Raw genomic sequence first — 56,877 nt, forward strand, 5'->3', positions numbered from 1 at the left:
TCCAGGTTGCCGACTACGGCCTCGTCGCCGATCTCTTTGACGCGCTGCCGGAATTGCAAAAGGCGCTCTGAGCGAGGAGACCGAACGTGGCGCGCGCGGTGGGACGTCCAATCAGGCCTGGTGCCGACCTTCTCCTGAACGATGAGGAAAAGCCGGCCTATATCAGGCTGCACGACATCGGCAGGGAAAGGCGTCCTCGGCCGCTGCAGGAATTCCTCAACGATATCGGCGGACTGATGCTGTCGGCTGAGGCTCCCGCCGTTGCCAGTTTCGTTGCTGGCAAGGTGCTGCAGAGGCTGCTCAAGACAGGCAAGGTGCGGCCGGAGGGCGACCCTCTTCCCGGCGTGCCAGGAGGGCTGGATGACGCCATCGGCCATCTGGCAAAATCCGGACGAAAATATGAGGCGATCGCCGGCCAGTTCAAAAGTCTCGCCGACAAACTGCTGTGGAGACGTGGCCGGACCGGCCCCTTTGCCAGCCTGAACTTCGGCAACACCCACTCCCACGCCGTCCTGATCGGTCCGGGCGGCCTGGAGGAGCGGGCCGATCTCCGGGTGGGCGTGATCTATATGGATCGCTACACGCGCTTTCCCGATCATGTTCAGACGCAACCGCGTGCCTTCATTCTGCTTTCGCCGGGCGAAATCTGCCTCGACGATTCCCAATGGTTTTCCGCCGCGACCGGAACAGTTTTCGCGAATGATGCGGGGCAATCTTTTGCGATAAGATGTACGGCCCAGCCGCTTCTCGCGGTCTGGTGTCAGGTCGAGCCGGGATAACGAAGATGAGGCGGAAGCAGATCGTTTCGATGTCTAGGTCGTAGCTCTGCATATCTCGCTATCGAAATTGATTTAATAGAAAGGATTATCAAATGGACGTTCGCGCCGCCGTAGCCGTTCAGGCTGGAAAACCGCTTGAAGTGATGACCGTGCAGCTGGAGGGGCCGAAGGCCGGCGAAGTGCTGGTGGAGGTCAAGGCGACGGGCATCTGCCACACCGACGATTTCACCCTGTCGGGCGCCGATCCGGAGGGTCTGTTTCCGGCCATCCTCGGCCATGAGGGCGCCGGCATCGTCGTCGATGTCGGCCCGGGTGTGACCTCGGTCAAGAAGGGCGACCATGTCATTCCGCTTTACACGCCGGAATGCCGTGAATGTTATTCCTGCACGTCGCGCAAGACCAATCTCTGCACCTCGATTCGATCAACCCAGGGCCAGGGCGTGATGCCGGACGGCACCTCGCGCTTCTCGATCGGCAAGGACCAGATCCATCACTATATGGGCTGCTCGACCTTCGCCAATTACACGGTGCTGCCGGAGATCGCGCTCGCCAAGATCAACCCCGACGCGCCCTTCGACAAGGTCTGCTACATCGGCTGCGGCGTCACCACCGGCATCGGCGCCGTCATCAACACCGCCAAGGTCGAGGTCGGATCGACGGCGATCGTCTTCGGGCTCGGCGGCATCGGCCTGAACGTCATTCAGGGCCTGCGCCTTGCCGGTGCCGACATGATCATCGGCGTCGATATCAACCCGGATCGCAAGGCCTGGGGCGAGAAGTTCGGCATGACGCATTTCGTCAATCTGAAGGAGGTCGGCGACGACATCGTGCCCTATCTGGTCAACATGACCAAGCGGGGCGGCGACCTGATCGGCGGCGCCGACTACACTTTCGACTGCACCGGCAACACCAAGGTCATGCGCCAGGCGCTGGAAGCTTCGCATCGCGGCTGGGGCAAATCGGTCATCATCGGCGTGGCCGGCGCCGGCCAGGAAATCTCGACACGTCCGTTCCAGCTGGTGACCGGCCGCAACTGGATGGGCACTGCCTTCGGCGGCGCGCGCGGCCGCACCGACGTGCCGAAGATCGTCGACTGGTACATGCAGGGCAAGATCCAGATCGATCCGATGATCACCCACACCATGCCGCTCGAAGACATCAACAAGGGCTTCGACCTGATGCACAAGGGTGAAAGCATCCGCGGCGTGGTGGTCTACTGAGAATGAAAACGATCTCGACCGACAAGTCTTACGGCGGCACTCAGGGCGTCTACGTCGAACGCTCCGAGGCCTGCGATTGCGACATGACTTTCGCGGTATTCGTGCCGCCGCAGGCCGGCGCGGGCAAACTGCCGGTTCTATGGTATCTGTCCGGCCTGACATGCACGCATGCCAACGTCATGGACAAGGGCGAGTATCGGCGGCTTGCCGCCGAACTCGGTCTCGTCATCGTCTGCCCGGATACCAGTCCCCGCGGTGACCACGTTCCCGATGAGGCCGACAACTGGCAGTTCGGCAAGGGTGCGGGCTTTTATGTCGACGCCACTGAGCCGCCCTATTCGGCCAATTACCGCATGTACAGCTATATCGTCGACGAGCTGCCGCGGCTCCTTGCCAAGGAATTTCCGGTCGACATGGACCGTCAGGGGATCTTCGGTCACTCGATGGGAGGACACGGTGCGATCACCATCGCGCTCAAGAACCCGGATCGCTTTCGCAGCTGCTCGGCCTTCGCCCCGATCAGCCATCCCTCGGTTTCCGGCTGGTCGAAGCCGGCCTTCCGGAAATATCTCGGCGCCGACGAGGCGACCTGGCGGGTCTATGACGCCTGCTCGCTGATCGAAGACGGGCAACGCTTTCCCGAACTGCTCGTCGACCAGGGAACGGCGGATAGCTTCCTGGAGGATGGATTGCGCCCCGACGAGCTGAGACAAGCCTGCGAGGCGGCAGGCATCGACCTCAAGCTTCGCATGCAGGAAGGGTACGGCCATTCCTACTTCTTTATTTCGACATTCATGGAGGACCATCTGCGCTGGCACGCGCAGAGGCTGGGAAAATAATTGCATAGCTCGGCCGGGCATAACGCAAACGGCGGGAGGGAAGGAGAGAAGCAATGACCAGCATAGCCATACATCCGGCAGTGGATTCAGGCTTTCGAGCGACTGACGCTGCTTTCGCAGGCGGAACGCTTGTGTGCAATTGCGCGAGCAATCCCGTCAAGGTGAGGATCAAGGGTGACATCGCCCACAACCATGTTTGCGGCTGCACCAAGTGCTGGAAGCCGAAAGGCGCCGTCTTCTCGGTCGTGGCGGTGGCGCCGACCGAAAGCGTCGAGGTGCTGGAAAACGGCGACAAGCTCGCAGTTGTCGATTCCACCGCCCTGATTCAGCGGCACGCCTGCAAGGAGTGCGGGGTGCATATGTACGGACCGGTCGAGCGCGAACATCCCTTCCAGGGGTTGTCCTTCGTCCACCCGGAGCGCTTCCAGGAGGGCGGCTGGGCAAAGCCGACTTTCGCAGCCTTCGTGTCGTCGATCATCGAAAGCGGCTTCGATCCTTCGAAGATGGACGCGGTCAGGGCGCAGCTGAAGGCGTCGGGGCTCGAGCCTTATGATTGCCTTTCGCCTGGCCTGATGGACTATATCGCCACCTGGACCGCCAAAAAGAGCGGCGTCCTGGCCGCCTGAACCTTCCGGGGAGCGCTGGCGTGCCAGCGCTCCCCGGTCGAGTTTAGGATCGATAGATCGCGCACGACGGCTCTCGATTCGCGGCTCGCGGCTACGGCAATTCGCCTCGACGTTCGCCACAACCAGTGGCCCGTGATGATGTCACGCGTCGCGGGGGGATCGTTCATGTCCCTCTGGCCTCAGTTCGGCACCGGGATGACATCAGCGAAATGTTCAAAATACTCCCTTGCGCTGCATCATCCAATCAGACGGTGACGATGGCTTACCGTATGCCATCACCTCGGGACATCGCGCTTTCGAGCGGACTCCGAGAAATGATCGACGGCGCGATCAGGATGCTCGATATCGCGGCTTCGACCAATGCGTCGAACGGTATCGTGGTATTGATAATCGTGATGAAATCTTTGGCTCACTTTGCGGAGGCTGGGCGCGGGTCATCGGCCACAACAGCATTTGTGTTGACGACCGCGATCCGCTGGCGCACGTTTTTCAGCTCAGATGAGCGCATTCAGAAACGGTGATGAGATGAAGATGCGATCCGGGCAGCATCGGCAGGCAGACGGCGCCGCGAAACCCGCCGCCCGGCTCAAGGTTGGGTTCGTTCTGTCGCGATCGTTTACGCTGTCGGCCTTTGCGCTGTTCGTGGACACGCTGCGGCTTGCCAGCGACGAGCAGGATCGTTCCGGACGGGTGCTTGCCGACTGGCAGGTGATCGGCAGCACGCGGCACCTGATTACCTCGAGCTGCGGCGTCCAGGTCGCTCCGACGTCGGACTTCGTCGATCCCACGCGGTTCGATTACATCGCCGTCGTCGGCGGCCTTCTGTCGGTGGAGAACCCCGTCGATCAGCAGACCATCACCTTCCTCAAGCAGGCGGATGCCAAGAAGGTGCCGCTGATCGGCGTGTGCACCGGTACGTTCATCCTTGCCGCCGCGGGCCTGATGAAGCGGCATGAATCCTGCGTCAGCTGGCTGCACTACAAGGAATTTCGCGAGCGCTTCCCCGAACTCAGCGTTCGCTCCGACCGGCTCTTCAATCTCGATCGCCAGCGCGGATCCTGCGCTGGTGGCAGCAGCAGCGCAGATATGGCAGCGCTGCTGGTCAGGAAATATATCAGCCGCGATGCCGAACGAAACGCGCTTGAAGTGCTGCAGATCGAGAAGGCTCGCGCTCCGGCCGATATTCAGCCCCGGCGTCCGCTTTATGACGATTATGACGATGCCCGCGTCAAGGCGGCGATGATCACGATGGAGCAGTTCGTCGATGGCAGCATGCCGATCGAGAAGCTCGCCGCCATGGTAGGGCTCTCCCGGCGGCAGCTGGAGCGGATCTTCATCGAAAAGACGGGCATGTCGCCCGCCAAGGCCTATAACCGTGTTCGCATGGAGCGGGCAAAATCGATCCTTGCCCAGTCGAAGGCGCCGCTGATCGAGATCGCGCTCGATGTCGGCTTCGAAAACGCCTCGCAATTTACCCGGACGTTCAAGCGCACATTCGGCCAGACGCCCTCCCAACACCGCGCGGCCGCTGCGAGAGCGCACTGAACATCGCGACCGTTCAGATATCTTCTCATCGAAAGCTGTCCAGCCTCTCCGCGCCCGTCGCTGTAACCAGGGCCTGGGTTTCCAGCTTGATGCTCTCGGAGCCGGCCTCGGCGATCAGGCTTTCGACATTTGGCACCATGCCTAGCATGCGAGGCAATGCGGACCCCATTGCCGCACGTCACCTTGCGGAAACGCAGGCATAGGGATTGACGGAACAATCGTCGCCGGAGGATCATGTCACCGCGCACGAGCGCGTGGCCCGCAATCCACGACCGCTCGCCCACCGTCAGGCTTTCGGTGAAGATTGCGGCATTCTCGGCAATGTAGGACGTCTCGGCCAGCGCGGCGGCGCATGATTGCCGGAGCGCTGTCTTGCGGGCGAGGTGAGCGGGATGATCGAAGTCCGACGCGACGCGCTCCCACGGAAGAAATTGCAGCCGGCGCGCTTCCTTCTCTTCGCTCGCCGGTGCCTGCGGGCTGTCGGCGTGATCGATCCTGCTCCTCATTCCGAATTCAACTGCGAATGTTGGTTCAGCAAGATTATCGGCCAGCGCCACCTTCACGAAAGACTCGAACCGAACTTGTCCCAACCTTCCTTGATCGTCTCCATCGCAACGTTGGTCGAGGTGTTGGCCACATGTGGCAGGGTTGAGATGCGTTCGCCGAGGACGCGGCGGTAGCGGCCGATGTCGCGGGTGCGGATCTTCAGGAGATAGTCGAACCGGCCGGCGATCATGTGGCACTCCTCGACCTCCCTGATTTTCTTGATGGCTTCGTTGAAGCTTTTCAGGGCAGCCTCGCGGGTATCGGAGAGCTTCACCTCGACGAAAGCGATGTGGTCGAGCTGCATTTTCGCAGGATTGAGGACGGCCTTGAAGCCTTCGATATAGCCTTCGTTGATCAGTCGCTTGAAGCGGAGCTGGCAGGGCGTCTTCGATAGCCCGACGCGCGCGGCGAGATCGGTGATCGACAATCTGCCATCCTCGGCGAGTGCTGCGAGGATCTTTCTGTCGAATTGGTCCAATTCACTAAAGATGTCGGGTTCGCTAGCCATTTGAGCTCTAAAATACGATTTAATAAGTTCATACAGGCTGAAAATGGCGAAAATCAAGTGAGATCGTGATTGGCGATCTGTGATACGTTATGCGTGGACAATGGGATGGAAGGCGCAGGCGCTTGACGCATCGTCAGGATCGCATACGCGCCACACGCAAAATGGGGTCATGCATGGGCAGGGAAAAGCAGGACGACGACGAGAAGCCGGACCTCATCGCCCACTACCGGCCGGTGGCGATAAGGGCCGTGGCGGCAGCTCTCACGTTCAAACGCGACAAGCCTGCGCGCCCGCTCTGCGAGACTGAATATTCCGGCCCTGTCGTCACGGATGATGCTGACTGGGACGATGAACCGGGCGTCTCATTCATCCGTTAAACCAGATATCGATTGATAGGGACCTCCATGCTCAACGCAGCGATCGACACCACGCCATCCAATGATCCCGCGCCGTTCTCGGCCTTCGCGCCACCGATCCGGCCTCAATCCGAGCTTCGCCAGGCAATCACCGCCGCTTATCGCCGTCCGGAAACCGAATGCCTGCCGCCGCTCGTAGCGGCCGCACGTGTTTCCGAGGCCAAGCGTTATGACATCCGCAGCACTGCCCGCACCCTGATCGAGGCGCTGCGCGCCAAGCACAAGGGCACCGGCGTCGAAGGGCTGGTGCAGGAATATTCGCTTTCCAGCCAGGAAGGCGTAGCACTCATGTGCCTTGCCGAGGCGCTGCTACGCATTCCCGACACGGATACCCGCGACGCGTTGATCCGCGACAAGATCGCCGAGGGCAACTGGACCTCGCACATCGGCGGCGGCAAATCCATGTTCGTCAACGCCGCCACCTGGGGTCTCGTCGTCACCGGCAAGCTTACCTCGACGGTCAACGACCGCAGCCTGTCGGCGGCGCTGACGCGGCTGATCGCGCGCGCCGGGGAGCCGGTGATCCGCCGTGGCGTCGATATGGCGATGCGCATGATGGGCGAGCAGTTCGTCACCGGCGAAACGATCGAGGAAGCGCTGAAGCGCGCTCGTCCGCTGGAAGCCCGGGGGTTCCGCTATTCCTACGACATGCTGGGTGAGGCGGCGACAACCGCAGCAGACGCCGAGCGCTATTTCAAGGATTACGAGAAGGCGATCCACGCCATCGGCAAGGCGGCGCATGGGCGTGGCATTTATGACGGCCCCGGTATTTCGATCAAGCTCTCGGCCCTGCATCCTCGCTATGTGAGAGCGCAGGCCGGCCGGGTGATGGGCGAGCTGCTGCCGAAGGTCAAGGCGCTCGCCGTTCTTGCCAAGTCCTATGATATCGGCCTCAACATCGACGCCGAGGAAGCCGACCGGCTGGAGCTTTCGCTCGATCTTCTCGAAGAGCTGTGCTTTGCCCCGGAGCTTGGCGGATGGAACGGACTCGGCTTCGTCGTGCAGGCCTACGGCAAGCGCTGCCCCTTCGTGCTCGATTACATCATCGATCTCGCCCGCCGCTCCGGGCGGCGGATGATGGTCCGTCTCGTCAAGGGCGCTTATTGGGATGCGGAGATCAAGCGCGCCCAGCTAGATGGTCTCGACGACTATCCGGTCTATACCCGCAAGATCTACACCGACGTCGCCTACATCGCCTGCGCGCGCAAGCTGCTCGCCGCCGCCGATGCCGTCTTCCCGCAGTTCGCCACCCACAATGCGCAGACGCTCGCCACGATATATCATCTGGCAGGGCCTGATTTCGCAGTCGGCAAATACGAATTCCAGTGCCTGCATGGCATGGGCGAACCGCTTTATGACGAGGTGGTCGGGAAGGAGAAGCTCGACAGGCCCTGCCGCATCTATGCGCCTGTGGGAACGCATGAGACGCTGCTCGCCTATCTCGTCCGCCGCCTGCTCGAAAACGGCGCCAATTCCTCCTTCGTGCACCGTATCTCCGATCCGAATGTTTCGGTCGAGGCCCTGATCGCCGATCCGGCCGAGACCGTCGCGGCCATGCCCGTCGTCGGCGCGCCGCATGTGCAGATCGCCGCGCCCAAGGCGCTTTACGGCAGCGCCCGGACCAACTCGAGCGGCCTGGATCTCTCCAGCGAAGCCACGCTTTCGGACTTGGCGCAGACGCTCGCCTCCACGGCTGCGACGCCCTGGCATGCGCTGCCGATCCTCGCCGACGGCTCAACCGACGGCGTGACGCGCGAGGTCCTCAATCCTGCCGATCACAGCGATGTCGTCGGCACGGTGACCGAAGTGAAGGTAGAAGAGGCTATCCGTCTCGTTGCGATGGCGGCGGATTACGCGCCGCAATGGGCGGCCGTACCGCCGGCCGAGCGCGCCGCCTGCCTCGATCGGGCCGCCGACATCATGCAAGCCCGCATCAAGGTGCTGATGGGCATCGTCATGCGCGAAGCCGGCAAGTCCGCCGCCAACGCAGTCGGCGAAGTGCGCGAGGCGGTCGACTTCCTGCGGTATTATGCCGATCAGGCGCGCAAAACCCTCGGTCCGTCGCATCTGCCGCTCGGGCCGATCGTCTGCATCAGCCCGTGGAATTTCCCGCTGGCGATTTTCACCGGCCAGGTTGCCGCTGCCCTCGTGGCCGGCAATCCCGTGCTGGCGAAACCTGCCGGTGTCACGCCGATCATCGCTTCGGAGAGTGTCAAAATTCTCCACGAGGCCGGCGTGCCTGTCGGCGCCCTGCAATTCGTGCCCGGCAGCGGCCGCCTCGGCGCCGGGATGGTCGGGGCGCAGCAAACGGCGGGCGTCATGTTTACCGGCTCGACCGAGGTGGCCCGTATGATCCAGGCGCAGCTCGCTGAACGCCTGTCGGCAACCGGCAAGCCGATCCCGCTGATTGCCGAAACCGGCGGCCAGAACGGCATGATCGTCGATTCTTCCGCCCTGGCTGAGCAGGTCGTGGCCGACGTCGTGACATCGGCTTTCGACAGCGCCGGCCAGCGCTGCTCGGCGTTGCGTGTTCTCTGCCTGCAGGACGACATTGCCGACAGGACGCTCGCCATGCTGAAGGGCGCCTTCCGTGAATTGACCATCGGCCGCACCGATCGCTTAAGCATCGACGTAGGGCCTGTCATCAACGACGGCGCGAAGACGGAGATCGACCAGCATATCGAAACGATGCGCGCCGCCGGCCGCAAGGTGGAACAGCTGCCGCTGCCGGAAAGCGCAGCAAAAGGCACCTTCGTTCCGCCGACGATCATCGAGATCAAATCCCTCTCGGACCTGACGAAGGAGGTCTTCGGGCCGGTCCTGCATGTCGTCCGCTTCAAGAGAAACGGCCTCGATCGCCTGATTGACGACATCAACGCCTCGGGTTACGGCCTCACCTTCGGGCTTCACACGCGGCTTGACGAAACGATCGCGCATGTGACGAGCCGTATCAAGGCCGGCAATCTCTACGTCAATCGCAACATCATCGGCGCTGTTGTCGGTGTCCAGCCTTTCGGCGGCCGCGGCCTGTCTGGAACGGGGCCGAAGGCCGGCGGTCCGCTCTATATCGGCCGGCTGGTGCAGCGCGCGCCCGTGCCGCCGCAGCAGGATTCCGTCCATACCGACGTTGCCCTTCGCGATTATATCGTCTGGCTCGACAAGAAGGGCTTGACGGCGGAGGGGGAAGCGGCGCGCGGCTATGCGAGCCGCTCGGCGCTCGGGCTCGAACGCGAGCTCACCGGCCCTGTCGGCGAGCGCAATCTCTATGCGCTCCATCCGCGCGGCCGAATCCTGCTCGTGCCGCAGACCGAAACCGGACTACATCGCCAGATCGCTGCGGCCCTTTCCACAGGCAACCACGTCGTAGTCGATGCGGCTTCCATATCGAAGTCGGTGCTGGCGGATCTTCCGGCGGCTGTCGCCAGCCGCCTTTCCTGGACATCGGATTGGGAAAAGGACGGGCCTTTCTCCGGCGCGCTCGTCGAAGGGGACCGCGACAGGGTTCTTGCCGTCAACCGGAAGATCGCCGCGCTGCCTGGCCCGCTTCTCTTGGTCCAGGCTGCGACGAGCGAGGAACTGGCAAGCGATCCGGAAGCCTATTGCCTCAACTGGCTGCTGGAGGAGGTGTCGACCTCGATCAACACCGCCGCTGCGGGTGGCAATGCGAGCCTGATGGCCATCGGCTGATCGATAGGCCGAGGGGGCAGAAATGCGCCCTCCAGGCCGGCTGCCCAGGTTCCAACTCCCCTTTCGTCATGCTCGGGCCTGTTCCGAGCATCTGCGACCGGTCGAAAAGGCAACAGATCCTCGGCACAAGGCAGCACAAGGCCAAGGATGACGCCGGGTAAAGAGCGAGCTTTGTCAGCCAGTCTGATGAGTCAGAAAATGGGCGCCTCGGCCACGCCTCCGATGCTCCGAACAAACTCGACACCATTGACCATTTTTTTAGCAGTTGCGGCTATCGTCGCGCCATCAGGCGTGAGCATTCCTGGGGCGGGGCTTTTATGGCGTTGATTGATCGACTGTTGCAGCGTATGCGGATTGTCACGAAGGTTCTCTTCTTCGTGGTGCCTCTGATCGTCCTCATAGCGGGCATAGGGCTTTTCGGCTATTTCACCGCCGGCACGCTCAAAGGCCAGATGACCCTGACACGGCAGACGATCGACACGCTTTCCAGTTTCCAGCAGCTCAGATCCTCGCTGACGGCCTTTACCGATCTTCCGACGGCGGCCACGCGCGATCGGCTGATCGCCAGCATCTCCGATCAGGAGAAGGGCGCTGCGACGCTCGATGCCATGTTGATCGATCCGTCCCAGAAGCAGCAGATCTCGGCCGTGCGCGACCTCGGCGGCAAGATGCAGGGGAGCGCCGACGCGCTTTGGGCCGTTGCACAGGAGCGCACGAATACCGAACAGGCGATTGATACGGCTGTGGCGCAGCTTTTCAAGGAGAGCCAGACTGCCCGCAAGCAGCTCGACGTCCTTCAGGATCAGGCGAACGGAAAGGAAGCCTTCGTCCGGGCGCTTCTTCTCGATGCCTCCGCTTACAAGAACATCGCCCAGCGCATTGCGAAATTGCGCAAGGCGACCGCTCAGGCGACGGTACCCACGGATATCGCCGGCGCACTCGGCAGCCTGCTGCCGCCGCTCGTCAAGGAGGTCGGCGGGAGCGCCGCAGTCGCCTCCGACAAGGCCCAAAGCCAGATTGCCGAGCTGAAGCCGGCATTGGACAAGCTCGCGACGATGGCCGAGGACAGCGCTAACCTTACGCTCGCCGGCTATGCCCCCGTCGACCAGGATCTGCAGGGCTTTGAGGAGAAGTTCGTAAAGCTCGCCTCAGGGAATGCGGATACCGCTATCGAGCGTTTTGTCGGCATGGATGCGAACATTGGCACGCTTCGCTCGATGGTGGCGATCGTCGGTACCGCTTTCAAATCGATCGACGATCTGCGCCTGCATCTGAGTGAACTGAACAGGCGGGTCGATGCCGAGGCGCGGGACGCCGTTCTTGTCGATCTCAAGGCGCTGCGCGAAAGCGCTGCTCAGCTTGTACCATTGAGCGGGAAAAACGCCGCCCTGCAGGAACTCGCGAAGAAGATCGAGCCCTCCCTCGCCACGATCGAAAAGGATACGTCGCTGCTGATATCGGTCGCAGACCGGTGGCGGGCAGAGCGGGGGACGGCGACCGAGCTCGTGGCCGCCGCAAGCCATACTCTGGAGCAATTCGTCAGCACTGCGCAGGAGAGCGGCAAGGACATCAGCCAGCGTTCGGCCACCATGTCGCTCGCGGCGATGATTGCCGGCACGGTGCTTGCGATCATTGGCGGCCTCATGCTGATCGAAACGCTGCGCGCACCGCTGAAGCGGATCACCCAGACGATGACAAGACTTGCCGCCGGCGATCTCAACGTGCCGATCGGCGATGGCAAGCGTGGCGACGAAATCGGCGATATGATCCGGTCGGTGACCGTCTTCCGCGACCAGGCGCTCGAGAAGACCAGGCTCGAAGAAGTCGCTGAAACGAACAGGGCGCGGGACGAACAGGAGCAAGCCCGCCGCGCGGCCGAGCAGGCGCGCATCGAAGCCGAGCAGAGCGAGGCCCTGGACGCACTCTCCGACATGCTCGGCAAGCTTGCCGACGGCAACCTCGCAGCCGTGATGAGCGAGGAACTGGCCGCCGATTATGTCGCGATGGCCAGGACCTATAACCAGGCGATCGATGCGCTTCGCCGCACACTCGCCGAGGTTCGCAACACCACCTACGAGATCGCCGAGGGCAGCACCAATCTTTCAGGCGCGGCCGACGATCTGGCGCGGCGCACGGAACAGCAGGCGGCCGCCCTCGAAGACAGTTCACGTGTGCTTGGCGAACTCACCGCCAGCGTGCGCACGACAGCGGAAAATGCGCGCCAGACATCGGTTTCCGTCGCCGAGGCGCATCGGCAGGCGGAGCATTCCGCGGCCGTCGTCGCCAAGGCCGTCGACGCCATGGACGCCATCAACCGTTCGTCGGACAAGGTCTCCAGCATTATCGGTGTGATCGACGAGATTGCCTTTCAGACAAATCTTCTCGCCCTCAATGCCGGCGTGGAGGCGGCGCGGGCAGGGGAGGCCGGCAGGGGTTTTGCCGTCGTCGCACAGGAAGTGCGCGAGCTTGCACAGCGCTGCGCCAAGGCTGCCCGCGAAATCAAGGATCTCATCTCCAACAGCGCATCGCAGGTGGGCACGGGCGTCAGGCTCGTCGAGGAGACCGGCCAGGCGCTTTCGGCGATCATGGAGCATTTTACCTCTATCAACGGGCTGGTGCAGGTCATCTCGACTGCCACCAGCACGCAGTACAAAGGCATCGACGAGGTCAACAGCGCCGTTCGCGACATTGAGCATATCACGCAGCACAATGCCGCAATGGTGGAGGAAAACACCGCCGAAATTCACAGGCTTCGGCAGCAGGTGGAACTGCTGAACGAGCGGATTTCCCGCTTCCAGACCGCCGACGCCCGCAAGGCTCCGCCTGCCGTAAGCCCACGGATGGCCTTGGCCTCCTGAGGGACCCGGCCTTCTCTTTGCGACGCGCTCTAGAAATCGGCGACTTTGCCCCAGGCGGACCCCGCGAAGCGGTTGGGATGATAGGGCCTGGGATCGGCGATCGGCTCGTCGCCGGTGACGATATCGGCAATCAGATGACCGGCGCCGGGTCCGATGCCGAAACCGTGGCCGCTGAAACCGGCTGCGAGGATGAAACCTGGAAGGGTGGCGATCTCGCCGATTGCCGGCACGCCGTCCGGCGTGCTGTCGATATAGCCCGCCCAGGCCGCGTTGATTTCGGTGTTCTTCAAGGAGGGCAGCAGCTCGAGCGCCCGTGAATGCGTGAGGGTAATGGTGGCCTGGTCGACTGTCGGATCGAGGATGCGCATGCGCTCCATCGGCGTCGGCCTGTCGAGCCGCCAGCGCGCCAGAGATTCGTGGCCCGAACGAATCCCCTCCAATCCGCCGGGTGCCAGACTCCGCCAGCGGCGGGCGAACATGGGCAGGAACTGCGGCGCGAAACGAAACTGCTGCGCGGTGGGATCGACGCGGCCGCGGCCGCTGATGGCAAGCGTGTAGCCGCCGTCGCGGCGACGTGTCACGGAAACAGCTGACGTATGCAGCGCATCCGGCAGGCCGGGTGCACCCGGCGAAACCGACAGGATCGACGAGCGGATCGAGGCCTGCGGAAATCGAATGCCGAGCTGACGACAGAAGGAGGAGGCCCAGGCGCCGCCGGCCAGGATCGCGACCTTCGTCCGGATCGTGCCATGCTCCGTGAGGACGCCTGAAACTCTGCCGCCTTCGATGTCGACGCCGCGGGCCGCACAGGACTGATGCACCGTGCCGCCGAGCTTCAGGATCGCACGCGCGACTGCAGGCGCGGCACTTGCAGGATCGGCGGTCCCGTCGGTCGGCGAAAAGACCCCACCTTTCCACGCCGTGCCGGTGGGCCGCCCGCGTTCGGATGCCTCCGCAGCGCTCAGCATATGGGTCGTGACGCCGACCGACCGGGCGAAATCGCGCCAGCGCGCCCAACCGGAAAGTTCCTCATCGCTGTTGCTGAGATAGAAGAGGCCGCAGCGGCGGAAGCCGGTGTCCTCGCCGGTCTCGGCGGCGAAGCGCTCCCACAGATCGAGGCTCTTCGTCGACATCGGCAATTCACGGGCGTCGCGGTTCTGCTGCCGGCACCAGCCCCAGTTGCGGCTCGATTGTTCCGCCCCGACAAGGCCTTTCTCGACGAGGGCGACCTTCAATCCGCGTCGCGCCAGATAATAGGCCGTGAAAACGCCGACGATGCCGCCGCCGATTACCACCGCATCTGCGGCAGCAGGCAGCTGCGGTGTGGTGTCGACGCGCGTGAGCGGTGCGGGCATGGTATGGTCTCCGTTTCAGGCCAGTCTAGCGGATCCGACGCGGCACCTTTGCCGGAGTTCATCCAGCGACAGCAGAAGATTCCGTCTTGCGGGCCAGCCGGCAGCCATTTGTGCTTCGGCATGTCCCGCAATCCGATCGACACCCCTTTGTGATGTGCTAAGCTCGACGTTGTAAAGGCTGCAGCATAATCTGCTGCGCCGTTGGGCGATCTCGAGCAAGCGAAGGCGCGTGTGATGATGAAACTTGACCGGATCGACATAAAAATCCTCTACGAACTGCAGAAGAATGGCCGCGTCACCAATGTGGAGCTCGCCGAGCTGGTCAATCTGTCGCCGAGCCCCTGCCTGATGCGAGTGAAGAAGCTGCAGTCCGAGGGTTACATCGAAGGCTATTCTGCGCAGATCAACGTCAGCAAACTCGGTCAGACGCTGACCGTGTTTACCGAGATTACCCTGAAAAACCATCGGCAGATCGATTTCGCCCGTTTCCTCGCAGCGATCGAAAAAGTCGACCAGGTGATCGAATGCCATCTGGTTTCGGGCGGCTATGATTATCTGCTGAAATTCGTAACCGCCGGGATCGATGAATACCAGACGATCATGGAAAGGCTCACCGACATGGACGTCGGCATCGACAAATATTTCAGTTTCGTCGTCCTGAAATCGCCAATCGTCAAAGCCCACATGCCGCTGACCACATTGTTTCCGCACTAGAGAGGGCGGCGAAGGCCTTCAATGGCGGGCACCGGGGATCTAAGACCCTTCGCGCAGGTGACGGTTTCGTCATGAAGTCAGGTTCGTTGGTGTTGGCGCACGACAGAGGCTGTGCGCCAGATCTACGTTTGTGTGGCCGAGCAGCCGCTTCTATGGCGAGGCACCTCATCGCGAGTATGCTTGGACCCTGCACGGCCTTGTCATACGTCAGGCATCCCAAACCGGATATCGCAGATTTGAGATTCAGTCGTTCAAGAAGCCAACGATGCCCTTGACCTCGGTAAACTCGTGCAGTCCGAACCTGCCATATTCCCGGCCGTTGCCGGATTGCTTGTAGCCGCCAAAAGGCGCGGCGCTGTCCCAGGCGGCACTGTTAAGGCGAACGCTGCCGGCGCGCAGCCTGCCCGCGAGCGCCCGCGCCTCCTCTGGGTCGCCCAGCAAAAGCCGGTAGCCTGCGATCTGCAAGGCGACCTCCATCAGTCTGCGGCCGAGGCTCCGGCCGCGCATGGTCTCGTCGACGATCACCATGTTGATGGTCGCACAATCCCGCTTGTATCGAGTGATGAGGACGGTGCCGACGACCCTGTCGTTTTCGATTGCAACAACGCCTTCGCTCAAGGTCAGCGCCATCTGCCAGTCCTGCGGCCGATGCGGCCAGCCCGCCCGCCTGGAGAGCGCAACGGCTGCCTCCAGATGATCTGGGCTAAATGCAGCGATTTCGATCTGACGTGTTTGCATCGGGCCGTCCTTCATGTCGTGCCCGCAAGTCTGCCGGAGCCCCGGCGGGCAGATCGTCTGAAGGCCGCGGTTCAGGCAGTATCTTATAGCATTGGCCGAGGGGCTGCCGCATCTTATGCTAGAGCCGAACGATATCCACGCTATCCAAACCGGCTCGGGGCCAAAATGGCTCGGCTCTTCCGGGCAGGTCAGTGCATCATTGCCAGCGCTGCCGCAAAGAAGTCGTCGCCACCGAAATTTCCGGATTTCAATGCCAGAAGCATGTCGCCCTGCCGATTGCCGACCGTGCGCAGCACCGGCACGCCGGGAGCAATCTCGGGGCCGATCAGAAATGCCGGGATGGCGAGCCTGTCGACGGCGGCCCCCGAGGTTTCACCGCCGGCGACCACCAGGCGCCGCACGCCTCTCTCAACCAGTTCGGCTGCTATGATCGAGGTCGCGGTCTCGATCGCGTGGCCGGAGGCCTCCCGCCCATATTGCGATTGCAGGCGGGATACCGTTTCCGGCGTCCCGCTCGCGGCGACTATGACCGGACCGGCGGAGATGCGGTCTCCGGCCCAGGAAATAGCGGCGGCGAGCTCATCGGGGCCTGACATCAGCCGCTCCGGATCAAGCCGCAGCACAGGCATCGACCGTTCGGCGACCTCGAGCTGGCTTAGTGTTGCCTTCGAACAGCTGCCGACAACGATCGCCGAAAACCCGCCGACAGGGCGAATGACGTCTTCAGCTGTTGCGCGGCCGGATATGCGGCCGGAACGGACGAGCGCCCGGGCAAGGCCGAGGCCAAGGCCGGAGGCACCGGTCGATACCGGCGTTTCGAGCGCAATCTCGCCGAGCGTTTCAAGATCCGTTTCGAAAATCGCGTCGGCGACAGCCATGGTCACGCCTGTCGTGCGCAACGCATCGAGCCTCGCCCTCGCGGCGGCAGGGCCGGCCGCGATGGCTGCCAGATCGATCAAGCCGATGGCGCCTCGCGATTGCCGAGTAAGAACCCGCACGAGATTGGCGTCGTGCATCGGGTTGAGGGGGTGATCCTTGAGCGGGCTTTCGTTCAATGGTTGGCCGCCGACGAAGAGATGGCCGAGATAGACCGTACGCCCTGTTTCCGGAAAGGCTGGTGTAACCAGTACGCTGCCGCCGCCCGCAGCATCGCGCAAGGCCTCGGTGACGGGACCGATATTGCCGGCATCAGTGGAGTCGAAGGTCGAGCAGATTTTGTAAAGCACATGCCCGGCGCCCCGCTGGCGTAGCCATCGGTCAGCTTCCGTGGCTGCCGTTACCGCCTCCGCGGCCGGGACGGAGCGGATTTTCAGTGAGACGACAACGGCATCCACGTCGGGCAGTGCGAGCGAGGGATCGGGGATGCCGACCGTCTGGACCGTGCGCAAGCCGTTCTTTGTCAGCGTGTTGGCGAGGTCCGATGCGCCCGTGTAGTCGTCAGCGATCGATCCGAGTGAAATAGCCATCGTCTAGCTCCGTGCAAAAGGGGCGAACCAGCCTAGACCATCCAGCGTGCGGCCTCGCGGAATATATTCGCAGCCGATGAAGCCATCATAACCCAGCCCGTCGATTTGGCTGAACAGATAGGGATAGTTCAGCTCTTCCCCATCCGGCTCGTTGCGTGATGGCACGCTGGCGATCTGGATGTGGCCAGTGATCGGCAGCAGGCGCCGCAATGCCATGGCAACGTCGCCATGGATGATCTGACGGTGATAGATGTCGAATTGAAGCTTCAGGTTCGGCAGGCCGCATTCCGCGATCAGCCGCTCGGCGCTGCCGAAATCGTTTAGGAAATATCCCGGCATGTTGCGCCCGTTGATCGGTTCAAGCAGAAGGTCGATGCCCTTCTCCCCAAGCCGGCCGGCGGTGTAGGCCACGGAGCGCCGGTATGAGGAAGAGGCGCCCTGATCATGAGGATCGGCGATGCCTGCCATCAGGTGCAACCGTTTGACGCCCGTCGCCGCCGCATAATCCAGCGCCCGCTCGACATTGGCCTTCAGCTCGTCGAACCGTCCGGGAAGGGCAGCGATGCCGCGTTCGCCGGCGCCCCAGTCGCCCGGCGGCAGGTTGAACAGGGCCTGCTGCAGATTGTTGCGGGCGAGCCGTTCGGCGATGGCCTCCGGCGTGACTTCATAGGGAAAGAGATATTCGACGGCGGAAAAGCCTGCATCGGCTGCGGCGTCGAAGCGGTCGAGGAAGGCCCATTCGTTGAACATCATCGTCAGGTTGGCGGCGAAAGCAGGCATGTTGACTTCCTTTACAGGCTCTGCGGTTCCTTGACGGAACCGGGCAACTCCGCGCCGGAAAGCTTGGCGTAGAGGCGCGCGAGTGAGGAATCGTCGTCGCGGCCCATGCCGGCCCCGGCCGCCGCCAGATACATTTGCAGAGCGGCTGCCGCGAGCGGTGCAGGATATCGTTCGGAGCGGGCCATATCCTGAACGATACCGAGATCCTTGACGAAGATCTCGATGCTGCTGAGCGGCGTATAGTCTCCGGCCAATACATGCGGCACGCGGTTTTCGAACATCCACGAATTGCCAGCCGAGGCGGTGATGACTTCATAGACCTTGTCGAGGTCGAGACCCTGCTTGGCGGCAAAGCTAATGGCCTCGCATGCGGCCGCGATATGCACCCCGGCGAGAAGCTGGTTGATCATCTTGAAAGCGGCGCCGATTCCGGCCGCCTCGCCGAGCTCGTAGACTTTGCCGGCCATGGCCTCAAGGCCCGGCCGCGCCGCATCGAAAGCCTGCATGGAGCCGGAAGCCATGATCGTCAGCTCGCCAAGCGCGGCCTTCGCCGCGCCGCCCGATATCGGCGCATCGAGATAGTGCAGACCGAGGGCCTCGGCCCGCCCCGCCAGATCGCGTGCGACGGCCGGATCCATGGTTGCCGAGGAGATGAATACGGCGCCCGCCTTCATTGCAGCCGCGACACCCTCTGCCCCGAACAGCACGGCCTCGGTCTGCGCGCCGTTGACCACCACGCAGACGACGATGTCAGCCTCCCTGGCGGCGTCGGCAGGAGTCGCCGCGCCACGTCCGCCTTCGGCGACGAAGCGGTCCACTGCCGCCGGCGTTATGTCGTATCCGATGACGTCGAGACCGGCGCGCTTCATCGAGCGAGCCATTCCCAGGCCCATGGAGCCAAGTCCGATCACGGCCGCGATGACGGTGGGGCCTGAATGTTCGGCAAGCGGTGTCATGGGAGTTTCTCCAGTCTTGCAAGAGCCATGCCTGGGCGGCGATAAGCGATCTTTTGGCAGCGCTGCCATTTTCCTACTCCCTTTTGGCAGCGCTGCCAACTGCAGATTGGCAGCGCTGCCAAAAATATCTTGCTTCTGGTCGGAAGAGATGAAAAATGGCTATCGCAGCGAGGTGTCCCGAGGATAGCTTCGCGCTTCAGATGCCGGGTTCAAGATTGACCATGGAATTCAAACATCAGGCGACGGTGACCCTTGCAGAGGTCGCGCAAGCGGCCGGCGTCGGCGAGAGCACGGTGTCGCGCGTGCTGCGCAACCACGGATCGTTTTCCGGCAGAACGCGGGAGCGGGTAATGGCTGCCGTCGAGCGGCTGGGCTATGTCCCGAACCGGATCGCGGGAACGCTTGCCTCCACCGGTTCGCGCCTTGTCGCCTTCGTCATTCCCTCGCTGTCTAACATCGTATTTTCCGACGTGCTGCGTGGAGCGGGTGCCGTTCTCGAAGAAAACCGCTATCAGGCAGTCTTTTCGGTGACGGACTATGATCCGGGCAAGGAGGAGGCGCTCGCCACCGCGATGCTTGCCTGGCGCCCGGCGGCAGTGATGCTGGCGGGCTACGAGCACACCGAGGGTACGGCGAAGATGTTGCGCGCCAGCGGATGCCGGGTCGTGGAACTGCTCGATCTGGATGGCGACGCCCTCGATATTGCGGTCGGCTTCTCGAATCGCGCGGCCGGGCGGGAGAGCGCTGCCTTCCTGCTCAGGCGGGGCTACCGGCGGATCGGTTATGTCGGTCACGACCTGGACCGCGACACCCGCGCCGGCAAACGCTTCTTGAGCTTTTGTGAAACTCTTGAAGCCAACGGCACCCCCCTCATCGCCCAGGAAATCCTCGCGGACGCTTCCTCGGTCGAAAACGGCAAGCAGGGACTGGAGCGACTGCTCGCACGAGCGACCGGCCTCGATGCGGTCTACTTTTCCAACGATGACATGGCGCTCGGTGGTTATTTTCATTGTCTCGCTCAAGGGATCGCCATCCCCTCGCAGCTCGCTATATTCGGCTATAACGGCCTCGATATCGGCCGGGCAATACCGCAACCCTTATCGACCATCCGCACGCCGCGTGTGGCGACGGGGCAGATCGCCGCTGAGCTGGTCGTCGCCAACGCGCCGCCGCAGGCCATCGATCTCGGTTTTGAACTGATCGAAGGGGCAACTGCGTAACCTGGAGGAACCACCATGTCCGACGCGCGCCTGCGTGAGGAAATCTGCCTATACGCTCGCTCGCTGTTCGAGCGCGGGCTGACGCCCGGTTCGTCCGGCAACATATCGTTGCGGCTGGAGGACGGCGGCTGGCTGGTGACGCCGACCAACGCCTCGCTCGGTTTTCTCGACCCGGCCCGGATCTCCAGGCTCGATGCGCAAGGCCGTTTGCTGTCCGGCGACAAGCCGACCAAGGAAATCCCGCTTCACACCGCCCTCTACGAGACACGCGGCAGCGCCCGCGCCATCGTCCATCTTCACTCCACCCATGCGGTGGCGCTGACCATGCTGCCGGAGATTGATCCGCGGGCCGCCTTGCCGCCGATGACGCCATATTATCTCATGCGCGCCGGCGAGACCGCTTTGGTGCCGTATTATCGTCCTGGGGATCCGGCGGTGGCTGACGCAATCCGCGGACTGGCAGGCAAATATTCGTCGGTGCTTCTCGCCAATCATGGACCTGTTGTCGCCGGTGACAGCCTGGAGGCGGCGGTCTTCGCGACCGAGGAACTGGAGGAAACGGCGAAGCTCTATCTGCTGTTGCGCAACCTCAATCCCCGTTTCCTCAGCCCGGCCCAGGTCGCCGATCTCGTCAATACCTTCGGCCTCGATCTTCCGTCGCATCATGACCACGATCACGACTGAACCCGAGCGCGCGCAACCTTCTGCCAAACGCCGCTTTCGATACGATAGATTCTGCTTCGGATGCCGCCAATTCGGGTAAGCCACGGATAAAGCGGTGCCTATGATTGTGAAACATCCCGGTTCCAGTCATTCAAGGATACGCAGATGACGACGTTCCGCCCGAAATACATCACCTTCGATTGCTACGGCACGCTGACCAACTTCCAGATGGCGGAAGCGGCGCGCGACCTCTACGGCGATCAACTCGAGGAGCCGCGCATGGCGGAGTTCGTCAGGAATTTCGCCGCCTATCGTCTCGACGAGATCATGGGCGCCTGGAAGCCCTACGCCGAGGTGGTGCACAACTCGCTCGAGCGGACATGCAAGCGCAACGGCGTCACGTTTCGCGACGAAGCAGCGCAAATGGTTTACGAGCGTGTTCCCACCTGGGGGGCGCATCGGGACGTACCCGAGGGCCTTGCCAGAGTTGCCAAGGAAATTCCTTTGGTCATCCTGTCCAACGCCATGAACTCCCAGATCATGTCGAATGTCGAAAAGCTCGGCGCGCCCTTCCACGCGGTTTATACCGCTCAGCAGGCCAATGCTTATAAGCCGCGCTTCCAGGCTTTCGAATACATGTTCGACATGCTCGGCTGCGGGCCAGAGGACGTGCTGCATTGCTCGTCATCCTTCCGCTATGATCTGATGTCGGCCCACGATCTCGGCATCAAAAACAAGGTCTGGGTCAATCGCGGTCACGAGCCGGCAAATCCCTATTACGGCTATGTCGAGATTCCCGACATCTCCGGCTTGCATGGCGTTGTCGGCCTCTGACGGAGATAAGAGGATGCAGTTCCAGTCCTACTGGCACGACACAGCGCGTGCTTTTGCCGATGCGGCTCAGGGTCCTGTCGAAGGACATTATGATGTCGCCGTGATCGGCGCGGGCTTTACCGGGCTTGCAGCGGCGCGCCAGCTTGCGAAAGCCGGCGTCAAGGTCGTCGTACTGGAGGGCGAACGGGTGGGCTGGGGGGCATCGGGGCGCAATGGCGGCCACCTCAACAACGGATTGGCTCACAGCTTCCTGTCCGCGAAGTCAGCGCTCGGCGCGGAGAGGGCTATGGCGCTCTATCGGGCGTTCGATGAGTCCATCGATACGATCGAGGCGATCGTCACCGAGGAAGGCATCGATTGCAATTTCCGTCGCGCGGGAAAGCTCAAGCTTGCTACGGCCCGTAGAAGCTGAAGATCTGGAGGCGATCGCGGAACTGGATCGCGTTGCCTTCGGCACGGACCGCACGCTGCTTCTGACACGGCTGATGGCACATTCCAAGGGCGTCGTATTGGTTCGCTCCGGCCGGGTCGAGGCCTTCGCGCTTTGCCGGAGGTTCGGGCGCAGCCATGTCGTCGGCCCGGTGGTGGCGGTCAGTGACGCAGACGCAATTGCCGTCGTTCATCCGCATGCGCTCGAGCATGCGGGGTCATTCCTGCGCCTCGATACGCGAGAAAGCCGGATTATTTGCCGATTTTCTCTCCCGCTGTGGCCTTGCTGTCTTTGACTTCGTGACAACCATGTCGCTGGGCGACCCTTGGCTTCCAATTCCGGGAGGTCATGTGGGGCATCGGCCGAAAACCTATGCGCTGGTCAGCCAGGCGCTCGGCTGACGGAAATTAGGCGCCGGGATAATGGGCATGGCGGCCGAAGCCTAGATACGTTCGGCTTCGGGTCGGAAGGAACGATATTGCCACAGGCCTTGCGCCGTTTCCCGCCGGTATACGGTCTCGAGCCAGAACACCGTGTCATCGATCGGCAGGACAGTATGCCAAGCAGATGCTCAGCCGATCGGGCGCAGCCCGAGGTAGGCCGCCAGGCTAATGGCGGAAAGCGCGATGGTCAGACTGGGGCGGGCGTCGTCGAACATTGCCGCCAGCAAAAGGCAGAGCATCAGCACGACGGATTTGGCCCAGAGATTTTGGTCGGAGATGGTAAAGGCGACTGCCGCCAGAAAGACCGCGCTTGCGACGACCGTGACGGGAGCGCATTTCTCAGCGAGGTCGCCGCCGGGAAAATACGGCAGAAGAAAACGCCGCATGCTCAGGCCTGAAGCGACGCTTAGAAGAAGGCAGGTCAAAACAAGGTGCATCATATGGTCGGCGCCGGTCGTTCTACAGATCAGCATCGAGACGCAATCTCCATGCCAGCCGCAAAACGCCCGGTAGCGGGACGATCCCGGACTTTGCGTGGCTATTTCGGTGGCGTCTCGATCTTTTTTTCGGCAATCACTTGGCTGTCCGGCCTGCCGATGGCGCGGACATCATGAGAAGGTCGCGCCCGGGAGCCCTCACGCTGCCCCGATTCCGGTTTTTGCGCCTGTGTCTAAACCCGCTTGAGCTCGGGTGATGATTTTTATATAGAGAACGATGACTCGCTTTAATTCCGGAAAAGAGATTTTTATTGGACCTTTCGTCAATCGAGATATTCCTCGCCGTTGCCAGCGATCGCAGCGTTACGAAGGCTGCAAAGGTCGTCGGGCGGGTGCCGTCGAATGTGACGACGCGCATCCAGCAATTGGAGGAGGACCTTGGCGCTTGCCTGTTCAGCCGTGACGGGAAGAAGATGACGCTGACGCGGGAAGGCGAAACCTTTCTCGCCTATGCGAATCGGCTGATGGCGCTGGCGCTCGAAGCGCGCCAGGCCGTGCGGCCTCTTGCCCCATCGGGAACATTGCGGGTTGGCACGATGGAGAGCACGGCGGCAAGCCGGCTGCCGGCGGCACTGACGCAATTCAACCAGATGTGGCCCGACGTGTCGCTGCATCTGACGATGGGCGCGTCTCGCGATCTCGCCCGCGATGTTCTGGCCGATGCGCTGGATTGCGCGCTTATTGCCCGCCCACCGAAGGCGATGCGGGAGGAGGATCTGGATTTCGATGCCGAACTCGAGGCCCTGGGGATGGAGACGGTCTTCATCGAAGATCTGTTGATCGTGCTGCCATCCGGGCATCCCGCCATCAAATCCGCGGCCGACCTGCGTGTCGGGTCGCTCGCGGCTTTGGAACCCGGCTGCACCTATCGCCGGATTGCCGAAGATTGGGCGCGCAAATCGAGCGGCCTGCCGACGATCGAGCACGGTTCCTATCATGCGATCCTGGCGAGTGTTGCGACCGGAAATGCCGCGGGTGTGATGCCAAGGTCTGTTCTCGATCTCATGCACTGGCCGACTGCCGTTCAAACCCATCAGCTCGGGCCGGTCGAGACCCTGCTGGTTTACCGCAAGGACGATTGCCCTAGCGCCTTCAGTGCCTTTCATGAAGTGCTTGGCGCAACCAAAGGCAGAGATGTCAGGTTGGCGGCAAACTAGCTCCGGCGTCTCGTCCTCCACCTCCAGATAATCCTCACTCCCAATTGGTCTTCGCATGCAATTTCCCGTTTCACCGAAGGTAGGGCCGAGCCGTTTTCGCCGCTTTCGATTGTTTTCGCCCATTCTGGCCGGCGCGACGCTAAGAGAACGATTGATCGCCTGTTTCGGGGCCTTGCTGGGCATCGGTCTCACTGGCGTCATCAGCGGTTATCTGTTCGGTCAGGGGCCGCATCTTCCGCTGATCGTCGCACCGATGGGGGCGTCGGCGGTGCTGCTTTTCGCGGTGCCGGCAAGCCCATTGGCGCAGCCATGGGCGATCATCGGCGGCAATACAATTTCCGCCCTGATGGGGATTATTGCGGCGTATTTCATTCGTGATCCGATCATCGCGACGGGCGTCGGCGTTTCGCTGGCCATCGGCGCAATGTCGTTCACGCGATGCCTGCATCCGCCGGGAGGGGCTGCGGCACTGACCGCCGTGCTCGGCGGCCCCGTCGTTGCCGGGTGGGGATTCCTCTTTCCCTTCGTGCCCGTCGCTTTGAACTCCTGCATTCTCGTCGGGCTCGGGCTGCTGTTCCACAAGCTTTCAAGGCGGAACTATCCGCATGTCGTGCCGAAGCCGGCGGAGAACACCCACCAGACGATCGATCCGCCATCCGCCGCCCGGGTGGGCTTTCGCGAGGAGGATGTCGATGCCGCCCTCGAAGCGCTCGATGAAACATTCGATATCGATCGTGCGGACCTCGGCAGATTGCTGCAGCAGGTCGAGCTGCAGGCGGCCATCCGATCGAACGACAAGATCAGCTGCGCCGATATCATGTCACGGGATGTGATCGCCATCGGCGAAACGTCCGAGCCGGACGCCGCGCGACATCTTCTTTTGAAGCATAATATCCGCACCCTGCCGGTGAACGATCGGGAAGGCCGTCTGATCGGCACTGTCGGATTGCGCGAATTGTTTGGGGGCGGCGACACGATTGCCCACGCGATCTCCAAGCCGGCGGTGGCGAGAGCTTCGGATCTCGCCCTGTCGCTGCTGCCGGTTCTGACGGACGGGCGCACCCATGCCGTCATCGTCGTCGACGACGACCACCGGATCCTCGGCCTGATATCGCAGACCGACCTTTTGAGCGCCGTTGCACGGCTACTGCCGAACGACGGCGATACGATCGCGGCTGTGGCGTGAAACGTGCGGAGCGGCTCGGATTGCTGCCGGCCCGTCACGGCCGCCGAAGGCGACATGCCTTCGGCGTCAGCCCTTCCGATATAATCTCGGCTATGAGCTGAAGCGGATGCGGGATGCGCTCGTCATCGATTGCGTGCCGGCGCAGTCACCGGCGTAGTCGGGCGTCCGTTCGTCTCAAACAGGCCGCGGGCCGCCTGAACCATCGACTGCAGATGATTGGGATCGCGCACACCCTGTCGGTAGAGCTCGATGATGATGCTCGCCATTCGTTCGGCTTCGTCGCTGTCTCTTGCCACTGCGTAATCGGCGCTGAGCTTGTCGAAGACGCGTTGGCAGGTTTCGAGATCGCGGGAGTCCAACGGCACCTGCGATCGGCTTAGGATCGTTTGAACCATCTTCATTCTCTCGGAAAAGGCCCGCCCGGCGTGTCCGGGCGAGCCTGAGACCCTGACTTAAAAGTCCATACCGGCGCCGGGCGGCATTGCCGGAGGAGCATCCTTCTTCGGCTTCTCGGCGATCATCGCTTCCGTCGTCACCAGCAGGCCGGCGATGGAGGATGCATCCTGCAGCGCGGTGCGAACGACCTTTGCCGGATCGATGACGCCCTGCGCGTAGAGATCGCCGAATTCGCCGGTCTGAGCATTCCAGCCATAGGAGAAGTCGCTCTTCTCGCGCAGCTTGCCGACGATGATAGAGCCTTCGGCGCCGGCGTTTTCGGCAATCTGTCGAGCCGGGGCCTCGAGCGCACGACGGACGATGTCGACACCCACGCGCTGGTCGTCATTGGCAGTCTTGATATTGCCGAGCGCCTTGACCGCGCGCAGCAGCGCCACGCCGCCGCCCGGCAGGATGCCCTCCTCGACCGCAGCCCTTGTTGCATGCAGCGCGTCGTCGACGCGATCCTTCTTCTCCTTCACCTCGACCTCTGTCGAGCCGCCGACGCGGATGACGGCAACACCGCCGGCGAGCTTGGCGAGGCGTTCCTGCAGTTTCTCGCGGTCATAGTCGGAGGTGGTTTCTTCGATCTGGGCCTTCAGCTGGGCAATGCGGCCTGAAATTTCCTCCTTCGAACCGACGCCGTCGATGATCGTCGTGTTTTCCTTCTCGACCGTGATCTTTTTTGCCCGGCCGAGCATGTTGAGCGTCACATTCTCAAGCTTGATGCCGAGATCTTCGGAGATGACGGTGCCCGCGGTCAGGATGGCGATGTCCTCCAGCATGGCCTTGCGGCGGTCGCCGAAGCCGGGCGCCTTGACGGCAGCGATCTTCAGGCCGCCGCGCAGCTTGTTGACGACGAGGGTCGCAAGGGCTTCGCCTTCGACGTCTTCGGCGATGATGAGGAGCGGCTTGCCCGACTGAACGACAGCTTCGAGGATCGGCAGCATCGACTGCAGGTTCGACAGCTTCTTCTCATGAATGAGAATATAGGGGTCCTCGAACTCGACCCGCATCTTGTCGGCATTGGTCACGAAGTAGGGGCTGAGATAACCCCGGTCGAACTGCATGCCTTCGACGACTTCGAGTTCGGTCTCGGCGGTCTTGGCTTCTTCAACGGTGATGACGCCGTCATTGCCGACCTTTTGCACGGCCTCCGCCAGGAAGCGGCCGATTTCGGCATCACCATTGGCGGAGATCGTGCCAACCTGGGCAATTTCGGCATTGTTGGATATCTTGCGGGCGTTGGCCTTCAGTTCTTCGACGATCGCGCTGACGGCGAGATCGATGCCGCGCTTCAGGTCCATCGGGTTCATGCCCGACGTCACGGCCTTGGCGCCCTCCTTGACGATCGCCTGGGCGAGCACCGTCGCAGTCGTGGTGCCGTCGCCGGCGATGTCGCTGGTCTTCGAAGCGACTTCGCGGACCATCTGGGCGCCCATGTTCTCGAACTTGTCTTCGAGCTCGACTTCCTTGGCGACCGAGACGCCGTCCTTGGTGATGCGCGGCGCACCGAAGGACTTGTCGATCACGACGTTGCGGCCTTTCGGGCCAAGCGTCACCTTTACGGCGTTGGCCAGGATGTCGACACCGCGCAACATTTTTTCGCGGGCTTCGACGCTGAATTTGACTTCTTTAGCAGCCATGTCCTCACTCCTTCATCGGCAGCTTGCGCATGTCGCCAAGTGTACAGCGGTTTTGCGAGGACGACATGCGTAGAAATTAAGATCTAAAGCGCGAGGAGCGAATCTCAGAGATCGCACTGGGCTTTAGCATTGATTTTCGACCTAATGGACTCAGGCGGCCTCTTTCCGCTCGCTCTGAGCTTCGATGATACCCATCACGTCGCTTTCCTTCATGATCAGCAGGTCCTCGCCGTCGATCTTGATCTCCGTGCCGGACCATTTGCCGAACAGGATGCGATCGCCGACCTTGACGTCGAGCGCCTGGATCTGGCCGGCATCGTTGCGCGCACCGGGGCCGACGGCGATGACCTCGCCTTCCTGCGGCTTTTCCTTGGCGGTGTCGGGAATGATGATGCCGCCCTTGGTCTTTTCTTCGGAATCGACGCGGCGGACGAGAATGCGGTCATGAAGCGGTCGGAACGACATGTCTTCCTCCATAGACAAACAATGACGACGTTGTCGGCTCTGGCCGAACCGGATTGACGAGGTCCGGGTGCAAAGTCGCGCCTTGCGCGAATGATCTGGTTCGAGCGTTTTTCGATTTCAAGAGGAGCAGGAGAAAAATTAGCACTCTCTACCGGCGACTGCTAGCAGCTCTCCCCGGGAACAGAAGGCCAACTCCTGCGTTCGGCATAATGACGATCTCGTCCCCTCGGCTCGAAGGCGAGTTCAAACTGTACATGGCTTGAATCCGGATGTCGGCGTTCCTAGCTCTCAGGCGATCGAGGCTCGAAGAGCTCGATCACCGTCCCACGTCTTTAGGAGTGAGTGACATGGAAGAGAAGACCAATATAATCAAAGACCTCACTATCGAGGAACGCGAGGAGATCTTCGTCGATATCGCTCGCACGCTGGAGGATACGGCGCGCGAGGCGCTTGTCGAAGGCAATACCCACTTTGCCGTACTCTCCAACAACATGGCCGAAGCAATCCGCGTCAATGCCGACGAACTCGCTCGCGACGATCCCGAGAATGCCGAGCGCGTGTTGCTTCAGGCAACGGCGATGATCTCGCAGTTCGAGGCCGTGCACCCTTATCGCATGGTGAGCATGGCCGTTCACTGATTGCCGGCAGCACGGTTCGGCTCGACCGCCCGTGCGAATCAATCGCCAGCATGCGGAACTCTCGTGGCTGGCGGAGGTTATTGGATCACAGCATCGAAAGGTGATCCATGACCACTTCCCCAACCAACATGTCTCCCGACAACGGAACCGACGATGCGCGCTCCTTCGACACGCAGCAAGCCGAGGCCGATCGCCAGGCGGCATTGGAAGCCGCTCGACGCAACGCGCGTTCAACGGTTGATCGCGATAGCGGTACTGAGACACCAAGCCTGAAACTCGCGAAGGAGTATCTCAGCCTCGGCGGACGCCGCCGGTCCAAAATTGATGACAACATCACCACTGTTCGCCAATGGGAGGAGGATCCCCCGGCGGCCGAACGCTTCTGGAAAGAGCGGGTGGAGACCCTCCCAAAGGATGAGCGCAAGCAAGTGGAAGATTTTCTTCCCACCATCAACACGCCTTGAAAGACGAAGCTGAGCTGAGAGCCTTCGGGAGCGCCGGAACCAGACGAACGCTGCAAGGTCAGGTCGAAACTGGAGAAGATCATGGCCATAGACAAACACGAGCAGATACGGCGGCGCGCCTATGAAATCTGGGAAGCCGAAGGCCGCCCTGAAGGTTCGGACCTGCGTCATTGGATGCAGGCCTGCGACGAGCTGGCTGGCGAAGACGAGCATGAGACGCTGCAAGACCTGCTTGATCAAGACGACAGAGATGATGCGGCCTTGCTTCAAGGAGCCGGGGAAAGCGGTGATCTCGATCCGCCGCGAGCCGGCCTTGCTCAAGTTGCCGGGGCGACGACACCCGATATCGAGATAACAACGGGTGAGAAGCCTTCCCAGCGAAGAATCAGAAGGACCGAAGGGCCGTAACCGCGATGCAGCATCTCGACCATGCCATGCAAATCGCCATAGAGGCGCATGAAGGGCAGGTGGACAAGACCGGCCGGCCATTCTTCGAGCATTGCCAGCGGGTCGCGCTTCTCGTGTCGGGGGAGGAGGTGCGAACGGTCGCCTATCTTCACGACGTCGCCGAGAAAGGCAGCGGCTGGACGCTCAACAGGTTGAGGGAGGAAGGATTCCCGCCGGCAATTATCTCTGCGGTGGATGCCTTGACGCGGCGGCCCGAGGAGACCGATGACGAATTCGTCAGACGCGCCGCATCCAATCCGCTTGCCCTGCCAGTCAAACAGGCCGACCTTGAAGACAATCTCCGACAGGCCGAACAAGCCGGCAAGAAAACCGAAAAATACCAGCGCGGTCTTGATCTCCTGCACGACATCCGGAACGAACGCTAGGTCTGGGCGACGCCGAAATCTCAAGGAATGTCCTGCCGCGCGTCCTTTGCTCCACCTGATATTTTCCGCATCGCCGCAACCGTTCTTCAACCATAGAACGTGGCGCACCCTGGCGCCGACCTGGGGTGAGGGGCGTGTTAACCCATACGACTTATAGTCGCGTCCATGTGGACGAAGGGGGAATGGTCGTGTCCGGCGAATTGCACACAATCTTGGCAATGGATAGCACGTTGGCAGGCCTGCATGGTGTCGGTCACGCCCTTGAGCGGCATGGTATCGTGCTGCGCCTTCACCTCCACCGAGCTGAGTTTCACGATTTGGCCGCCAAAAGACCGCTGCCGGCGCTCATTCTGCTGGACGCCCTGTCGCCGGAGGGACGCGGTCTCGAAGACTGCCGGCGTCTCAAATCAAACCCCATAACGTGTGATATTCCGGTCATCATCGTGGTCTCGCCGGAGGATGAGGAGAGCCGGATCGGAGCGCTTGCCGCCGGTGCTGTCGATTGCGTTTCCAATCTTGTCTCCGCCGCGGAGCTCGTCGCCCGCATTAACCGACATATCGAGCTCGGCGCAGTCCAGGCGGACCTGCGGCGGCGCAACGAGCAACTCGATACGGCACTTGCCAGCATGGGACAAGGCGTCTGCCTGTTCGATGAGGCCGGCCGGCTGCTGCTTTCAAACAACCGTTATGCCGAAGTCTACGGACTTGATCCCTCCGTCATCCATCCGGGACAGTCACTCGAAGACATCCTCAAGCTGAGACAGGGGGTCGGCGCCGTTCCCGCCACCTCGACCTCGGAATATCTCGCCTGGGCCGAAGCGACCAACAGGGGCGATACGCCCCGAGACTGGATCAAGGAACTCAAGTCGGGCCAGATCATCCGCGGCTATCATCAGCGCACGTCGGACGGCGGCTGGGTATCGACCCATGAGGACATCACGCAGGCCTGGCAGGCTGAAAAGGCTCTTGCGAAGGCGCATGTCCAGGCAGAACGCGCCGAGCAGGAGGCGCGGGCGGCGCATGCACGTCTTCTGGCGGCTTTCGAAGTCGTCCCCGAGGGCCTCGTCTTGTTCGACGAGGAAGACCGCTTCGTCCTGTGGAACCAGAGATATGAGCAGCTTTACGCCGAAAGCGGCGATATGCTCGTGAAAGGCATGCGCTTCGAAGACCGCCTGCGTGCTGGCCTCGAACGCGGCCAATATCCGGAAGCGGCCGGGCGCGAGGAGGAATGGCTGGCGGAGAGGCTGGCCCATCATGCAAAGCCCACCAGCAAACACGAGCAGCGCCTACCCGGAAACCGCTGGATACGGATCGAAGAACGCCAGATCTCAGAAGGCGGCAGTGTCGGCATACGTGTCGATATTACCGACCTTAAAATGCAGGAGGCGTCGTTCAGGCTGCTGTTCGAAGGCAACCCGATGCCGATGTGGGTTTACGATCATGAAACGTTGAGATTTCTCCACGTAAACCAGGCTGCCATCGATCACTACGGTTATCGTCTGGAGCAATTCCTGACGATGCGGCTATCCGATATCGAGGCGCAGGAATCCAAGCCGCCGCAGGCCGTCGTTTTCGATGTCGAGGATCCTGCCTCGTCCCACTCTTCCCGCCATCTCAAGGGAGATGGCACGGCCATCGAGGTCACCGTCTATTCCACCTGCCTGAACTACAAGGGCCAGGCGGCGTCGCTGATGGCTGTCGTCGACATCACCGAGGCAAAGCGCGCCGAAAAGGCATTGCTGCAGCACCGCGATACGCTTGAAGAGATGGTGCGCTCCCGCACGGTCGAACTGGCGCGGCAGACAGAAGAGCTAGAACGCATGCTCGAACAGGAAAAGCAGATCAACGAATTGCAGCGGCAGTTCGTCTCGATGGCGTCGCATGAATTCCGCACCCCGCTTGCGGTGATCGACGGCGCGGCGCAACGGCTCATTCGGCGCAAAGAGGCAGCGACGCCGGAGTTTCTTTGCGAAAAAGCCGATCAGATCCGCGGTTCGGTTTCGCGCATGCTCGAACTGATGGAAAGTATCCTTGCTGCCGGGCGGTTGGACCACGGAAGGATCAATATCGTGCACAAGCCGTGCTCGATCGCGGAAATCATCGAAATCTGCCGCGCCCGCCAGGAGAGCATCCGGCGCACCCACCGTTTTCTGCTCGACCTAGATCGGCTTCCTCCGACCATTTATGGGGATCATCCTGCGCTCGACCAGGTCTTCAGCAATCTCTTCTCGAACGCCGTGAAATATGCGCCGGATTCTCCAAACGTCCACGTCACCGGATGGCAGGAAGGGGACAGCGTTTGCATCACTGTCCGCGACGAAGGCATCGGCATCGACGCCGATGACCTCCCGAAAATGTTCCAGCGTTATTTCCGCGCCAGAAGTTCCACCGGCATTGCCGGCACTGGTATCGGCCTTAATCTCGTCAAGCAGATCATCGAACTTCACGGCGGATCGATAGAGGTGACAAGCAGTCGCGGGAACGGCACGACATTTACACTTCGGATTCCGATCGGCGCGGAGCTGCCAGACCAGTTGCGTGTCGTTGCCGGATAGGCAGACGGTGTTGAATCGGACATAAGCCGCTCGGCCGCATCGTGCTGCTCATCAGGGAGAAACCACGCTGCGGCGATCGAGGCGTCAAGGACAAAGGTCATCAGTAACGTCGGCCTTCATCACGCCACTCGCGGATTTCTTCCTGCGTCGTGAATTCCTCAGTTGGACGTCATTCTCTACAGTGCTGGATGCAATCAAAATTAATCGCAATGATTATAGATGATTGATGATGAGGAGTTTTCGATGGAGACCAAAGTTCTGACGGCCCATGTTCCATTGCCGCTTGCGCAGAAGGTCGATCAGCTCGCATCTCGGCTCGAACGTTCGCGGGGCTGGATCGTCAAGCAGGCCCTGACTGCATGGATTGACCAGGAAGAGGAGCGCCGGCGTTTGACGCTTGAGGCGTTGGCCGACGTGGATAGCGGCAAAATTGTCGATCACCAGTCTGTTCAAGCCTGGGCCGATAGTCTCGATACTGACGCGCCGATTTCATTCCCCCGGTGATCGAAGTCAAGTGGACGAGCAAAGCGGTCTCGGACATCGCCCGCCTATACGACTTTCGCTCCCCGGTCGACCGACGTGCCGCGGCCCGAACTGTACAGGCACTGACGGCAGCCCCCGCGCGGCTGCTCGAACAGCCGCATCTCGGCGAACGGCTTGAGGAGTTCGATCCTCGTGAGGTCCGCCGCATTCTCGTTGGCCGTATGACCTACGCTATGAAATCCAGCAGTCGACGATCTATGTATTGCGGCTTTGGCATACGCGTGAGGATCGGTAGAAACGCTTACAGCCGCCTTGTCGACTCCCCGCGCACGAATCTCGGCGTCAGGATGAAATCCTGCGGCGGCTCGGCGGCGGATTCGGGGCTTGCGATCCTGGCCAGCAGGCGCTGTGCCGCCAATTGGCCGAGCTTCTGAGCATCCTGCACGACCATGGTGATGCGGGGCGTGATGACGTTGCTCCAAGGCACGTCGTCGACCATTGCCAGCGAGACGTCGTCGGGGCAGCGAAAGCCCATTTCCTGCATCACCTGCAGGGTTGCCAGCCCCATCATGTTGTTGGCGCCGATAATGGCGGTCGGCCGGTCGCGGAGGGTGAGCAGGCGCATGGCCTGCGTATGGCCGCCGCTCCTGGTATAGCCGCCCTCGACCACGAGCGACGGGTCGACGTCGACGCCGGCGCCGGCCATCGTGTCCACGAAGCCCTTCAGGCGCTCGTCGGCGGTGTGCAGGCCGCTCGGGCCGGAGATGAAGGCGATGCGCCGATGGCCGAGTTGCAGCAGGTGCTCGGTCAGGATCGTCGTCGTCAGCGGATTGTCGGAGCCGACGAAGTCGCGCTCGGCGCCCTCCACCTTCTGGTCGAACATCACGATCGGCGTCTTGAAGTCGCGCAGGAAGGTTGCGTATTCCTCGCCGCGTCCGTTTGCCGCCAAGGCGATGCCTGCGATCTTCTGCGCCTGCAGCCGCTCCAGAAGCGCCCGTTCGAGATCGGCCCGGCCGGAGGAGTCGGCGATCAGCACGAAATAGCCGTGGTCGAGCGCCTGATGTTCGATCTCGCGGCGGATGTCGCCGAAGAACATGTTGCTGAGATTGGCCGAGACGAAACCAATGAGCGAGCTGCGCCCCCGCGCCAGCGTCTGGGCCACGGGGTCGATGCGGTAGCCAGTCGAGGTTATCGCCTGCTGGATGCGGTCGAGCGTCTCGGCTCCGACCCGCCTCGGGCTGTTGAGCGCGAGCGAGACGGTCGAGATCGAAACCCCCGCCAGGCGCGCGACATCTCGTATGGTCGTCATGTGTGTCGAACCGGTTCTACAGCTTTCTTTTGTCAGATTTTATTCGTCTATGCAACAGAACACGGCGAAATGCGTGTTCTGACAGGCAGACTGCTAAGGGATTTACGAGTTGTGAATTCTAGCTTGACAGAGGCTGGATCAAGGAGGATGTTCACTCACCGAACCGGTTCGACATGAAGTTGAGCCGGAAAAACAGGGAGGAGAATCCTGTGACGAGTTCGGAGCGCCAGCCGGAAAATTCGATGCCGGGAGCGGGTAAGCATGCTTGGTTCAGTCATGACCGCCTCGGCATGTTCATCCATTGGGGGCTTTATGCTCTTGGAGCGCGGCATGAGTGGTTGAAAAACCGCGAAGAGCTCACCGACGATCACTACCAACGCTATTTCGACAATTTCGATCCCGATCTTTACGACCCCAAGGAGTGGGCTCGCCGCGCGCGTCTCGCTGGGATGAAATATGTCGTGGTGACGACCAAGCATCACGAGGGTTTCTGCCTGTGGGACAGCAAGGTCACTGACTACAAGGCGCCGAACACGCCCTGCGGCAGGGATCTGCTGACGCCGCTCGTCGAGGCCTTCCGCGCAGAAGGATTGAAGATCGGCTTCTACTATTCGCTGCTTGACTGGCACCATCCGGATTTTCCGATCGACGTCCACCACCCCTTGCGCAACCATCCGCAAGCCGAGGCGCTGAATGCCGGCCGCAACATCGCCAATTACGCTGCCTATATGCGCGAGCAGGTGCGCGAGCTTCTGACCGGCTTCGGCCGCGTCGACATCATCTGGTTCGATTTCAGCTATCCAGGCCGCGGGTATCGCGGCTTGCCCGGCAAGGGGCGCGCCGACTGGGAGAGCGAGAAGTTGCTGGAGCTGGTGCGCGAGCTGCAGCCGGAAATCATCGTCAACAACCGTCTTGATCTGCCACCGGGCAAGCTGCCCGACATCACAACGCCAGAACAATATACGCCGCGCGTTGCGCCTGCCATCGCCAGCCAGGGAGTGCTCTGGGAAGCTTGCCACACCTTCAGCGGTTCCTGGGGCTATCATCGCGACGAGGACAGCTGGAAGAGCCCGGAACAGATCATCCAGTTGCTGATCGATTCCGTTGCGCTCGGTGGCAACCTGCTGATGAATGTCGGCCCGACCGGCCGCGGCACCTTCGATGCCCGCGCCATCGCCGCGCTCGAGGTTTACCAGAACTGGATGGAGGTCAACGCACGTTCGATCTACGGCGCCGGTCCGTCCACATTTCCAGTGCCGGCCGGCTGCCGCTATACTCAGCGCGGCAACCGCCTCTACCTGCATGTCTATAACTGGCCTTATCGCCACATCCATATCGAAGGCCTCGCCGACAGGATCGCCTATGCGCAATTCCTGCACGATGCCAGCGAAGTGCGCTGGCTCAGCCAGACGAAGGAAGTGGATTCCAATATCGGCGTGATGGTGCCGGAGGGCATGATCACACTCGAACTGCCGGTCCGGCGACCTGACGTTACCGTCCCGGTGATCGAGATCATCCTCAAGGCGTGAACTCGGTCGCATTCGCGTGTTCATTGCGTCATGGAGGGAGGAGAAACCCATGAAGGTTCTGAAGAAAACGCTTTTGCTTGCCGCGGTCGGCGGCAGCCTCTTTGCTACAGCAGCATCGGCCGAGCAGATCAACCTGACCTGGCAGATGTGGAGCGGTTCCGATGCCGACACCAAGGGCTGGCAGCACCTGGCCGAAATGGTGACCGCCAGATATCCCGATATCAAGGTAACGCTGACGACGACGGGCTGGGTCGACTACTGGACCAGGCTGCCGGTGCTGGCTGCATCCGGTCAGCTCGCCGACATCGTTTCCATGCAGTCGCTGCGCATGCCGAATTTCTATTCGCTGCTCGAACCTTTGAACGAACGGATCGCGGCCGACAAGTTCGATGTCGGCGCCTTCACGCCCTCCATCATCGGCGGCATGTCCGTCGACAAGCAGCTCTACGGCCTGCCCTATGACGTCGGCCCATGGGTCATCTACTATAACCGGGATGCGCTGGACACCGCCGGCATTCCGCTGCCGAAGCCGGGCTGGACGCTCGCCGAATTCACCGACGCCGCCAAGAAACTCACCAAGGACGGCAAATACGGTTTCGGCATAACGCCCCAGAACTATTCGGTCCTCGCCTCGGCCTGGGGCGATAAATATGTCAATGATTCAGGAGAGCTCGACCTTACCAATCAGAGCGCCATCGCCGCTGCCGACAGGGTGATCGGCTTTGCCGCAAAGGACAAGATCGCGCCGCTGGTGCCATCGAGCGCCGATGCCGGCACGGTCATCCAGGGCCGATTCAATTCGGGCAATGTCGCGATGTATATCGATGGTCCCTGGTCGATCATCGGCATGAAGGACAAAGCCAAGTTCAAGATCGGCCTCACCACCCTTCCGCGCGAGAACGACAAGGACCTTGCCGCGGTCACGGCCGGCTCCGGCTTCGGCATTGCCACGACGAGCAAGAACAAGGATGCGGCTTGGAAGGCGATCCAGGTGCTGACCAGTCCCGAGGCGCTGCAATATCTCGCCGAACAGGGCCGCGCGCTCCCGGCCCGCACGGCGTCGCAATCCTCCTGGTATAAGGTGGCGGCCAAGGACATCACCAATGGCGGCGAGGCGCTCGATTATTCGCTGGCGCATTCGGTGCCCTATGCGATCACCAACAATTGGGCGGCGGTGGAAAACCTGTTCAACCAGTATTTTCCGCCCGCCTTTGGCGGCAGCGCCGACGCCAAGCAGACGATGGAAACCATCCAGAGCCTCGCGCAGCAATAGAGCGTGTCGCGCTAGAGCTCGGCGGCGGGAGCTGCCGCGCATGGAGGAAAAGATGTCGGAAAGCGCCGTTGCCGAAATCGGCCTGCGACCCGCTCAGCCCAGGCGCTTCCTGAAGCCCGAGACGCAGACGGCCATGCTGTTCCTGCTGCCGAGTTTCCTTGGCTTCATGATCTTCATGGCGCTGCCGATCCTGGCGTCGCTGGCGCTGTCCTTCACCAACTGGCAGCTGCTGACGACGCCGTCCTTCGTCGGCTTTCAGAACTATATCAAGCTCTTCACCGTCGATCCCGCCTTCTACACGATATTGGGCAATACGCTGTTCTTCGCCGTCGAATATCTGGCCGTGAATATCATCGTGTCGCTGACGCTGGCGGTCTGGATATCGAGCCTGAAGCGCGGCAAGGCGATCTTCAGGGTGATCTTCTTCTTGCCGACCTTTACCCCGACGATCGCAGCCTCCGTGGTGTGGCTGCTGATCTTTACGCCGGACGGGCTCGCCGATAGCGTCATCCGGTGGCTCGGCCTCGGCCTGCCGAATTTCCTGCTGAGTTCCAGCTGGGCGATGCAGGCGGTCGTGCTCGTCACGCTCTGGGCCAATGTCGGCTACAACGTGGTGATGTTCAACGCTGCGCTCGACCTGGTGCCGAAACACTATCTCGAAGCGGCGATGATCGACGGGGCGGGTCCGTGGCGGCGCTTCTGGCGCATCCGCCTGCCGCTCATCTCGCCGACGGTGTTCTTCGCCACCGTCATGACGGCCATTACATCGCTCCAGGTCTTCGACGAGATTTTCGCCATGACGCGCGGCGGCCCGGGCTCGGCGACGGCGACCCTCGGCTTCGCCATCTACCAGAAGGGCTTCACCAATTTCCAGATGGGTTATGCCTCGGCGCTTGCCTGGGTGATGTTCGTCATGATCATGGGCCTCACCATCCTGCAGTTCCACATGCAGCGCAAATGGGTGCATTATGACGACTGAAGCGACATCACGGCATCCGCATTCCCAGTCCCAGAACCAGCATCGCGTCCTGCGGCGGATCGGCACCTTCATCAGCTATGCAGGCCTCTCGCTGATCGCGCTGCTCTTCCTCTTCCCCTTCTTCTGGATGGTGTCGAACGCGGTGCGCTCCAATACCGAGGTGCTGGCCGTGCCGGTCCGCATCCTGCCGGAGGAATATCAGTGGGGCAATTTCGTCGAGGCGCTGGTTTCGCTGCCCTTCGGCACGTTCCTGATGAATTCCTTCATCGTCGCCTGCGGCGTGACCGGGATCGTACTCGTGGTTTCCTGCCTTTCCGCCTATGCGTTTGCACGCTTGCGGTTCCCCGGACGGGAAGGGCTGCTGCTCACCTATCTCAGCACTCTGATGATCCCGCAGGTGATGCTGGTCATCCCGCTCTTTCTCGTCGTCAGCAAGCTCGGCTGGATCAACACCTATCACGGCATGATTCTGCCGGTCGCCTTCTCGTCTTTCGGCACCTTCCTGCTGCGGCAGTTCATCCTCGGCATTCCCAAGGATCTCGACGAGGCGGCGATGATGGACGGGGCGTCGCGCCTGCGCATCCTGATCACGGTCATCGTGCCGCTCGCCATGCCGGCGATCGGCCTGCTCTCGCTCTTCACCTTCATCGCGCAGTGGAAGAGCTTCCTTTGGCCGCTGATCGCCACCAGCGGCCTCGACAAGGCAACGCTGCCGCTCGGGCTCACTCTGTTCCAGACGCAGCAGGGCACCTCCTGGAACTACATCATGGCCGGCGCGACGATATCCATGGTTCCGGGCGTCGTTCTCGCGATCCTGCTGCAGAGGGTGATCTACAGGGGCATCACCGTCGGCTCCGGCTTCGGCGGGCGCTGAAGTGAAAACAATGACGTGATGCCGTCGCATCAAGTTCGGCTTGATCGCCCAAGTCCAGCCGCTTGGTGACTTAAGATCGTGCCCCCGCGTTAATTTCTCGCTTCAGGGCGAAAAGTAAAATTTAACCAAGATTTGAAATAACGCATTCCAAATCCGGATTGCGCAGGGGAATTCATGAAAACGGCTACGCTTGCATCCATCGCCTTGGCGATGTCGGTCACTGTTGCGAATGCGCAGACGATCGGCGTTTCGATGTCCGATCTCGACAAATTCAGGACGGCGCTTCTCAACGGCGTCGTCAATCACAGCGAGACGATCTCCGGCCTCAAGCTCGTCACCGAAAACGCCAAGGGCGATAACGAGCTGCAGAAGAAGCAGGTCCAGAAGCTCATTGCCGACAAGGTCGATGCGATCATCCTGGCCGTTTCCGACGGCGACCTCGGGCCGCAGATGAGCAAGATGGCGGCGGATGCCGGTATCCCGCTTATCTACATCAACAACGTCCCCTCCAACCTGCTCGATCTCCCCGAAAATCAGGTGGTGGTCGCCTCCAATGAGAAGGAATCCGGCACGCTGGAGACGAAGCAGGTCTGCGCGCTGCTCAAGGGCAAGGGCCGCGTCGTCGTGCTGATGGGCGAGCCCTTCCATGCGGCCGCCCGCGCCCGCACGCAGGATATCTCGGATGTCATCGCCACGCCTGAGTGCAAGGGTCTTGAGATCGTCGAGCGGCAGGCGGCCTATTGGTCGCGGGATTACGCCGACCAGCAGATGCAGGAATGGCTTTCGGCGGGCGTCAAGTTCGACGCCGTGATCGCCAACAATGACGAGATGGCGCTCGGCGCGATCCGCGCCATGAAGAAGGCCGGCATGCCGATGAAGGATGTCGTTGTCGCCGGCGTCGACGCGACCGACGATGCGCTTGCCGCGATGGTGGCCGGCGATCTCGACGTGACCATTCTCCAGAGCGCTGTCGGACAGGGTGCCGCGGCGGTCGACGCCGCCGTGAAGCTCGTCAACAAGGAGAAGGTGCCGCGCGAAAACAACGTTCCCTTCGAACTCGTCACACCTGAGAACATCTCCACATACCTGCCGAAGAGCCAGTGAGCATAAGAGGCCTATAATGTTGCATTTCTGGAATAAATTCGGCATCCGAGCGCAGATCACTTCCGGCTTCGTGCCGTTGATCCTTCTGATGAGCCTGCTCACCGTCAGCGCGATCTCCGGCATGAACGGGCTTGCCGCCATCTTCGCCTCCTATCGCGCCACGGCAGGCCAGAGCCTCGCCATCTCGGACTACAGCGACCAGTTGCACGAGATCCAGATGTCGGCCGAAGCCTTCCGCTCGACGCCGACGCAGGCTGTTGTCGACAGTTTCCGTGCCGGCGTGAAGGCTTTCGAGGCGGACGATCCGCGTTTTGTCGGCAATAAGGAGCTGCAGTCCGGCCTCGCGATGATCCGCCAGGATATCGCTGCCTACGGCAAGGCCTTCGAACAGATCGTCACCCTTCAGGCCCGGCGCGACCTGCTGATCTCCAAGGTCACCGAATTCGGCCCTTGGACCAGCATCGCGCTCAACGACGTCATGCGCAGCGCCTGGCGCCAGAACGATGTCGCCCTGCTGCACATGACGGCAGAAACGCTGGAAGCCCTGGACCGCAGCCTCTATTTCTCCGAGCGCTTCGTGCATTCGGACGATTTTGCCGCCTTTGACACGGCGCAGGCAGCGCTTGTCCAGGCGGTGGCGCTGAATGACGCCGCCGCCAAGGCTGCCAAGAACGAGCTGCAGAAGAAGCGTTTGATGGGCGCCGGCCAGCTCATGCAGAATTACACCGCGCGCCTCGGCGACATGAAGGAGGTGCTGCAGACCTCCGGCAATATCCGCCAGACGCAGCTGAACGTTTTGGCGCCGAAGATCGCAGGCGAGTTCAAGGACCTGCAGGCAACCGTGACAGGCGCGCAGAAGAACCTCGACGGCTCGGTCGAAGCAACGGTTGCCTCGGCCACCAGCACGACGCTTGTCATCAGCGGCCTGTTGATCGTCATCGGCCTCGTGCTTTCCTATTTCGTCGGTCGCCTGATTTCCGCAGCGGTGCGCGGCATGGCACAGTCCATGGAACAGCTTGCCCGCGGCGACGATGCCATCGTGATCACGGGCGTCGAGCACCGGCACGAACTCGGCGCCATGGCGCGTTCGCTGAAGGTGTTCCAGGAGACCGGCCGCGCCAAGCTGATCGCCGAAGCCAATGCCGAGCGAGCGCGTCTGGCGGCCGAAGAAGAGCGGCTGCGCCAGGAAGCCGAGCGTCTCAGCGATGCGCAGGTGATGGAACATGCCTTCCACCAGATTTCGATTGGGCTTGATGCGCTCTCGAAGGGTGATCTCTCGGTCCGCGTCGGTGAAGTCGACCATCGCTATGTCCGAATCCGTGATCACTTCAACAGCTCGGTCGCGAGCCTTGAAGAAGCGGTCGACTCGGTCATCCGCGCGGTCACCACCATCCGCTCCGGCCTTGCCGAAATCTCCACCGCTTCCAACGATCTTGCCCGCCGCACAGAGCAGCAGGCGGCTTCGCTGGAGGAAACCGTTGCAGCCCTCGGCGACGTTACCCGCGGCGTCAACGGGACGGCCGAGGGCGCCAGCCGCGCCCAGGCGGTGGTGGCAACCGCCCGCACCAACGCTGAAAAGGGCGGCGAGATCGTCTCCCGCGCCATCGCTGCGATGACGGAAATCCAGAATTCGTCTTCGAAGATCGGCAACATCATCAGCGTCATCGATGAGATCGCCTTCCAGACCAACCTGCTGGCGCTGAATGCCGGCGTCGAGGCTGCGCGAGCCGGTGAAGCGGGCAAAGGCTTTGCCGTCGTCGCTCAGGAAGTGCGCGAGCTCGCGCAGCGTTCGGCCAATGCGGCAAGGGAGATCAAGGAACTGATCTCCACCTCGTCGATGCAGGTCAAGACAGGCGTGGATCTCGTCGGCGAATCCGGCGTCTCGCTCGAACAGATCGTCGAGCAGGTGACCGCGATGAATGCGACCGTCGCTGAGATCGCGGTGGCCGCCCGCGAGCAGGCCACCAGCCTGCGCGAGGTTTCGGCCGCCGGCGACCAGATGGACAAGGTCACGCAGCAGAACGCCGCGATGGTCGAAGAGACCACGGCCGCCGCCCAGAGCCTGACGCAGGAAACCGAGAGCCTTGCCGAATTGCTGCGGCGGTTCAGGACGCGCGGCGGCCGGGCGACAGAGCATCGCCACTACGCAATGGCGTCCTGACCGTCCGTCTGCACGAACGCTTGACCTTTCCGGTCAGAGCGAACCGGCGGGAAAGGGTGAGTTCATGGAAAGGCGAAAACTCAAGCTGACTTAAGGTCATGATCGCGAAGACGGTTTCACCCGCCGGAACGCCGGGCTAGGCGACGCAGATGTCTGCGACCGCGACCTTCTGGAAGAGGTGCGGTGACGCGATTGCCGACGATGGATAGGCTGAGCTCTTGGCTCTGAACTCGGGATGGATAAAGGCGGCCCGGAAATGCGCGTTCGATTCCCAGACGGCGTAATTGAAGTAGGTCGGGTTTTCGCCAAGTGCGCGATGCAGCTGCGTGGAGATGAAGCCGGGCTGGCGTTTCATGAAGGCGGCGTCGGCCTGCCAGACCTCGAGGAATCCGGGCTCGTCCGCCTTGTCGAGAGTGAAAAGATTGATGAGCACCACCGGGGAGGCTTCGAGCTCGATTTGCCGATTAATCGGGAAGGCGGGGTCCATCGGACGAATGTGTGACATGACTTGCTCCGTTCTATATGGTTCTATGGTGTCAATTCGGCATGATGGAAACATAATTTATTGACACTATGATGTCAATTAAACTGCATGGTGCCAAATGGCTGAAGCCGAACGAACCGCCGCCGGATCTGCGTTGACCGCTCTCGTCCTTGACCTGTTCAGACTGAACAACCGGATGCTGACATCAGGAGACAAGCTCGTCGCCAGTCTCGGGCTGACGAGTGCGCGCTGGCATGTTCTCGGCACCATCGCAGCCTCGGAACGTCCGCAGCCAGTCGCCTGGCTTGCGCGCGACATGGGAGCCAACCGCCAGAACGTGCAGCGCATCGTCAACGATCTGGAGAAGGAGGGGCTCGTCGCCTTTGCAGCCAACCCCCATCACCGGCGGGCGCAGCTAGTCGTGCTGACGGAAAAGGGACGAGACACCCAGAAGGCGGCCATGCGCCTCCAAGCTCCATGGGCGAGTGGTCTCGCTGAGGGCCTCGAGGTTGTGGAGATCGAGACGACGCACCGCGTCATTAAAACGCTTCTTCACAAGTTGGAAGGAAGCGAAGAGGTTGGTGAAGAGGCCTAAGGTCGGTCCGCGGCAGGCTGTGTGCCCGACGCGGCTTCAGTGGCTTCCGGGTACCGCGCTATGCGGTGCGCCGGCGATGCTCCGGCGAACGTGGCGAACGGCGGTCCAGACGGCAAAGAGCACCAAAGGGATGGCTGCGAGCACGGCGAGCTTGGCCAGATGAGGATCGACGCCTAGTTCGGAAATGCTTTCGAGACAGATCTTGGCAAGGCCAACGGTATAATACGTGATGGCAATGACCGAGAAGCCTTCGACCGCCTGCTGGATATGCACCTGGATGCGCGCCCTCTCTTCCATGGAGGTGAGCAGAGAAGCATTCTGATCCTCGAGCTGAACCTGCACGGTGGTTCTGAGCAGATCGCCGGCGAGACTGACCCGTTCGGCGAGCTCATCCAGGCGGCGCTCTGCGGCATGCACGGAGCGAACAGCCGGCTGAAAGCGCCGTCCGATGAAGGTGCCGATCCGCTGGCGCTGCTCGACGCGTTCCTCGCGCAGCTCCGAGACCCGGCTGGCGACGATCTCGGCATAGGCTTTCGTCGCTCCGAAGCGGTGGCGCGCCAGCGCAGAGAAGTTGAGGACGTCGGAAGAGAGCCTTGTCACTTCGGAAAGCAGCGCCTTGTCAACTTTTACGGCGCTTTGCATGTGCGTGATCAGGAGATCGAGGCGCCGGTCGAAGGCCGAGAGCTGGGAGATCGTCTCGCGCGCCATCGGCATCGCCAGCATCGCCATCATCCTGTATGTCTCGATTTCGAGGACGCGCCGGACCATGCGGCCGGTGCGATAGGCGTTGAGATTGCGGTTGAAGAACAGGAATTCGACGAAACCGCTGTCGCTGAGGCGGAAATTCGAATGTACTTCGGCATCGCCGCCGCCGACCTTGGAGGCGACATAGTCGAGCATGGGTTTTTCGAGAGCCAGTCCGTCCTTCTCGTCGCGCACCAGCACCCGAACGGCGGCGATCACCTTACCGTTGATCCTGTCGCAGCTGGCCCTGAAAGCCTCGGGCGGATGACTACCGGGCGCAGAGCACGCAGGTGTGACGAAGGTGAGGGTGAGGAACTCGGTATGCGCCTCCCATTTCAGCCGGCCGTCGCCGAAGCGGCCGATGCCGTGGTTGCCTCCGAGAGTGGTCGAGACGTCCTCCAATCCCGGCAGGGAAACCGGCAGCGGAGGCGAACCGCTGTCGCCGACGACGGCGACATGCCAGACATCGGTGTCGCCATCGAAGTAAAGCGACGGCCGCGCATGCAGTTCGTCATGCAACTCCCTGCGCAGCGGATGCTCGGAACCGATCGGCATGGGAATGCACCTCTAGATGGTAGACGGATCGACGGCTGACGTGACCGGGATTGCCGGCGTTTTGAACTGACTACCAGGCCTATAGCCTCTCTCACGGCACGTGTCACGACGACTTCTCCGCCGAATGTGTAAGACTGCCCGAATATACTTGATGGGGCGGCAATACTCTGGAAGTTGCTCCACTGTACGGTAACGGCGGTCCGGCGCGATGCCGGCGACAATCCGATCTCTTTCGCGATCAACGGATCGGCCGGAAGGATCAGCCGAAGCATGGCCAAAAAACGATCAGCCACGGCCCGTTGCGAGGTCGTGGCTGATGCGGCGCGCAATCTGTGGGAGACAGGCGCGGCCGGTTTACTTGTTGGCGGCGAGCGTCACGTTGATCTTGTCGACGTCTGCGCTCATCGCCTTGAAAGTGTCTTCGAGAGAAAGCTCGCCGACGATCAGCTGGCTCATCCGCTGGACGATCAGCTGATAGATGGCGCCCGATCCCTTGAGGCGTTCCAGATCGCGGGCGGCCTGCGGCGCGCTGTCGCGGGCCGCGAGGAAGACGGCCATGGCTTCCTTGGCGTTCTTGCTGTCGAGCTTGTACTGCGGATCCTTGATGTCGGCGCCGGTCAGGATGACGTAATTTTCGGCGATTTCACGCTGCACCTTTTCAGAGCCGAGGAACTCGATGAACGAGGCGACGGCCTGCGGATACTTGGTGCGCTTGAAGCCGACGATTGCCGTGCCGCCGGGCATTGCATAGCAGCCGGCATCGCCGCAAGGCGCGCTGATCGCCGTCCACTCGAAGCCGTCGCCGATCTTCTTCTGGAACGGATTGACCATCCAGTTGCCGGCCAGATAGGTCACGACATTGCCATTGACGAATTCGTCACCCATGTTCTTGTACTGGGTTCCGCCGGCCGCACCCCACATTTCCTTGGGGAAGGAGCCGTCCTTCGTCCAGTTGTAGAGATCGGTGATATAGCGCTTGGCGGCATCGTCGGGGAATGAGAACTTGCCGTCCTTGACGTAGTTCGAGCCGTAGGAGAAGGCAGCACCCGAGAAGCGGTGGCCGGAGCGGTCCATCGTGAAGGGGATCTGGGCGCCGGTCGCCTTGGCGACGCGCGCAGAGGCTTCGACGATTTCCTTCAGCGTTGCGGTCGGCTTCGGAAGCGGTTCATTCGCCTGTTCGAAGAGCGTCTTGTTGACGAAGGGCAGGTTGAAGGTCTGTGAGGCGACGTAGCCATTGATCGAGTTCGGGTCGTTGACGCCGGGGAAGCGAAGCGTGTTCAGGCTGTCGCCGTGCAGCTTGGCGAAGCCGTCCGGATCCTTCATCAGCGGGCGCATGTCGAGGTAATAGGGCGCCAGCTGCCAATCGGTGATCTTGGCAACGTCGGGCCCTTCGCCGATGGCCAGCTGCACCGGCAGCTGCTTCGCGACGGCATCATAGCCCGACGAAACGAAATTCACCTTGATGTCGGGATGCGCCGCCTCGAATTCCTTGCTCAGTGCTTCCATCCGCTCGACGTAAGCCTGGTCGTCGTCGGTGAAGAGAAAGGTGATCGTCTGGGTTTCCGCCATGGCGACGCTCGACCAGGCGAAGGAAACGGTGGCCAGGGCCAGTGCGAAAGCCCCTGAGAGATAGGTTTTCATTTTCATCCTCCCATGAAAACATTTTCATCAATCGCGGCCTCAGCCATCGATAAGCGAATTTCATATACTTGACATTCCTCCCGTCAAGCTATTTTCTGGCGCTAGTGCGATGTTTTGAGCACTTCTTGAAGACGCCGCACACAAATGAAGTAATGAAAACATTTTCATAAAATTGCGGAGGAGGCGATCTGTGCAGGCGGAAAGCGTCAAGCAACCCGACGACATGGCGCCAGCCTATGGCGTTGCCAAAGGCCAGACGATAACGGCATGGGCCGTGTCCGGCCTCATCGCCGACTATTTTCCCGGCGAGCCGGCTCCTGCCGAAGATCGCGTGAACTATCGCTTCATCAACGGTTTCGTCGATGTCGGCGACCTGCCTTGCCGGAAGGCCTTCTGGTCGACCATGGTGGGGCGGCCGCTTCTGCCCGACGCGTCCTGGCCGACCACAAGCCTTTATCTCCCCGGCTCGAACCGCCGCGTCGAGTTCACCAGCTTCTGGCATGTGCCGACGCATGTCAGGAAATGGCTGAAGGGCACGTTCAGGACAGAGGCACCGCGCACGCTCAATCTGGCGCTGAAGACCTGCGGCGGGGTGCGCATATGGGTGAACGGGCAGGAGGCGGTGCGCTTCGAGCCCTTCAAGCGCAATGTCGAGAGCGCGACTGAGATCAGCTTGCAGCTCGAAGCCGGCGACAACGAGGTTCTCGTCCACACCGAAGATCTTGCCGAGCGCGACACGACCTGGTTCTTCGAACTTGAAATGCTGGATGAGGAACCGCTCACGGTGCTGCTGCCGGTGGCGCTCGACCAGGATGAGGTTCGTGAGCTGGAGGGCCTTGTGCGCGGCGTTCGCCCGGCCCATGACGTCTTCGTCAATCAGCCTCTGGAAATCATCTTCGACACCGCGCCCGAGCGCGACCTGCCGGTGGAGATCAAGGTCGTCGGCCATGGTCACGAACGGCCGCTCCTCGCCCATGTGAATTTGACCCTGCATGCGCAGCAGAACCGGTTGATCGCCGAGGATGTCTGCGCCATTGCGGACGGTTATCACGGCATTCACATGACGATCGGCTCCGGACCGGGCTCGGTCACCCGCGTCATCGACGCTGCCTTCATGAGCACCATTTCTCCATTGCCGGCCGAGGCATCGCTTTCCGCCCGCAAACGCCAGGCGCTGGAATACAGCGCCCGCTTCGGCGCCAACCGCGCCGGTCGTCTCATTGCGATGATGGAAACCGGCTACGAAGACCGGGCGAGCTTCGAGCGCATCGTCGATGCCACGCTTGCCTCCATCGATGCGCGTGAGGACTGTTCGGATTTCATCATGGTACCGCTGCTCTGGCTGCTCGGTGCCTACGGCGACCGGATGCCCAGGGCGACGGTCGACCGCATCCGCCATTCCATTCTCACCTATCGCTACTGGGTCGACGAGCCGGGCAACGACGCGATGTGGTTCTGGAGCGAGAACCACGTGCTCTGCTTCCACACGAGCCAGCTTCTGGCCGGGCTTCTTCTACCCGACGAGGTCTTTTCCGCTTCGGGCCGAACCGGGCGGCAGCAGGCGGCGCTCGCCGTCGAGCGCCTCGGGCGCTGGTTCGACAGCGTCGAAGCCCATGGTCTCGCGGAGTGGAACTCGGCCGCCTATTACCCGATCGATTTCATCGGCCTGCTGGCGCTCGAGCGCTGGGCCGAGAGCGGGATTGCCGACCGCGCCCGCGGCCAGATCGATCTCATCTTCCGCATGATCGCCCTTCACACGCTCGCCGGCGTTCCCGCGGGATCGCAGGGCCGTGCCTACGACAAGGAACTGCGCGCCGGCCCGCTGACGGAGTTGGCGCCCTTCGCCCAGGTCGCCTTCGGAACGGGCTGGCTGAACAACGGTGTGGCTGCTTTGACCATGTTCTGCGCCGGCGATTATGAGCCGCCGGCCGATCTTGCCGAGCTTGCCGCACTTGCGCGAGGACGAAGCGTCGAGGCGCGCTATAGCCAGGGGCTCGAGAGCGGAAAGCTCGTGCTGTTCAAGAACGAGGCCGCGCAGCTTTCGACGGTGGTCGACCACAAGACCGGCCGCAAGGGGCATCAGCAGCATGTTCTCGACATCAGGCTGGCCGGCCACCCGATGGCAAGGCTCTGGGTCAACCATCCCGGTGAAGACGATCCCTGGGGCAATCAAAGACCGTCCTATTGGGCTGGCAATGGCATCCTGCCGCGCGTCGCCCAGCATCGCGACGTCGCCCTTTTGATCGAAGATACGGGCGACGCGCGGCATGCCTGGACGCACGCCTATATCGGCCGCGACGGTCTCGACGATCTCATCATTGAAGGCAAGTGGCTGGTCGCCCGATCGGGCAGGGGATTTGCCGCCCTCTGGGCCTCGAACGGCCTGGAACTGATCACCGATGGCCCGACCGCCGATCGTGAGGTGCGCTCGTTCGGACCGCTCTGCGGCTGGGGAGCCATCATATCATCCGGCAATGACGAAGCCTTCAAGGCTTTCATCGAGCGTCTGTGCCAGACGACGGTTTCATTCGATCCCACGCTTCGGCGTCTTTCCCTGACGCCGCCGGGCGGACCGGCGATCGCTCTTTCCTATGCCGACGGTCTTTCGATCGCCGGTAAGCCCCGGCCGTTCACGCATGATCAGCCAGATCCGATCCTCACCCACGATAGCGCCGCGTCCCAAGCCGGCACTGACGGGCCCTTCTACTCCTGAAACATAGGTTTCCAGCATGAACACAGCATCTGCCGACATCGCCGCCCTCCAGACGACGATCGATCGCGTGGCGACGGCTTTCAGCCGGCTCAAGGGCATCAAGGAAGGTCTCGTGACGGACAATGCCGCCTCCGGCATCCAGTTCGACGAATGGGACTGGGAAGTCGGCGTCGGCCTTTATGGATTCCTCCGGCGTGCGATTTCCGCCAATGACCAGAAAGCGCTCGAGGAGCTCGTTGCCTGGTACAGCGCCCAGATCGAGCGCGGTATTCCGCCACGCCAGATCAACAGCACGGCGCCCATGCTGCCGCTCGCAATCCTCGTCCAGCACGTCGACCGTCCGGATTTCCGCGCTCTCGTCGAAGACTGGGCCGAATGGCTGATCAAGGATTTGCCGAAGACCGAGGATGGCGGCTTCCAGCACGTCGTCAAGGAGCGTCTCAACGGCGGCGAATTGTGGGACGACACACTGTTCATGGCCTGCCTCTTCCTTGCCCAGGCCGGCGTCCTCTGCGAGCGCAATGACTGGATCGACGAGGCCGTCTATCAGTTCATCATCCACACCCGCTATCTCTCCGATCCGGTGAGCGGCCTCTGGTATCACGGCTGGACCTTCAACGGCCGGCACAACTTCGCGAACGCCTTCTGGGCGCGGGGCAATGCCTGGATCACCGTTGCGATCCCCGAGCTCTTCGATCTCGTGCCGACGCTCGGCGAGAAGGAACGGCGTTTCCTCTCGAACGTCCTCGTCAGCCAGGTGCGGTCCCTGAAGGCCTATCAGCGGCCTGATGGCATGTTCACGACGCTTCTGGACGATCCGTCCTCGCCGCTCGAAACCTCGGCAACGGCGGGTATTGCCTATGGCATATTGCGCGCCATCAATGCCGGCATTCTCGACAAGAGCGACAAGGTCTATGCAGAGCGTGCGCTCACGGCCGTGCTGGCACAGATCGATGACGAAGGTGTCGTCCACGGCGTTTCGGACGGGACGCCCATGGGCCACGATCTCGATTTCTACCGGCGCATCCCGAACCTGCCGACGCCTTACGGACAGGCGCTGACCATGCTGCTTCTGACCGAAGTCTTGATCGAGAGTGGCCGCCGCCAATGAGTGTTCCTTCCCTCGTCGCGATTGAGGCGCTCGACAGCGACAATACCGACCGTCTGCAGGCGGCGATCGACCGTCTGTCGGCTTCGGGCGGCGGGCGCCTGGAACTCCTGGCGGGCATCCACCTCTGCAGGGGGCTCCGGCTGCGATCCGGCGTCGATCTGCACCTGGCCGCCGGTGCGATCCTGCGTCCCATTCCCGATTATGCCGCTTATGCGCATACGACGGTTTCGGTGATCGCGGAAAAGTCGAATCGCGGCATGATCGTGGCGAGCGATGCGCGGCGGATCAGTCTGACGGGAAAAGGACGCATCGAAGCCGGTTGCGAGAACTTCATCATTGGCGACGACGAGACGGTGGGAACTTTCATTCCTGCCGAATTCCGTCCTCGCGTCGTCGTCTTCGAAGGCTGCGACGAGGTCGAGATCAGTTCCGTCACCATCAGCCGCTCGCCGATGTGGACGCTGCATTTCGTCGATTGCACCGATGTCGCGGTCCGAAACGTCACCATCGAAAACGACCGTCGCCTACCCAATACGGATGGCATCGTGCTCGACGCCTGCCGCGGCGCCGTCATCGAGGATTGCAGCATATCGACGGCCGATGACGGCATATGCCTGAAGACGAGCATCGGCCCTGAAGGTCTGGCGATTGGCCGGTGCGAGAACATTCTCGTGCGCCGCTGCTCCGTTCAGAGCTTGAGCTGCGCGCTGAAGATCGGCACGGAAACACATGGCGACGTCACCAATGTGCTGTTCGAGGATTGCAGCGTCTCGTCGTCCAACCGGGCGCTCGGCATATTCTCGCGCGACGGCGGCCGGATTTCGAATGTGCGGTTTTCCGGAATTTCCGTGGAGTGCCGGGAAACGCCGGATGGTTTCTGGGGCTCCGGCGAGGCGCTGACCGTCAATGTCGTCGACCGTGTCGCTGAACGCCCCGCGGGCGCCATCGAAAATCTAATCGTCGAAGATGTGACCGGCCGGATGGAAGGGGCGATCACCCTCATTGCGGCCGCGCCGTCAGGCATCCGGAACGTGTCGCTTGCCCGCATCGCCGTAGATCAGCAGCCCGGAGAGCTCGGCTCGGGGCGGACCTACGACCTGCGCCCGACGAATGCCGACCTCGCGCCGAAGGCGGGTGGCGGCGGTCGCGCCAATGCCTGGACCCGCGGCTCCGACGGGCGAGTGATCGGCCTGCAGGACTATCCGGGCGGAATGCCGGCCCTCTATGTGGCCGATGTCGCCGGGATATTGATGAAAGAGGTGCGGATCACGAGGCCGACACCATTGCCGCAAGGCTGGAACGAAAACGACGTCGTCTTCGAAACGGCGACACCTGATGGGAGTGGGGCATGGCAGAACTGAAACTTTCGACCGTCAACAAGTCGTATGGCTCCGTGAAAGTCCTGCATGACGTCGAACTCGACATCAAGAACGGCGAGTTCGTCGTCTTCGTCGGTCCGTCGGGGTGCGGCAAGTCGACGCTCTTGCGCATCATTGCGGGCCTTGAGGAGGTGACTTCGGGCGCAATCGCGATCGGTGGACGCGACGTCAGCGCGTTGTCGCCGGCCGAGCGCAAAATCGCGATGGTCTTCCAGTCCTATGCGCTCTATCCGCATATGAGCGTACGCAAGAATCTGGCTTTCGGGCTGGAAAATCTGAAGTTCAAGCGTGCTGAAATCGAGGCGCGCATTGCCGAGGCGGCCAGGATGCTGGCAATCGAACCCTATCTCGACCGGCGTCCGAAGCAGCTTTCCGGCGGCCAGCGCCAGCGTGTAGCAATCGGCCGGGCGATCGTACGCGAGCCCGACATCTTCCTCTTCGACGAACCGCTGTCGAACCTCGATGCGGCGCTGCGCGTGCAGACCCGGGCCGAGATCACCAAGCTCCATCGCGACATCAAGACGACGATGATCTACGTCACCCACGACCAGGTCGAGGCGATGACCATGGCCGACAAGATCGTCGTTTTGCGCGCCGGTCGGGTCGAGCAGGTCGGCGCACCGCTGGAGCTCTTCGACCACCCCCGCAATCTCTTCGTCGCCGGATTCCTCGGTTCGCCGCGCATGAACATTATCAAAGGCAAGGTCTCGGGCGTCGGCGAAAGCGGCGTCGTCGTCGATGTCGGCAACGGCGGCACGATCGTCAGCAATGTCGATCCCGCCGGCATTGCGGTCGGTCAGTCGGTTGTTGCCGGTATCCGGCCCGCGCATTTCTCCCGCTCCAGCGAGCGGGGCCTGCCATTCGTCGTGCAGTATCATGAGGGGCTCGGAACCGAGACCTATGTCTATGGCAACCTCGCCGGGCAAGACGATCAGATCATCATCCATGAAGCCGGCCATTTCGCGCCGGTTTCGGGCGACCGGATCATGATCGAAGCCGATCCGGCCCGCGTTCATCTGTTCGATCCCGAAAGCGGCCTGGCCTTTGGCAGGCAGTCCGGGCAGGGGAGGCGCTAAAATGGCAGAACTCACAGCCGGTACATTGCTGTCTCAGACAGGCGAAACGGCGATGAGGGTGGTCGAGGCGCCGATGAATGCGATCGAGCGTCTGTTCGGCCGCAAGCGGATGCCATGGCTGTTCCTGGCGCCGAACCTCGTTCTGTTCGCCATTTTCACCTTCCTTCCCATCGCGATCGCGGTCGGCTACGCCTTCACCGGCGGCACCAATCTGTTCGTTTCGGAGCGGCCGTTCGTCGGTCTTGACAACTTCCGCACCCTGCTTTCCTGCGGCAATTATCTGCAGCCGGGAACCTGTCAGGAATCGCTGTTCTGGACGGCGGTGTGGAACACACTTTGGTTTGTGGCCTTTAACGTCGTCGCCACATTGCTGGTGGCGCTGATCACGGCGCTGATCCTCAACCGGGCGATCGTCGCGCGTGGCTTCTTCCGGGCGATGTTCTTCTATCCCGTTCTGCTGTCTCCCGTCGTCATCGGCCTGATCTGGAAGTGGTTCCTCGATCGCAACGGCCTGCTGAACGCCTTTTTTCAGATGCTTGGCGTTCCCCCTGAGATCTTCCTGCTTGATGTCGGCTGGTCGCGCTTTTTCGTCGTGGTCGTGTCGGTCTGGTTCCATATGGGCTTTTACACGCTGATCCTGCTCGCCGGCCTCCAGGCGATCCCAAAAGATCTTTACGAGGCCGCGTCCATCGATGCCGCTTCGCCGCGCCGTACACTGTTCAGGATCACGCTTCCGCTTCTTGCTCCGAACCTGCTTGTCGTATTCATCCTTCTGATGATCAAGTCGGTGCAGATCTTTGACGAAGCCTGGGTTCTGACCAATGGCGGCGGTCCGGGCACGGCCAACAGCTTCATCGTCCAATATATCTACCAGATGGCTTTCGGCAGCGATCTCCGTCTCTTCGGGCTTGCGTCGGCCGCATCGGTTCTCATGGGCCTGGTGCTTCTGGTTCTCACCCTCATACAGCTGCGCTTGGGCAAACGAATGGAGTCCTGAGATGAACCCGATCAGTTTTCTCTCACGCACACGCCGGGCCGGACGCATCGACATCACCGATATTTTGTCATGGATCTGGCTGATCGGCGGAACGCTCGCCGTGCTCATTCCCGTCGTCTGGGCAGGCCTCTCCTCGCTGAAGCCGGCGGCCGAGATCACCCGCTTTCCGCCGTCGCTGCTTCCGCGGACCGCCGTGGAACAGACCGTGCCCGGATTCGACAAGCCGCTCAGCCTTTGGAGCGTAACGATCGACGGCCAGCAGCGTGAAATGGCCATGGTGCGTCGCATCGGTCTCAAGGCGCAGATGGTCGATCCTGCTAGTCCGGGGCAACCGGTCGGTGTCGACGTGAAGGGGATCACGCCGGTGCAGCATCTGACCGTTGCCACCGAGAACTTCACCGATCCGCTGACGCGCTTCAACTTCCTGACCTTCCTGAAGAACTCGGTCTTCGTCACTGTGGTTGCCACGCTGCTGACGCTTATCGTCAACGCCATGGCTGCCTTTGCGCTGTCGAAATACAAGTTTCGGGGCGATACGACTGTGTTCGTCATCATCATCTCGACGCTGATGATCCCGCTCGCCGTCGTCATGGTCCCTGCCTATCTCGTCATCGTCGGGGTCGGACTCGCTGATAATCTCTGGGGTGTGATCCTGCCGACAGTCGCCTCGCCGACGGCCGTGTTCCTGCTGCGGCAATATATGCTGACCATACCCGACGAATTGATCGAGGCGGCACGCGTCGATGCGGCGAGCGAATTCTGCATCTTCTGGCGGATCATCCTGCCGCTGACGGCGCCGGCGCTTGCCGTGCTGGCGATCTTTTCCGTGCTCTGGCGCTGGAACGATTTCCTCTGGCCGCTCATCGTCCTCAACAGCCGCGAGAATTTCACCCTGCAGGTCGGACTCAATGCCTTCCAAGGTGAGTTCTCGGTGCAGTGGCACTATATCCTGGCGATGACCTTCCTCAGCCTACTGCCCGTCACGATCGTGTTCCTGTTCCTGCAGAAATACATCACCACGGGCATCGCGGGTACGGGAATGAAGTGAACGAATCCTGGCGCACAGCATCGATTGGAGTCGAGGCGAGGAAACCTCCAAGAATTTAAGACTGCCTTTCCAATTTCGTCGCGCCAGCTGAAGCGCACCGCAACTGGTCCTGCGGTGTGCGCTTCGGTCCTGTTCAGATGGGAGCCGTGGCGGATTGACTGGCAGAGGCCATCACAAAACGGTCTCGAATAGCGGGATCAATGCTGCGCCGATCGCGCCGGGGGCATCGATGATCTGGGCCACTGCGAGCTGCGGGATGTCGCGCAAGGCACCATGCCGAGGCAGATTATTGAACTCGGTCCGCTCGATCAGCATTCTCGCAAGTGAATGTGGAAGCTCGCCGCCAAGCACGATCAATGCCGGGTCGAAGATCGCGCAGATCGCGTTGATGGCTCGATTGTGGGCCGGAGTGACGCGGTCGATCCATTCCTCGACACCATCCCACTCCACCAAATTTTCGTCCTTCAGATCCCTCAGGGTCAGACCGCTGCGCCCCTTGCTGCGAAGATGCTCGAGCAGCTGGTTGAGAGCGGGGCGATCATCGTAGTCGTGACGCCCGAAAAGAACGGAGATTTCGCCGGCATTTCCGAAACTGCCGCGAAACGGCATGCCGCCGGAGACAAGGCCGCCGCCATAGCCATGAAGGTGGGCGATATAGGCAAAATCGGCAACGTCACGCCCGACGCCGAAAATTGCTTCCGCCAAGGCCGCAGTCCTGGCGACATTGTCCGCCCAGACCGGCAGGCCAAGCCGCTCCCCAAGCAATGGCGCCAGGTCGATCAGCGACCAATGGGCGAGCGGCAGGGGACAATTGAAAGCCGTATCCAGCATGCGATGGCCGGAGACTGCGAGGCCGATCCCGAGGATGTCGCGCCGCTTGGCGCCGCGCCGGGCGAGGATCTGTTCGACGGCTGCTTCGATCCGCTCCATTTCCAGGGGTAGCGACGAGCCGGCCTGAGGAATTTCCATATTGTCCAATGGTTCGCCGAAACCCATGAGGCAAAGGCCAATCGTTCCGACGTTGATGGAGATGCCGAGTGTCAGGCACCACTCCCTTCGCAGTGTCAGCTCCGGACTTGGTGGCCCGGCGCGCCGGTTTTCCGATTGGGAAAAGACGACCATTCCCCGATCATGAAGCCGGCCGACTATTCTGTGCAGCGATTGCTGGGTGAGTTCGAGTGGATCGGTCAGGCTGGAGCGCTCGATGCCGGGCGACTTCCAGATCAACCGCAAAAGGTCCCGTTCGTTACGGGACGCTACTCTCGCGGGCTCTGTGTCTCGCAGGAAATGTGGGGCAACGTGGTCCAGCGGAGCGTACTTCATTTTCCAAACATATTGATTTACACTATAAGTGTGAAGCAGGTGGAGGGGACGCTTTGCTTCTGCGGGGCAACGAAATCATCCGTGGTTTTGCCGGTCCTGCTTAACCCATCAAGATTGGCCAGACCAGTCGCGATGATGTCAGGCGGCAGAAGAAAAGAACCGAGCGGCATGGATGCGTTAAGACGGGAGAAAATGGCAATTGCCGAACATCGGGGTTACGGATTCGAGCCCACGCATGGAGGCACCAGCTTCGAATCAATGGTTCAGGCCTTTACGGCTGGTTACGGCGTTTTCGGCGCCCAGCCGTTGAAGGATGACCGAAAATTCGCCTGGGCCGCGGATCTGAGAAGGACCGAGGCGCTCACGGTGCTTCATTCGGTCTATCAGAGTTCCTGGACGATCCGGACGCTTGATGAGTCTCCGCAGCATCTCGCGTTTTTCATGCCGCACACAGGCTCTTTTCGACTATCGATAGGAAAGAGAACGGTCGAAAGCGGCGCCGATTACTTTCTCATGGCCAACAATCACGAAGTCGGCGATCGTGTGGTCCAGGGAGGACCGCATCGCTCGGACGTCCTTTTTCTGGACTGGAAGGTTTTGAAAAGGGTCCTCGCCTCGCTGATGGAAAAGCCCCTGTCGGAGTCGTTCGATCTCGACCCGATCCTGGATCGCGCGACGCAGTCAGGCCAACTCATCGGCAATCTGCTCCAGACGATCGTGCAGGGCATGCGCGGCGCTGGTCCGTTGCTATCTTCGCCTCTTGCCGCAGCCGCGATGAGCGAAACTCTTGCTCACCTCGTGATCCGATTTGGCCGTCATCGGTTTTCCGATCATCTCGAAAAAAAGAAAGTATCGTTGATTGCACCTTGGCATGTCCGACGCGCTATCGACTACATGCATGCCAATATCGCGGAACCTATCACCATGACGATGGTTGCTGATGGCGTCGGCGTTTCGCTTCGGGCTCTGCAAACGGGCTTCAAGGCGTTCAGGGGAACGT

General features: G+C 61.6%; 50 protein-coding genes and 5 pseudogenes (1 of these 55 only partly in view). 38 read left to right on the top strand and 17 right to left on the bottom strand.

Annotation, left to right across the window (positions count from 1 at the left end; all coding sequences use genetic code 11):
- The first annotated feature begins 86 nt into the window (after window positions 1-86).
- The 6 genes from CO660_RS22005 to CO660_RS22030 all read left to right on the top strand — a co-directional run bounded on the left by CO660_RS22005 (window position 87) and on the right by CO660_RS22030 (window position 5,009).
- The gene (locus tag CO660_RS22005; protein ID WP_085781782.1) at window positions 87-779 is read left to right on the top strand and encodes a dimethylsulfonioproprionate lyase family protein; all 693 of its coding nucleotides are present in this window, start codon (window positions 87-89) and stop codon (window positions 777-779) included.
- Window positions 780-871: 92 nt separating this feature from the next.
- A complete protein-coding gene (locus CO660_RS22010) occupies window positions 872-1,999 on the top strand; it encodes an S-(hydroxymethyl)glutathione dehydrogenase/class III alcohol dehydrogenase (RefSeq protein ID WP_097600499.1) in 1,128 nt (375 codons plus the stop codon).
- Between the two features lie 2 nt (window positions 2,000-2,001).
- The gene (fghA, locus tag CO660_RS22015) at window positions 2,002-2,838 is read left to right on the top strand and encodes an S-formylglutathione hydrolase (protein ID WP_097600500.1); all 837 of its coding nucleotides are present in this window, start codon (window positions 2,002-2,004) and stop codon (window positions 2,836-2,838) included.
- Window positions 2,839-2,891: 53 nt separating this feature from the next.
- Entirely contained in the window at window positions 2,892-3,464 is a 573-nt protein-coding gene (gene gfa / locus CO660_RS22020; RefSeq protein ID WP_097600501.1) for an S-(hydroxymethyl)glutathione synthase, read from the top strand.
- A gap of 314 nt (window positions 3,465-3,778) precedes the next feature.
- Window positions 3,779-3,985 (top strand): hypothetical protein, encoded by a 207-nt coding sequence (locus CO660_RS22025; protein ID WP_097600502.1) that lies wholly within the window; start codon window positions 3,779-3,781, stop codon window positions 3,983-3,985.
- A gap of 10 nt (window positions 3,986-3,995) precedes the next feature.
- Window positions 3,996-5,009 (top strand): GlxA family transcriptional regulator, encoded by a 1,014-nt coding sequence (locus CO660_RS22030; RefSeq protein WP_097600615.1) that lies wholly within the window; start codon window positions 3,996-3,998, stop codon window positions 5,007-5,009.
- A gap of 143 nt (window positions 5,010-5,152) precedes the next feature.
- Here CO660_RS22030 and CO660_RS33925 read toward each other — a convergent pair.
- Window positions 5,153-5,503, bottom strand: a pseudogene (locus CO660_RS33925) (acyltransferase); the annotation flags it as partial.
- A 65-nt stretch (window positions 5,504-5,568) separates the two neighbouring features.
- A complete protein-coding gene (locus tag CO660_RS22040; RefSeq protein WP_085781763.1) occupies window positions 5,569-6,063 on the bottom strand; it encodes an Lrp/AsnC ligand binding domain-containing protein in 495 nt (164 codons plus the stop codon).
- Window positions 6,064-6,236: 173 nt separating this feature from the next.
- Here CO660_RS22040 and CO660_RS22045 point away from each other — a divergent pair, with 173 nt between their 5' ends.
- From CO660_RS22045 to CO660_RS22055, 3 genes are all read left to right on the top strand, one after another.
- The gene (locus tag CO660_RS22045) at window positions 6,237-6,440 is read left to right on the top strand and encodes a hypothetical protein (protein WP_097600503.1); all 204 of its coding nucleotides are present in this window, start codon (window positions 6,237-6,239) and stop codon (window positions 6,438-6,440) included.
- A gap of 27 nt (window positions 6,441-6,467) precedes the next feature.
- The gene (gene putA, locus CO660_RS22050; protein ID WP_097600504.1) at window positions 6,468-10,166 is read left to right on the top strand and encodes a trifunctional transcriptional regulator/proline dehydrogenase/L-glutamate gamma-semialdehyde dehydrogenase; all 3,699 of its coding nucleotides are present in this window, start codon (window positions 6,468-6,470) and stop codon (window positions 10,164-10,166) included.
- A 317-nt stretch (window positions 10,167-10,483) separates the two neighbouring features.
- Complete coding sequence (locus CO660_RS22055; RefSeq protein ID WP_097600505.1) at window positions 10,484-13,024, top strand: methyl-accepting chemotaxis protein; 2,541 nt, start codon at window positions 10,484-10,486, stop codon at window positions 13,022-13,024.
- Between the two features lie 29 nt (window positions 13,025-13,053).
- Here CO660_RS22055 and CO660_RS22060 read toward each other — a convergent pair whose 3' ends face one another.
- Window positions 13,054-14,379, bottom strand: coding sequence for an FAD-binding oxidoreductase (locus CO660_RS22060; protein WP_097600506.1), 1,326 nt, complete (start codon window positions 14,377-14,379; stop codon window positions 13,054-13,056).
- A gap of 237 nt (window positions 14,380-14,616) precedes the next feature.
- Here CO660_RS22060 and CO660_RS22065 point away from each other — a divergent pair, with 237 nt between their 5' ends.
- Window positions 14,617-15,093 (top strand): Lrp/AsnC family transcriptional regulator, encoded by a 477-nt coding sequence (locus CO660_RS22065; RefSeq protein WP_064693246.1) that lies wholly within the window; start codon window positions 14,617-14,619, stop codon window positions 15,091-15,093.
- A 243-nt stretch (window positions 15,094-15,336) separates the two neighbouring features.
- On the opposite strand, the pseudogene CO660_RS22070 reads toward CO660_RS22065, so the two are convergent.
- The 5 genes and pseudogenes from CO660_RS22070 to ltnD form a co-directional block, all read right to left on the bottom strand.
- Window positions 15,337-15,528: pseudogene (locus tag CO660_RS22070) on the bottom strand (aldehyde dehydrogenase family protein); the annotation flags it as partial.
- Window positions 15,529-15,543: 15 nt separating this feature from the next.
- Window positions 15,544-15,831 (bottom strand): annotated as a pseudogene (locus CO660_RS22075) (GNAT family N-acetyltransferase); the annotation flags it as partial.
- A gap of 188 nt (window positions 15,832-16,019) precedes the next feature.
- Window positions 16,020-17,297, bottom strand: a complete 1,278-nt coding sequence (otnK, locus tag CO660_RS22080) for a 3-oxo-tetronate kinase (protein WP_097600507.1) — start codon at window positions 17,295-17,297, stop codon at window positions 16,020-16,022.
- Window positions 17,298-17,300: 3 nt separating this feature from the next.
- On the bottom strand, window positions 17,301-18,077 hold the full coding sequence (gene otnI / locus CO660_RS22085; RefSeq protein ID WP_097600508.1) for a 2-oxo-tetronate isomerase: 777 nt from the start codon (window positions 18,075-18,077) through the stop codon (window positions 17,301-17,303).
- 11 nt (window positions 18,078-18,088) lie between these two features.
- Window positions 18,089-19,033: an L-threonate dehydrogenase gene (gene ltnD, locus CO660_RS22090; RefSeq protein WP_097600509.1), complete on the bottom strand. Its 945-nt coding sequence runs from the start codon at window positions 19,031-19,033 to the stop codon at window positions 18,089-18,091.
- A gap of 221 nt (window positions 19,034-19,254) precedes the next feature.
- Here ltnD and CO660_RS22095 point away from each other — a divergent pair, with 221 nt between their 5' ends.
- The 5 genes and pseudogenes from CO660_RS22095 to CO660_RS34495 all read left to right on the top strand — a co-directional run bounded on the left by CO660_RS22095 (window position 19,255) and on the right by CO660_RS34495 (window position 22,475).
- Window positions 19,255-20,253, top strand: coding sequence for a LacI family DNA-binding transcriptional regulator (locus CO660_RS22095; RefSeq protein ID WP_097600510.1), 999 nt, complete (start codon window positions 19,255-19,257; stop codon window positions 20,251-20,253).
- Window positions 20,254-20,268: 15 nt separating this feature from the next.
- Window positions 20,269-20,937 carry an aldolase gene (locus CO660_RS22100; RefSeq protein ID WP_097600511.1) on the top strand — a complete coding sequence of 223 codons (669 nt, stop codon included), beginning with the start codon at window positions 20,269-20,271 and terminating at the stop codon, window positions 20,935-20,937.
- A 144-nt stretch (window positions 20,938-21,081) separates the two neighbouring features.
- Window positions 21,082-21,750, top strand: a complete 669-nt coding sequence (locus tag CO660_RS22105; protein ID WP_097600512.1) for a haloacid dehalogenase type II — start codon at window positions 21,082-21,084, stop codon at window positions 21,748-21,750.
- Between the two features lie 13 nt (window positions 21,751-21,763).
- Window positions 21,764-22,181, top strand: a pseudogene (locus tag CO660_RS22110) (FAD-binding oxidoreductase); the annotation flags it as partial.
- A gap of 54 nt (window positions 22,182-22,235) precedes the next feature.
- Window positions 22,236-22,475: a hypothetical protein gene (locus CO660_RS34495; protein ID WP_348627650.1), complete on the top strand. Its 240-nt coding sequence runs from the start codon at window positions 22,236-22,238 to the stop codon at window positions 22,473-22,475.
- A 276-nt stretch (window positions 22,476-22,751) separates the two neighbouring features.
- On the opposite strand, the gene CO660_RS22115 is transcribed toward CO660_RS34495, so the two are convergent.
- Window positions 22,752-23,063 (bottom strand): hypothetical protein, encoded by a 312-nt coding sequence (locus tag CO660_RS22115; protein WP_097600616.1) that lies wholly within the window; start codon window positions 23,061-23,063, stop codon window positions 22,752-22,754.
- A gap of 308 nt (window positions 23,064-23,371) precedes the next feature.
- Between CO660_RS22115 and CO660_RS22120 the strand changes: the two genes are divergently transcribed.
- Together CO660_RS22120 and CO660_RS22125 are read left to right on the top strand one after the other, a co-directional pair.
- The gene (locus tag CO660_RS22120) at window positions 23,372-24,277 is read left to right on the top strand and encodes a LysR substrate-binding domain-containing protein (protein WP_097600513.1); all 906 of its coding nucleotides are present in this window, start codon (window positions 23,372-23,374) and stop codon (window positions 24,275-24,277) included.
- 55 nt (window positions 24,278-24,332) lie between these two features.
- The gene (locus tag CO660_RS22125; RefSeq protein ID WP_097600514.1) at window positions 24,333-25,463 is read left to right on the top strand and encodes an HPP family protein; all 1,131 of its coding nucleotides are present in this window, start codon (window positions 24,333-24,335) and stop codon (window positions 25,461-25,463) included.
- 122 nt (window positions 25,464-25,585) lie between these two features.
- Here CO660_RS22125 and CO660_RS22130 read toward each other — a convergent pair whose 3' ends face one another.
- From CO660_RS22130 to groES, 3 genes are all read right to left on the bottom strand, one after another.
- On the bottom strand, window positions 25,586-25,858 hold the full coding sequence (locus CO660_RS22130) for a hypothetical protein (RefSeq protein WP_085782065.1): 273 nt from the start codon (window positions 25,856-25,858) through the stop codon (window positions 25,586-25,588).
- A gap of 57 nt (window positions 25,859-25,915) precedes the next feature.
- Entirely contained in the window at window positions 25,916-27,544 is a 1,629-nt protein-coding gene (gene groL, locus CO660_RS22135) for a chaperonin GroEL (protein WP_085781737.1), read from the bottom strand.
- Between the two features lie 150 nt (window positions 27,545-27,694).
- A complete protein-coding gene (groES, locus tag CO660_RS22140; RefSeq protein ID WP_085781736.1) occupies window positions 27,695-28,009 on the bottom strand; it encodes a co-chaperone GroES in 315 nt (104 codons plus the stop codon).
- Window positions 28,010-28,356: 347 nt separating this feature from the next.
- Between groES and CO660_RS22145 the strand changes: the two genes are divergently transcribed.
- The 7 genes and pseudogenes from CO660_RS22145 (at window position 28,357) to CO660_RS22180 (ending at window position 33,277) form a co-directional block, all read left to right on the top strand.
- Entirely contained in the window at window positions 28,357-28,647 is a 291-nt protein-coding gene (locus CO660_RS22145) for a hypothetical protein (protein ID WP_097600515.1), read from the top strand.
- A gap of 107 nt (window positions 28,648-28,754) precedes the next feature.
- Window positions 28,755-29,111 (top strand): hypothetical protein, encoded by a 357-nt coding sequence (locus CO660_RS22150; protein WP_097600516.1) that lies wholly within the window; start codon window positions 28,755-28,757, stop codon window positions 29,109-29,111.
- 81 nt (window positions 29,112-29,192) lie between these two features.
- Entirely contained in the window at window positions 29,193-29,519 is a 327-nt protein-coding gene (locus CO660_RS22155; RefSeq protein ID WP_097600517.1) for a DUF2934 domain-containing protein, read from the top strand.
- Window positions 29,520-29,524: 5 nt separating this feature from the next.
- A complete protein-coding gene (locus CO660_RS22160) occupies window positions 29,525-29,944 on the top strand; it encodes an HD domain-containing protein (RefSeq protein ID WP_097600518.1) in 420 nt (139 codons plus the stop codon).
- Between the two features lie 218 nt (window positions 29,945-30,162).
- Window positions 30,163-32,499 carry a PAS-domain containing protein gene (locus CO660_RS22165; RefSeq protein ID WP_097600617.1) on the top strand — a complete coding sequence of 779 codons (2,337 nt, stop codon included), beginning with the start codon at window positions 30,163-30,165 and terminating at the stop codon, window positions 32,497-32,499.
- Window positions 32,500-32,742: 243 nt separating this feature from the next.
- Window positions 32,743-33,003 carry a ribbon-helix-helix domain-containing protein gene (locus tag CO660_RS22175; protein WP_097600618.1) on the top strand — a complete coding sequence of 87 codons (261 nt, stop codon included), beginning with the start codon at window positions 32,743-32,745 and terminating at the stop codon, window positions 33,001-33,003.
- Window positions 33,003-33,277: pseudogene (locus CO660_RS22180) on the top strand (type II toxin-antitoxin system RelE/ParE family toxin). Before CO660_RS22175 ends, CO660_RS22180 begins: the two are co-directional and overlap by 1 nt.
- Before the next feature lie 6 nt (window positions 33,278-33,283).
- On the opposite strand, the gene CO660_RS22185 reads toward CO660_RS22180, so the two are convergent.
- Window positions 33,284-34,291, bottom strand: a complete 1,008-nt coding sequence (locus tag CO660_RS22185) for a LacI family DNA-binding transcriptional regulator (protein WP_097600519.1) — start codon at window positions 34,289-34,291, stop codon at window positions 33,284-33,286.
- A 209-nt stretch (window positions 34,292-34,500) separates the two neighbouring features.
- On the opposite strand from CO660_RS22185, the gene CO660_RS22190 reads away from it, so the two are divergent.
- The 6 genes from CO660_RS22190 to CO660_RS22215 all read left to right on the top strand — a co-directional run bounded on the left by CO660_RS22190 (window position 34,501) and on the right by CO660_RS22215 (window position 42,211).
- Window positions 34,501-35,820, top strand: a complete 1,320-nt coding sequence (locus CO660_RS22190; protein ID WP_176536347.1) for an alpha-L-fucosidase — start codon at window positions 34,501-34,503, stop codon at window positions 35,818-35,820.
- A gap of 49 nt (window positions 35,821-35,869) precedes the next feature.
- Entirely contained in the window at window positions 35,870-37,093 is a 1,224-nt protein-coding gene (locus tag CO660_RS22195) for a sugar ABC transporter substrate-binding protein (protein WP_097600520.1), read from the top strand.
- 52 nt (window positions 37,094-37,145) lie between these two features.
- Window positions 37,146-38,072 (top strand): sugar ABC transporter permease, encoded by a 927-nt coding sequence (locus CO660_RS22200; protein ID WP_097600620.1) that lies wholly within the window; start codon window positions 37,146-37,148, stop codon window positions 38,070-38,072.
- Window positions 38,062-38,946, top strand: coding sequence for a carbohydrate ABC transporter permease (locus tag CO660_RS22205; protein ID WP_097600521.1), 885 nt, complete (start codon window positions 38,062-38,064; stop codon window positions 38,944-38,946). Before CO660_RS22200 ends, CO660_RS22205 begins: the two co-directional genes overlap by 11 nt.
- Before the next feature lie 174 nt (window positions 38,947-39,120).
- Window positions 39,121-40,050: a substrate-binding domain-containing protein gene (locus tag CO660_RS22210; RefSeq protein WP_097600522.1), complete on the top strand. Its 930-nt coding sequence runs from the start codon at window positions 39,121-39,123 to the stop codon at window positions 40,048-40,050.
- 16 nt (window positions 40,051-40,066) lie between these two features.
- Complete coding sequence (locus tag CO660_RS22215; protein WP_097600523.1) at window positions 40,067-42,211, top strand: methyl-accepting chemotaxis protein; 2,145 nt, start codon at window positions 40,067-40,069, stop codon at window positions 42,209-42,211.
- 136 nt (window positions 42,212-42,347) lie between these two features.
- Here the strand turns inward: CO660_RS22215 and CO660_RS22220 are convergent, their stop codons facing one another.
- A complete protein-coding gene (locus tag CO660_RS22220) occupies window positions 42,348-42,716 on the bottom strand; it encodes an antibiotic biosynthesis monooxygenase family protein (RefSeq protein WP_097600524.1) in 369 nt (122 codons plus the stop codon).
- 97 nt (window positions 42,717-42,813) lie between these two features.
- Here CO660_RS22220 and CO660_RS22225 point away from each other — a divergent pair, with 97 nt between their 5' ends.
- Window positions 42,814-43,290, top strand: coding sequence for a MarR family winged helix-turn-helix transcriptional regulator (locus CO660_RS22225; RefSeq protein WP_097600525.1), 477 nt, complete (start codon window positions 42,814-42,816; stop codon window positions 43,288-43,290).
- Between the two features lie 36 nt (window positions 43,291-43,326).
- Here the strand turns inward: CO660_RS22225 and CO660_RS22230 are convergent, their stop codons facing one another.
- A complete protein-coding gene (locus CO660_RS22230; RefSeq protein WP_097600526.1) occupies window positions 43,327-44,589 on the bottom strand; it encodes a DUF3422 domain-containing protein in 1,263 nt (420 codons plus the stop codon).
- Between the two features lie 354 nt (window positions 44,590-44,943).
- Window positions 44,944-46,230, bottom strand: coding sequence for an ABC transporter substrate-binding protein (locus tag CO660_RS22235; protein WP_085781714.1), 1,287 nt, complete (start codon window positions 46,228-46,230; stop codon window positions 44,944-44,946).
- Between the two features lie 190 nt (window positions 46,231-46,420).
- Between CO660_RS22235 and CO660_RS22240 the strand changes: the two genes are divergently transcribed.
- Genes CO660_RS22240 through CO660_RS22265 form a run of 6 tightly spaced genes read left to right on the top strand, consistent with a single transcriptional unit; the run spans window position 46,421 to window position 54,554 of the window.
- The gene (locus CO660_RS22240) at window positions 46,421-48,943 is read left to right on the top strand and encodes a hypothetical protein (RefSeq protein WP_097600527.1); all 2,523 of its coding nucleotides are present in this window, start codon (window positions 46,421-46,423) and stop codon (window positions 48,941-48,943) included.
- Window positions 48,944-48,959: 16 nt separating this feature from the next.
- Entirely contained in the window at window positions 48,960-50,054 is a 1,095-nt protein-coding gene (locus CO660_RS22245) for a glycoside hydrolase family 88 protein (protein WP_097600528.1), read from the top strand.
- Entirely contained in the window at window positions 50,051-51,415 is a 1,365-nt protein-coding gene (locus CO660_RS22250; protein WP_097600529.1) for a glycoside hydrolase family 28 protein, read from the top strand. The genes CO660_RS22245 and CO660_RS22250 overlap by 4 nt, the downstream gene beginning before the upstream one ends.
- Entirely contained in the window at window positions 51,403-52,509 is a 1,107-nt protein-coding gene (gene ugpC / locus CO660_RS22255; protein WP_097600530.1) for a sn-glycerol-3-phosphate ABC transporter ATP-binding protein UgpC, read from the top strand. The genes CO660_RS22250 and ugpC overlap by 13 nt, the downstream gene beginning before the upstream one ends.
- A 1-nt stretch (window position 52,510) precedes the next feature.
- Window positions 52,511-53,506, top strand: a complete 996-nt coding sequence (locus tag CO660_RS22260; RefSeq protein WP_097600531.1) for a sugar ABC transporter permease — start codon at window positions 52,511-52,513, stop codon at window positions 53,504-53,506.
- Between the two features lies 1 nt (window position 53,507).
- Window positions 53,508-54,554, top strand: coding sequence for a carbohydrate ABC transporter permease (locus CO660_RS22265; RefSeq protein WP_097600532.1), 1,047 nt, complete (start codon window positions 53,508-53,510; stop codon window positions 54,552-54,554).
- A 171-nt stretch (window positions 54,555-54,725) separates the two neighbouring features.
- Here the strand turns inward: CO660_RS22265 and CO660_RS22270 are convergent, their stop codons facing one another.
- Window positions 54,726-55,877, bottom strand: coding sequence for an ROK family transcriptional regulator (locus tag CO660_RS22270; protein ID WP_097600533.1), 1,152 nt, complete (start codon window positions 55,875-55,877; stop codon window positions 54,726-54,728).
- 168 nt (window positions 55,878-56,045) lie between these two features.
- Here CO660_RS22270 and CO660_RS22275 point away from each other — a divergent pair, with 168 nt between their 5' ends.
- A protein-coding gene (locus tag CO660_RS22275) for a helix-turn-helix domain-containing protein (RefSeq protein ID WP_097600534.1) crosses the window boundary here: on the top strand, window positions 56,046-56,877 show its 5' portion. 197 nt of this gene lie beyond the right edge of the window; the window shows 832 of its 1,029 coding nt (coding positions 1-832); it begins with the start codon at window positions 56,046-56,048; its stop codon lies off the right edge, out of view.

It is taken from the genome of Rhizobium sp. L9, assembly GCF_002531885.1.
GTDB lineage: Bacteria > Pseudomonadota > Alphaproteobacteria > Rhizobiales > Rhizobiaceae > Rhizobium.

Coding starts and splice junctions, on each gene's coding strand:
- CO660_RS22175 (WP_097600618.1), top strand. CDS start 32,743: ATGGAGACCAAAGTTCTGACGGCCCATGTTCCATTGCCGCTTGCGCAG.
- CO660_RS22045 (WP_097600503.1), top strand. CDS start 6,237: ATGGGCAGGGAAAAGCAGGACGACGACGAGAAGCCGGACCTCATCGCC.
- CO660_RS22040 (WP_085781763.1), bottom strand. CDS start 6,063: ATGGCTAGCGAACCCGACATCTTTAGTGAATTGGACCAATTCGACAGA.
- CO660_RS22065 (WP_064693246.1), top strand. CDS start 14,617: ATGAAACTTGACCGGATCGACATAAAAATCCTCTACGAACTGCAGAAG.
- ltnD (WP_097600509.1), bottom strand. CDS start 19,033: ATGACACCGCTTGCCGAACATTCAGGCCCCACCGTCATCGCGGCCGTG.
- CO660_RS22230 (WP_097600526.1), bottom strand. CDS start 44,589: ATGCCGATCGGTTCCGAGCATCCGCTGCGCAGGGAGTTGCATGACGAA.
- CO660_RS22030 (WP_097600615.1), top strand. CDS start 3,996: ATGCGATCCGGGCAGCATCGGCAGGCAGACGGCGCCGCGAAACCCGCC.
- CO660_RS22155 (WP_097600517.1), top strand. CDS start 29,193: ATGGCCATAGACAAACACGAGCAGATACGGCGGCGCGCCTATGAAATC.
- fghA (WP_097600500.1), top strand. CDS start 2,002: ATGAAAACGATCTCGACCGACAAGTCTTACGGCGGCACTCAGGGCGTC.
- CO660_RS22025 (WP_097600502.1), top strand. CDS start 3,779: ATGATCGACGGCGCGATCAGGATGCTCGATATCGCGGCTTCGACCAAT.
- CO660_RS22165 (WP_097600617.1), top strand. CDS start 30,163: ATGGATAGCACGTTGGCAGGCCTGCATGGTGTCGGTCACGCCCTTGAG.
- CO660_RS22220 (WP_097600524.1), bottom strand. CDS start 42,716: ATGTCACACATTCGTCCGATGGACCCCGCCTTCCCGATTAATCGGCAA.
- CO660_RS22160 (WP_097600518.1), top strand. CDS start 29,525: ATGCAGCATCTCGACCATGCCATGCAAATCGCCATAGAGGCGCATGAA.
- CO660_RS22265 (WP_097600532.1), top strand. CDS start 53,508: ATGAACCCGATCAGTTTTCTCTCACGCACACGCCGGGCCGGACGCATC.
- CO660_RS22010 (WP_097600499.1), top strand. CDS start 872: ATGGACGTTCGCGCCGCCGTAGCCGTTCAGGCTGGAAAACCGCTTGAA.
- groES (WP_085781736.1), bottom strand. CDS start 28,009: ATGTCGTTCCGACCGCTTCATGACCGCATTCTCGTCCGCCGCGTCGAT.
- CO660_RS22210 (WP_097600522.1), top strand. CDS start 39,121: ATGAAAACGGCTACGCTTGCATCCATCGCCTTGGCGATGTCGGTCACT.
- CO660_RS22270 (WP_097600533.1), bottom strand. CDS start 55,877: ATGAAGTACGCTCCGCTGGACCACGTTGCCCCACATTTCCTGCGAGAC.
- CO660_RS22260 (WP_097600531.1), top strand. CDS start 52,511: ATGGCAGAACTCACAGCCGGTACATTGCTGTCTCAGACAGGCGAAACG.
- CO660_RS22125 (WP_097600514.1), top strand. CDS start 24,333: ATGCAATTTCCCGTTTCACCGAAGGTAGGGCCGAGCCGTTTTCGCCGC.
- gfa (WP_097600501.1), top strand. CDS start 2,892: ATGACCAGCATAGCCATACATCCGGCAGTGGATTCAGGCTTTCGAGCG.
- CO660_RS22195 (WP_097600520.1), top strand. CDS start 35,870: ATGAAGGTTCTGAAGAAAACGCTTTTGCTTGCCGCGGTCGGCGGCAGC.
- CO660_RS22060 (WP_097600506.1), bottom strand. CDS start 14,379: ATGCCCGCACCGCTCACGCGCGTCGACACCACACCGCAGCTGCCTGCT.
- ugpC (WP_097600530.1), top strand. CDS start 51,403: ATGGCAGAACTGAAACTTTCGACCGTCAACAAGTCGTATGGCTCCGTG.
- CO660_RS22215 (WP_097600523.1), top strand. CDS start 40,067: ATGTTGCATTTCTGGAATAAATTCGGCATCCGAGCGCAGATCACTTCC.
- CO660_RS22245 (WP_097600528.1), top strand. CDS start 48,960: ATGAACACAGCATCTGCCGACATCGCCGCCCTCCAGACGACGATCGAT.
- CO660_RS22055 (WP_097600505.1), top strand. CDS start 10,484: ATGGCGTTGATTGATCGACTGTTGCAGCGTATGCGGATTGTCACGAAG.
- CO660_RS22150 (WP_097600516.1), top strand. CDS start 28,755: ATGACCACTTCCCCAACCAACATGTCTCCCGACAACGGAACCGACGAT.
- CO660_RS22105 (WP_097600512.1), top strand. CDS start 21,082: ATGACGACGTTCCGCCCGAAATACATCACCTTCGATTGCTACGGCACG.
- CO660_RS22095 (WP_097600510.1), top strand. CDS start 19,255: ATGGAATTCAAACATCAGGCGACGGTGACCCTTGCAGAGGTCGCGCAA.
- otnK (WP_097600507.1), bottom strand. CDS start 17,297: ATGGCTATTTCACTCGGATCGATCGCTGACGACTACACGGGCGCATCG.
- groL (WP_085781737.1), bottom strand. CDS start 27,544: ATGGCTGCTAAAGAAGTCAAATTCAGCGTCGAAGCCCGCGAAAAAATG.
- CO660_RS22205 (WP_097600521.1), top strand. CDS start 38,062: ATGACGACTGAAGCGACATCACGGCATCCGCATTCCCAGTCCCAGAAC.
- CO660_RS22250 (WP_097600529.1), top strand. CDS start 50,051: ATGAGTGTTCCTTCCCTCGTCGCGATTGAGGCGCTCGACAGCGACAAT.
- CO660_RS22200 (WP_097600620.1), top strand. CDS start 37,146: ATGTCGGAAAGCGCCGTTGCCGAAATCGGCCTGCGACCCGCTCAGCCC.
- CO660_RS22225 (WP_097600525.1), top strand. CDS start 42,814: ATGGCTGAAGCCGAACGAACCGCCGCCGGATCTGCGTTGACCGCTCTC.
- CO660_RS22145 (WP_097600515.1), top strand. CDS start 28,357: ATGGAAGAGAAGACCAATATAATCAAAGACCTCACTATCGAGGAACGC.
- CO660_RS22130 (WP_085782065.1), bottom strand. CDS start 25,858: ATGGTTCAAACGATCCTAAGCCGATCGCAGGTGCCGTTGGACTCCCGC.
- putA (WP_097600504.1), top strand. CDS start 6,468: ATGCTCAACGCAGCGATCGACACCACGCCATCCAATGATCCCGCGCCG.
- CO660_RS34495 (WP_348627650.1), top strand. CDS start 22,236: ATGGCACATTCCAAGGGCGTCGTATTGGTTCGCTCCGGCCGGGTCGAG.
- CO660_RS22100 (WP_097600511.1), top strand. CDS start 20,269: ATGTCCGACGCGCGCCTGCGTGAGGAAATCTGCCTATACGCTCGCTCG.
- otnI (WP_097600508.1), bottom strand. CDS start 18,077: ATGCCTGCTTTCGCCGCCAACCTGACGATGATGTTCAACGAATGGGCC.
- CO660_RS22115 (WP_097600616.1), bottom strand. CDS start 23,063: ATGATGCACCTTGTTTTGACCTGCCTTCTTCTAAGCGTCGCTTCAGGC.
- CO660_RS22185 (WP_097600519.1), bottom strand. CDS start 34,291: ATGACGACCATACGAGATGTCGCGCGCCTGGCGGGGGTTTCGATCTCG.
- CO660_RS22235 (WP_085781714.1), bottom strand. CDS start 46,230: ATGAAAACCTATCTCTCAGGGGCTTTCGCACTGGCCCTGGCCACCGTT.